The sequence below is a fragment of the Serratia sp. FGI94 genome (assembly GCF_000330865.1).
GTDB lineage: Bacteria > Pseudomonadota > Gammaproteobacteria > Enterobacterales > Enterobacteriaceae > Serratia_B > Serratia_B rubidaea.
The window spans coordinates 1,494,361-1,551,859 of sequence record NC_020064.1 but is presented as its reverse complement, the minus strand read 5'-3'; the positions used below and the strand labels follow the sequence as shown (position 1 = coordinate 1,551,859).

Sequence of the window (57,499 nt, the reverse complement as noted above, 5' to 3'; positions counted from 1 at the left end):
GGCGCTGAACCAGCTGGCGCAGTTTAACCGTCGCCGCTTCCTGTCGCAGGTACGGCCGCTGCGGGAACGCACGGCGGAAGCCGTATTGCGCATGCTAAGCGGCAAGCATGAAGATGCGGAAGTCGACCGCGACGCCGCGCAGCTGATCGCTGACAGCGGCGAGGGTCAAGAGATCTTCAACCAGCAGGAACGCCACATGATTGAGCGGGTGCTGGGGATGGCGCAGCGCACCGTCAGCAGCATCATGACGTCGCGCCATGATGTCGAATACCTTGAACTCAACGACCCGCAGGAAAAGCTCCGGCAGCTGTTGGAAAGAAACCTGCACACACGCATCGTGGTGGCGGAAGACAGCGCCAGCGACGAGCCGCTCGGCGTGATTCACACCATCGACGTGCTGAAACAGCAGCTGGCTCAGCAGGAACTGGATCTGCGCGCGCTAATCCATCAACCGCTGATCTTCCCGGAGCAGCTGACGCTGCTCGGCGCGCTGGAACAGTTCCGTCAGGCACAAACCCACTTTGCCTTCGTCGTCGATGAGTTTGGCTCAGTAGAAGGCGTGGTCACCCTCACCGACGTGATGGAGACCATCGCCGGGAATCTGCCTGAAGCCGGTGAAGAGCTGGATCCGCGCCATGACATTGAGCAGTTGGAGGACGGCAGCTGGGTCGCCAACGGCTATATGCCGCTGGAAGACCTGACGATTTATCTGCCGCTGCCGCTGGAGGAAAAACGGGAATACCATACGCTGGCCGGGCTGCTGATGGAGCATTGCCAGCGTATTCCGCAGGAAGGCGAACAGCTGACTATCGGCGACTATCTGTTCGAGCCGCTGGTCATCAACAGCCACCGCATCATCAAGGTGAAAATCACCCCGCTGCAGCAGCCGGATCCCGATTACGAAGTGTAGGACGCCGGGCGAGCCACGCGCCCGGCGCTATCACATTACAGCCGTACCGGCACCAGAATCTCGGTGGCGACAATCACTACGATAAGCCCGACGATTACCGGCACCGAGGTACGCTTCACCACTTCCATCGGGGAGATTTTCGCCATCCCCGCTACCGCCACCACCACGCCGGAAACCGGCGACAGCGTACGGCCAAGGTTGGAAGCCTGCAGCATAGGGATCACCAGGTAAGCCGGGTTAACGCTCATTTGCGCGGCCAGTTTGGGGATCAGCTCGACAAACGCGTAAAACGGTGCGTTGCCGGAACCGGTCGCCATCGCCGCCAGCATGGTAATCGCCACCAGCACCAGCATCATAATAATGCCACCGGTGCCGAACGACTGTGCGGTAGCGATCAGGCCGCTGATAAAGCCGACGGTGCTCAACCCCTGAGCAAAGACACCCGCCGCCACCAGTAGCATTACCACGCCGGCAAACGCATCCGCCATACCGCGGTATGCCACTTCCAGCCCGCTGAAGACGGTTCTGGCATCAAAGCTGCGGATAAACTCAATCAGCGCGGCCAGCAACATGCACAACACCAGCACGGTAATAATATGCAGCTCCGGCCCCCATTTGCCGTCAAAAATCAGCACGCCGAGGATCGGCGTAAACGGCAAAATGGCGTAAAAGCCGGGCGCCGTCGTCACAATCTCGCTGACGTCCATCACGTGATGCTGTTCGTCGCTTTTCCTGTCCAGATAGCGCTGCCAAAAGAAATGTGCAACGGCCATACAGACAATGGCCGCCACGGAGATCGGCAAGGTGGTTTTAAAGGCGAAGTCCACCAGCGGCATTTCCGCCGCCTTGGCCGCCAGCACCACGTCGCCGGAGGTCGGCGCCAGAATGATCGCCGCCGGCGAGGCGCAGATCGCCGCCGCCGCGCCGCGGCTGATGCCGACATTCACCATCAGCGGGAACAGCGTCGCCATCAGCAGCACGCCCAGCCCGGTCGCCGACGACACGGCCAGCGACATCAGACAGGCGACGATGTACGCCGCCACCATCAGCAAATAAGGGGAGTTGATCATCTGCAGCGGACGGGAGGCCAGCTTCACCACCATATCGTTAGCGCCGATATGCGTCATATAGGCGGCAAAACCGCACAGCATCATAATCATCATGCCAAGGTCGCCGCCGCGGCTCATCAGCAGAATCTTGACGTACTCAATGATATCCGTGGCACGCCAGCCGGTGGAACTGGCGCTGGCCGGCAGCACGCTTTTGCCCATTAGCGCGCTGATGGCCAGCAACAGCAATCCGCCGACCATCAGCACGCCGGTGGCCGAGTACCCTTTGATAATATAGCGTACGACGCCCCCCGCTACCCCTACCCCAATCAGAAGCTCAATCATAAACCCTCTATATATAATTATTAGCCGCCTATTATTTGGCCAGCAGAATCACGCCCCACTGTGCCCAAATTAACTATACGGGAATATGACTTTTATCAAAGTTGCGATCAGAAACTATCAGGGAAAACGACGGGTAAAGGCGGGTTGTACACCGATGCGGGCCGGACTGAGGCCCGCATTGGCGGAGGCATTACAGCTTGTCGAGCAATTTTTTCAGATCTTGCCCGTTGCGGGACTCTTTATTTTTTTCGGCCCATTTATTCAGCGCATCCTTGGCACGATCCTGTAAGGAATCGCGCAGCACCCGATCGACCTTCAGCTGATAGTTCAGCTGCTGCCACGGCCCGAACACGCGTAATGGAATTGGCGTCTTCTGCAGCTGTTCGACCAGTTCGCTGCGTCCCTGCCAGCCGCCGGTTACCTGGACGTTCAGCGTAATATCGCACTGTTTTTCAGACAGGTTCAGTTTACCGCCGCCGTTAAAATGCAACAGCGATGACTGGGCATTCAGCGCCTGGAGCGTCACCGCACCGCGGTTCAGGTTTGCCTTGGCCGCCAGCTGTTGCACCTCAGTATAGCGCTGATACTTATCCTGTCCGCGTACGCCCCGCTCATTGCGCGCCACCGCCTGCTGAATCAGCTGTTGGATATTCAGCCCGTGCAGCTGAGCATTGTCTACCGCCAGCTGCGCATTGCCCTGCCAGCTATTCAGCAAGGCATCAATGGTCAGACGGTCGCCGCTCAACGCGCCGTTCATCGTCAGCTTCCCGGTCATAAACTGCGGAATATCAAACGCTTTGAACACCGTCGCCAGGTCAATCCGCTGCAAATTCGGCTGCACCTGCGCCACGGCATTATCACCGCGCACGTCCAGTGAACCAGGTAAGGAGAACTCGCCGCCGGCTACCTGTCCCGTCAGGGTCGGCATCGTCACCTTGCCGCGCTGATTATCGGCCTGCAGTTTCAACTGCGCGATGTTCATACCACGGTAAGTCAGTTGGTCGGCACTCACCTCCAGCCGGGCATTAAAATCGCGCAGCGCCTGCAGATCCCGCTGCTGCTCGGTACCGCTGGCGATCACCGGCCCGGCGGTCATCGCCCGCACCGGCTGCTCGTCGCTGCCGCCGCTGCTGTTATGCCAGCCGGAAAGCGCATCCAGATTCAGATTCGGCGAACTCAGGTTCAGAACATAGTCGGGGATATCGCCAAGGCCGGCGCTGACGCTGCCGACGAACTGGCTGTCGTTGGCGCTAATCTGCAGCTGATTAAGCGTGATCCGGCGCGGCGTCTGCTGATACAGCGCCTGCAGCGAGCCCTGGCCTTTAATGCCGCCCACCAGAATATCGGCGCCTTCCAGCTGATAGTTAAACTGGCTGACCGTGGCGCTGGCCTGGCGCGGGTATTGGCTCAGATCCAGTTCGGCCGTCAGGTTGACGCTCAGATCGCGCTGATCGCGGTTGATACGGCTGGCCAGCTCCAGCTCCGCCTGTCGATCGCCACGACGCTGCAGCGAAAGATTGATATCGCGGACGTTAATCTGCTCATTATTGGCGCGCTGCCAAATCAGCAGGCTATCCACCACCTGCAGATTATCAATATCGAACTTCCAGCTCGCGGCGGGCGACTCTTCACCGTTGTTGCCGCCCGGCGCAATCGGCGCATCCGGCACACTCTGTTCTTCGGAATCCGGCGTAAGACGAATAACCGCATTCTTCAGCATCACCTGCTTAACGAACAGCTGATGAGAGAGCAGCGGCAGCAGTTTGACATCCAGACGCATATTGTCCGCGCTGACGACCGGCGCCTTGGCGCCCGGCGCGGTCAGCGTCATACGCCCGGCCAGAATGCTCAGCTGCGGCCAAACGTGCCAGCGTAAATCACCCTCCAAGGTCAGGTGATAACCGCTGCGCTGCTCGACCTTTTTGATCATGTAGCTGCGGAATTCATTCGGGTTGACCAGCAGCACCAGCGCAGACATCCCTGCCACCAGCACTACCAACAAAATCACCAAAGTCGTCAGTAATCGTCTCATGCCTTCCTCTTGTCAGCACGGCGTCCGCGCGCCGTTAGTCCTTGTCGATGCGGCTGGCTACGGCGCCCTGCTGATCTTTGTATTTTGCATCTTCGCGACTGTGATAAGGCCGGGCGGCAGGTCCGGAGAGCGGTTCGAAACTCAGCGCGCCGATCAGCATGCCCGGGCGCAGCGCCAGCGGCAGCTTACCTGAATTATAGAACTCCAGGACGATGCGCCCGTGCCAGCCGGGATCGATACGGTGCGCGGTCACGTGCACCATCAGCCCCAGACGCGCCAGCGAAGAGCGGCCGTCCAGCCAGCCGACCAAATCATTCGGCAGCGTCACCGACTCCAGCGTCACCGCCAGCGCCAGCTCGCCGGGATGCAGGAAGAACGCTTCCCCTTCCGGCAAGACGATTTCATCGCTCATCACGCGGTCCAGCGCCGCGCTGACCTCATCCTTCGGCCCGCTCAGATCGATAAAGGCGGCGGTATGACCGCGGAATACGCGGAACTGGTTGCCCAAACGGACATCCACTGTGGCCCCGCTAATGCGCTCAATCGGCGGTCGCGGCGTAATGGCCAGTTTTCCGCTATCCAGCCAGGCTTCGATATCGCGGTCGCACAGTCTCATCTCTATTCTCTCCATCAAGAAGACGCGTAAACAACAAAAATTGCCATACAAAGAACGAAAGGTCTACGTCAGGACGTAAATAGTTGACGCCGGACCAGAAAACCACGCTTCAGGCCCGGCGGCGAATTATTCAAAAAACTGACTGATTTTGGCTTTCAGAATATCGATGGCAATGCGGTTTTTACCACCGCGCGGCACGATAATGTCGGCATACTGTTTGGAAGGTTCAATAAACTGCAGGAACATCGGGCGTACGGTTTTCTGATACTGCGCCATCACGGAATCCATGGAACGCCCGCGCTCATTGACGTCGCGCTTCATGCGGCGCATCAGACAGATATCCAGCGGCGTGTCGACAAAGATGGAGAAGTTCATTTCCTGGCGCAGACGCGGGTCGGTCAACAGCAGGATCCCTTCCAGGATAATCACCTTCTTCGGCTCCAGATGCACCGTTTCGGTTTTACGCGTGTGCTCGGTGTAACTATACAGCGGCAGTTCTATCGGCTTGCCCGCCTTCAGCATTTGCAGGTGCTGGAACAGCAGGCTGTGGTCCATGGCGCTCGGGTGGTCGTAATTGGTTTTGACCCGTTCTTCCATGGTCAGATGGGTTTGGTCTTTGTAATAACTGTCTTCAGGGATCACGCCGATGTGTTCATCGCCGACCTGTTCGCGGAGTTCACGATACAACGTACTGGCGATAAGGCTTTTCCCGGAGGCAGATGCGCCAGCTATACCAATAATGACGCACTGATGCGGCTTGTCAGTCATAAAATTAAAGACCTGAATTCGTAGTGTGTTAGGGGGGACATAAAACGCGACAATTATAGGGAGTAAGCGCCCGCCGCGCCACTCTATTGTGGCCCTGCGGCGGCGAAATGCCGTGTTTTTTCAGCCGTATTTAGGAACTTTGTCGGTTGGGCTACGCCGTCACGCAGAGTAAACTCTCGGGCCAAACGCATTATTCCGATTCGCGGGATAAGTGAATAAATGGAGAGTTCCCCGTTGGATTGGCATTTTCTGACCTTTTTCGGTGACAGCATGCTGCTGCTGCCTACCGCTTTGATTCTGTTCCTCGTCCTGCTCTCTTCGGCCGCGACGCGCCGCGCCGGCTGGCAGTGGGGCTTTCTCTTCGGCAGCGTCGGCGCGATTGTCTGCGCCTCCAAGCTGGCCTTTATCGGCTGGGGCATCGGCAGCGCCGAGTACGACTTTACCGGTTTCAGCGGCCACTCGGCGCTCTCCGCCAGCATCTGGCCGGCATTTCTGTGGCTGATTTGCGCCCGCTGCCGTCCGCTGCTGCGGCGCACCGCCGTGCTGATCGGTTATCTGCTGCCGCTCGCCATCGGCTGGTCGCGGCTGGTTATTCACGCCCACTCCACGTCTGAAGTCATCGCCGGCCTGGCGCTGGGGCTCTCCGCCAGCACGCTGTTCCTGCTGCTGCAGCGCCGCAGCAGCCCGCCGCGGCTCGGCGTGGCCAAAACCCTGATTCTGCTGGCGCTGCCGGTCCTATTGATGGGCCACCGCCAGCCGGCGCCGACGCAGAGCCTGCTGGAAAAAATCGCGGTAACCCTGGCGGACCGGGAACGCCCTTATACCCGTGCGGATCTGCACAAATTACTGAAATAATTAGACACGAGAACCAATGCGTTCATAAATGTCAGCCGACTTAAACAAGGCGTTGGGCGTTAATGATTCACAGGCAATGACATGGTCAAGGCGTGCACGGCGGTGACCGCCATGGAAGGCGCCGAACGAAGGAACGGCGCATAGGCAAAACCGCCATGGACGGCGGTTTTAGGCGAGACAAGCAGGGATGCTTGTCGCAGCCGGCCGTGATGCGACGAGAATGAGTGAGGGCAGTTGGCGCAGCCAACCGCCTGGCCTGGCGAGGGCGCGGGTGGTCAGGGGCCGCGCCTTCGGCCCCTGACTCGGTCGTGTCGCCAGAGCGGCATATATTCCCGCACCGTTAACGACCGAAAACCGGTACAAAATTTACAGATAACAGTTAATACGGCCCGCAGTCACCAACGAGCCGGCTCTTTGCTGTCGACAATCCGCACTCACACCGCGCGGAACGCGATCTCCGTCGGGATCGCTTCACCCTGCCAGTACATCTGCGCCGCCACGCGTCCCGCCAGTTGGCGGTACATTTCGGCAAATTCGCTGTCCGGACGGCTCACCACCGTCGGCTGGCCGCGGTCCAGATCTTCACGCAGCGAAATATGCAGCGGCATCTGCCCCAGCAGGCGACTGTTATATTTCTGTACCAGCTTCTCCGCCCCGCCGGTGCCGAAGATCGGCTCATGATGCCCGCAGTTGCTGCAGATATGCATGCTCATGTTTTCCACAATGCCCAATACCGGCACCTGGACTTTTTCAAACATCACGATGCCCTTCGCCGCATCCAGCAGCGCGATATCCTGCGGGGTGGTGACCACCAGCGCGCCGGTAACCGGGATGTTTTGCGACAGCGTCAGCTGAATGTCGCCGGTGCCCGGCGGCATATCCAGCACCAGATAATCCAGATCCGGCCACAGCGTATCCTGCAGCAGCTGCATCAGCGCCTTGCTGGCCATCGGGCCGCGCCAGACCATGGCGTTATCATCGGTCACCAGATAGCCGATGGAGTTGGTCGCCAGGCCGTGCGCCATAATCGGCGCCATATGCTGACCGTCCGGCGAGGTCGGACGCTCATGTTCCGTGCCCAGCATATTGGGGATCGACGGGCCATAAATATCCGCATCGAGGATGCCGACCTTGGCGCCTTCCGCCGCCAATGCCAACGCCAGGTTGACCGCGGTGCTGGATTTCCCCACCCCGCCCTTACCGGAGCTGACGGCGATAATATTACGCACGCCTTTGACGCCGGCCTGCGCATTGGCGCGCTTCAGCGTGGCGATATCATGTTTCAGCTTCCAGTCGATGGCCTGTGCGCCGGTCACGCGCAGCAGCTCCGCGCTCACGCTGTCCTGCAGCGCCGCAAAACCGCTGTTCCAGGCGAACGGCATGGCGAGTTCGATATGCAGCACGTTGTCCAGCAGCGCGCAGTGGTGGATGGCTTTCAGCGCCGTCAGGTTACTTTTTAACGTCGGGTGTTCAAAGGCGGCCAGTACACCGGTCACCAGGGCGCGCAGAACTTCGGGGTTGGTCTGCTCAGGGGATTTAGCGTTCATCCCGGCTCCTCGATTGAAATAAATGCAAGTGAATAGCTTCAACGACAAGCATACCAGAACTAACCGACGCTGACTCGCACCACAACGTCGCCATCGCGGTATAGCCCTAGCCGCGAGGCGTGCGATCGGTTAACATCGAAGGCCCTTTTTACTCAATACAGAAAGCAAGTTCTTACTATGGCTCAAGTCGCGAAAAAATTATTGGTGACGTGCGCGCTACCGTACGCAAATGGTTCCATCCATCTCGGCCACATGCTCGAGCACATCCAGGCGGATATCTGGGTTCGTTACCAACGAATGCGCGGCAACGAAGTTCATTTCATCTGCGCGGACGACGCGCACGGCACGCCAATCATGCTGAAAGCACAGCAGTTGGGCGTCTCGCCGGAAGACATGATTGCCGAAATGAGCCAGGAGCATCAGCAGGATTTCGCCGGTTTCAACATCAGCTACGACAACTACCACTCGACGCACAGCGAAGAAAACCGCGAGCTGTCCAGCCTGATTTACCGTCGCCTGAAAGAGAACGGCTTTATCAAGAACCGGACGATTTCTCAGCTGTACGATCCGGAGAAAGGCATGTTCCTGCCGGACCGCTTTGTGAAAGGCACCTGTCCGAAGTGTAAATCACCGGATCAGTACGGTGATAACTGCGAAGTGTGCGGCGCCACCTACAGCCCGACCGAGCTTATCGATCCGAAGTCCGCGGTATCCGGCGCCACGCCGGTCATGCGCGACTCCGAGCACTTCTTCTTCGACCTGCCGTCCTTCAGCGAAATGCTGCAGGCGTGGACGCGCTCCGGCGCGCTGCAGGAGCAGGTGGCGAACAAAATGCAGGAGTGGTTCGACTCCGGCCTGCACCAGTGGGACATCTCCCGCGACGCGCCCTATTTCGGCTTCGAAATTCCCGACGCGCCGGGCAAATACTTCTACGTCTGGCTGGACGCGCCGATCGGCTACATGGGCTCCTTCAAGAACCTGTGCGACAAGCGTGGCGACCTGGACTTCGACGAGTTCTGGCGCAAGGACTCCACCACCGAGCTGTATCACTTTATCGGTAAAGACATCGTCTATTTCCACAGCCTGTTCTGGCCGGCGATGCTGGAAGGCAGCAACTTCCGCAAGCCGACCAACCTGTTCGTTCACGGCTATGTGACGGTTAACGGCGCCAAGATGTCCAAATCGCGCGGCACCTTTATCAAGGCCGGCACCTACCTGAAGCATCTGGACGCCGACTGCCTGCGCTATTACTACGCCGCCAAGCTGTCGTCGCGCATCGACGACATCGACCTCAACCTGGAAGATTTCGTGCAGCGCGTCAACGCCGATATCGTCAACAAGGTGGTCAACCTGGCGTCGCGCAACGCCGGCTTTATCAAGAAACGTTTCGACGGCCGTCTGGCGGACCAGCTGGCGGATCCGGCGCTGTATCAGACCTTTACCGATGCGGCCGACAGCATCGCCGACGCCTACGCCAGCCGCGAATTCAGCCGCGCCGTGCGTGAAATCATGGCGCTGGCGGATCTGGCCAACCGCTATGTGGACGAGCAGGCGCCGTGGGTGGTGGCGAAGGAAGAGGGTCGCGACGCCGATCTGCAGGCTATCTGCTCAATGGGCATCAACCTGTTCCGCGTGCTGATGACCTACCTGAAGCCGGTACTGCCGTCGCTGGCGCAGCGCGCCGAAGAGTTCCTGAACGGCGAACTGAGCTGGGACAGCATTCAGCAGCCGCTGTTGGGTCATCAGGTCAACGCCTTTAAGGCGCTGTTCAACCGCATCGATCTCGACAAGGTCAACGACATGGTCAACGCGTCCAAAGAAGATCTGATCGCCAGCCAGGCGCCGGCAGTCACCGGTCCGCTGGCGGACGATCCGATCCAGGACACCATCACCTTTGACGACTTCGCCAAAGTGGATATGCGCATTGCGCTGATCAAAAGCGCCGACTTCGTTGAAGGCTCGGACAAACTGCTGAAGCTGCAGCTGGATCTGGGCGGCGAAAACCGTCAGATCTTCTCCGGCATCCGTTCTGCTTATCCGGATCCGAAGCTGCTGGAAGGGCGTCTGACGATCATGGTCGCCAACCTGGCGCCGCGCAAAATGCGCTTCGGCATCTCCGAAGGCATGGTGATGGCCGCCGGCCCGGGCGGGAAGGAAATCTTCCTGCTGAGCCCGGACAGTGGCGCACAGCCGGGCATGCAGGTGAAGTAACGCCGTCAACACAACAAGGGTCGAGCCAGCTCGGCCCTTTTTTATGGTCGTCACGCGGCGCAACGCCGCCAACATCAGTGGTTAATCCTGTCATTCTCCCCTGCGGCGGAAATTACCGCTGTTTCGCACTTTCCGTACCGCCGCCCGCCGCCAATAGGCTATGTTATCAACTCTGATTTAATGACCGAGCATCCACGGGTGATGTTATGAAGGGATTCCCACCGCTAATCAACACGCTGCTGGCTACCTCGCTGGTGCTGACCATCGGCCGCGGCATCACGCTGCCGTTTATCGCCATTTACCTTAGCGAACACTTCCGTCTGCTGCCCACCGGCGTTGGCGTGATCCTCGGCTGCAGCCTGAGTATCGGCATCATCACCAGCCTGTACGGCGGCTATCTGGTGGATAAGTTCAGCAAAAATACGCTGATGGTCGCCGCCATTGTGCTGTACGGGCTGAGCTTCTTCCTGATGCCGTCGATCGCGCGCCCGGGCGGCATGGTGGCGCTGCTGGCGGTACTGCATACCACCTACTCGGTGCTGAGCATCACCATCAAGGCCTGCTTTGCCGAATGGCTGCCGGTTGCGCAGCGCACCCGCGCCTTCTCCATGAACTACACGCTGATCAACGTCGGCTGGGCGATCGGCTCCTCGCTCGGCGTCTGGGTGGCCGGCTTCGGGGTTCTGCTGCCGTTTTATCTGTCCGGCGGCCTGACGCTGCTGGTGGTGATCGTGCTGCATTTCCGCCTGCGCCGCTCGCCGTCGCCGCCGGCAGCGGCAGGCGTATCCGCCCCCCTGCCCGCCAGCTTCCGCCAGACGTTCGGCATTCTGCGCCGCGACCGGCGGCTGATTTTCTTTACCCTCGGCAGTACGCTGGGCGCGGTGGTCTTTGGTCAGTTCACCGGTTACCTGTCGCAGTATCTGATTATCGCCACCAACGCGGAATTCGCCTACCGGGTCATCGGGCTGGTGATGCTGGTTAACGCCTGCATGGTGATTGCGCTGCAATATCTGCTGAGCCGCGGAATGCGGCAGGACAATATGCTGCGCTGGCTGGCGTTCGGCACGCTGTTCTTCGTGCTCGGCCTGCTGGGCTTCGCGCTGGCCGGACAGTCGCTGTGGCTGTGGGCGCCGGCGATGGCGGTTTTCACCCTGGGCGAAATCATCGTGATCCCGGTGGAATACATGTTTATCGACTTTATTGCGCCGGCGCATCTGAAGGGCAGCTACTACGGCATGCAGAACCTCAGTAACCTCGGCGGCGCCGCTAACCCGGTGCTGTGCGGCTTGCTGCTCAGCTACGCCGCGCCGCCGCTGATGTTCGCCATGCTGATCGCCGCGGCGCTGTTCAGCCTGCTGTTCTTTTTCCTCGGGCACCGGCTGGCGCAGCGCCAGCCGACGGAGCCGTTGGCCGAACAGGCGTCATCTACACTTAACTCGTAACGTCAACAGCCAGGATAGGCATGGCTGGGATAACGATTTTTCATGATTGGTTATGTGGCGCAGATCACGGTTTAATTGTATGATGAATGCATCCGTTAAACAGGAAGGCTTATGAACAAGATGCTCACATCATGTTGGCAATACCTTAGAGCATTCGCTTTGATTTACCTGTGCCTGCTGATCGGCAACGCGGTCTCCGCCCTGCTGCCGATCGCCATTCCCGGCAGCATTCTCGGCATGCTGCTGCTGTTCGCCCTGCTGGCCCTGCAGCTGCTGCCGGCCGCCTGGGTGCGTCCCGGCTGCAACCTGCTCATCCGCTATATGGTGCTGCTGTTTGTGCCCATCGGCGTCGGGGTAATGCAGTACTACCGGGAGATTTTCGACCATCTGGCGCCGCTGGTGGTCGCCTGCGCCGCCAGCACCCTGATCGTCTTGGTGGCCGTGGGTTACTCATCCCACTATTTTCATCGCGAACGGCCGCTGGTCGGCAAGCAGAACGACGCCGAGGGGGATAAATAATGTTGCATACCATCTGGTGGTCGCTGCCGTTAACCCTGCTGGTGTTTTTCGCCGCGCGCAAGCTGGCGCAGAAACTGAACATGCCGCTGCTCAATCCGCTGCTGGTCTCTATGGCGGTGATCATTCCGCTGCTGCTGCTGACCGGCATTCCCTATAAGGACTACTTTCAGGGCAGCAAAATCCTCAACGATTTGCTGCAGCCTGCGGTAGTCGCGCTGGCGTTTCCGCTGTATGAGCAGCTGCACCAAATCCGCGCCCGCTGGAAATCAATTATCGCGGTGTGCTTTATCGGCAGCCTCGCCGCGATGATCAGCGGCGGCGCCATCGCCCTGTGGATGGGCGCCACGCCGGAGATTGCCGCATCCATCCTGCCCAAATCGGTCACCACGCCGATCGCCATGGCGGTGGCGGAATCGCTCGGCGGCATCCCGGCCATCAGCGCGGTGTGCGTGATTTTTGTCGGCATCCTCGGCGCCGTGCTCGGCCATACGCTGTTCAACGCGCTGAAGATCACCACCAAATCCGCCCGCGGCCTGGCGATGGGCAGCGCCTCGCACGCGCTGGGCACCGCCCGCTGCGTGGAGCTGGATTACCAGGAAGGCGCTTTCGGTTCGCTGGCGCTGGTGATCTGCGGCATTATCACCTCGCTGCTGGCGCCGTTTTTATTCCCGGTGCTGTTGCACCTGTTCGCCTGAGGCTAAAACTTGCGATATATCGCGCAATATCGCCACCAATTACATTAATTTCATCAATAAGTAGATATAAATCACATTTTATCCGCTAAAGGCTGCCTAGAATGTCCTCCCGTTAACACTGGAGAGACGTTCTATGCATCCGCGTTTTCACACCGCATTCAGCACCCTGCCCGACACATTGCAATCCGCCCTGCAGCCTTATCTGGACGCAGCTGATTTCCCGGCCATGTTCAGCGCCGAGCAGGTTGAAGCAATCAAGCAGCGCTGCGGGCTGGACGATGATGCGCTGGCGTTTGCCCTGCTGCCGCTGGCCGCGGCCTGCTCGTTAACCCCGATTTCTCAGTTCAACGTCGGCGCCATCGCCCGCAGCGTCAGCGGCAACCTCTATTTCGGCGCCAATATGGAGTTCAGCGGCGCGCCGATGCAGCAGACGGTGCACGCCGAACAGTGCGTCGTCACCCACGCCTGGCTGCGCGGCGAAGCGGCGCTGGCCGCCGTCACCGTCAATTACACCCCGTGCGGCCACTGCCGCCAGTTTATGAATGAGCTGAACAGCGCCGGCGATCTGCGCATCCAGCTACCGGGCCGCCCGGCCGCCACGCTCGGCCACTATCTGCCGGACGCCTTCGGCCCGCGCGATCTGGCTATTCACACCCTGCTGATGGACCCGGCGGACCACGGCCACCGGCTGGCGCTGGACGACGCGCTGGCGATCGCCGCGCTCGACGCCGCCAACCGCAGCCACGCGCCCTACAGCCAGGCCCACAGCGGCGTAGCGCTGGAAACGAGCGACGGCAAGATCTACGCCGGTCGCTACGCGGAAAATGCCGCCTTCAACCCCAGCCTGCCGCCGCTGCAGGCCGCGCTGATCCTGCTGAATATGTCCGGCGGCGACTGTCGGCACATCCGCCGCGCGGTGCTGGCGGAGCCGCAAAGCGCCGTCCTCAGCCAGCATGACGCCACCCGCGCCCTGCTGGCCGCACTCGGCTGCCGGACGCTGCAGCACCTCACCTTCTGATCCCCAGCGCGGGGCCGTCCGGCTCCGCGAATAACAGCCCTGCCCGGCGAATACAATGCCATTTACGTCTGAAAACACTTTTTTTAGTTAAAAAAGTCTTTGATCGTCGATAATTAGCGCAACTTCCCTCATGATCCGATAACAATTACTGTACATATTTCCCGTATCTTTTAGGATCTGCGGTGATAAAAACAATCTGACACGTCTAAGAGTGAACTGATGGAACTTGAATACGAAAGCAAACGCCCGCTGTACATCCCTTACGCCGGCCCGATTCTGTTGGAATTTCCGTTACTTAACAAAGGCAGCGCCTTCACCGAAGAAGAACGCAGCCACTTCAACCTGCACGGCCTGCTGCCCGAAGCGGTAGAAACCATCGAAGAACAGGTCGAGCGCGCTTACCGCCAGTATCAAGATTTCAAAAACGACAACGACAAACATATCTACCTGCGCAACATCCAGGACACCAACGAAACGCTGTTCTACCGCCTGCTGGACTCGCACCTGAGCGAAATGATGCCCATCATCTACACGCCGACGGTCGGCGAGGCCTGCGAACACTTCTCCGATATCTACCGCCGTGCGCGCGGGCTGTTTATCTCCTACCCGAACCGCGACCGCATCGACGACATGCTGCAGAACGCCACCAAGCAGAACGTGAAGGTGATCGTCGTCACCGACGGCGAGCGTATCCTCGGCCTCGGCGATCAGGGCATCGGCGGCATGGGCATTCCGATCGGTAAACTGTCGCTGTACACCGCCTGCGGCGGCATCAGCCCGGCCTATACGCTGCCGGTGGTGCTGGATGTCGGCACCAACAACCCGCAACGCCTGAACGACCCGCTGTATATGGGCTGGCGTCATCCGCGTATTTCCGGCGATGAGTACCATGAGTTCGTCGAGGCGTTTATCCAGGCGGTCAAACGCCGCTGGCCGAACGTGCTGCTGCAGTTCGAGGACTTCGCGCAGAATAACGCCACCCCGCTGCTGAACCGCTACCGCGACGAAATCTGCTGCTTCAACGACGACATCCAGGGCACCGCGGCGGTCACGCTCGGCAGCCTGATCGCCGCCAGCCGCGCCGCCGGCTGCCGCCTGCGCGACCAGACCGTCACCTTCCTCGGCGCGGGTTCCGCCGGCTGCGGCATCGCCGAGCAGATTATCGCCCAGATGAAGTCGGAAGGCCTGAGTGAAGACGAAGCGCGGGCGCGCGTGTTTATGGTCGACCGCTTTGGCCTGCTGACCGACAAACTGCCGAACCTGCTCGACTTCCAGAGCAAACTGGTGCAAAAGAGCGAGACGCTGACGCACTGGAACGTGAGCAACGACGCCATCTCGCTGATGGACGTGGTGCGCAACGCCAAGCCAAGCATTCTGATCGGCGTTTCCGGCCAGCCGGGGCTGTTCACCGAAGAGCTGATCCGCGAAATGCATCAGCACTGCCCGCGGCCGATCGTGATGCCGCTGTCCAACCCGACCTCACGCGTTGAGGCGCGCCCGGAAGATATCATCAACTGGACCGACGGCGCCGCGCTGGTGGCGACCGGCAGCCCGTTTGCGCCGGTCAACCACCGCGATCGCCAGTACCCGATCGCCCAGTGCAACAACTCGTATATCTTCCCGGGCATTGGCCTCGGCGTGCTGGCCTCCGGCGCGTCGCGCGTTACCGACGCGATGCTGATGGCCGCCAGCCGCGCGCTGGCCGACTGTTCGCCGCTGGCGACCGACGGCTACGGCGCACTGCTGCCGGATATCGACGATATTCAGGGCGTGTCGAAATGCATCGCGATGGAAGTCGGCAAGGCCGCGCAGCTGCAGGGCGTGGCGGTCGTCACCTCAGAAGAAGCGCTGTCCAAAGCGATTGAGCACAACTTCTGGCGTCCGCAGTACCGTAGCTACAAACGCACCTCGTTCTGATGCTTCTCCCGCCGGCCAGCATCGTCTGGCCGGTTTTTCCTCATCCGATCTCCGCACCAACAAAAAGTGCCCTGCAGGGGCCCCATCCGCAGGTCGACCGCTTGCGTCAGATAGTCAGGTAAAGTAGCCTTAATCCACCTTTTTTCAGATTTATGCGCGTAAGGCCAAAACATGTGGAAACGCCTGATAATTAGCCTGTTCATCATCGCCACGGCGCTGATGTTAACGGCTATCGCGCTCGATCGCTGGATCAGCTGGAAAACCGCACCTTATATCTACGAAGAGGTGCAGCAGCTGCCGGATCGCCAGGTCGGCGTGGTGCTCGGCACCGCCAAATATTACCGCACCGGGGTGATTAATCAGTATTACCGCTACCGCATGCAGGGGGCGATTAACGCCTACAACAGCGGTAAGGTGAAGTATCTGCTGCTGAGCGGCGACAACGCGCTGCAGAGCTACAATGAGCCGATGACCATGCGCCGCGATCTGATCGCCGCCGGCGTGGCGCCGAGCGATATCGTGCTGGACTACGCCGGTTTCCGTACGCTGGACTCCATCGTGCGGACGCGCAAGGTGTTCGACGCCAACGACTTTATTATTATCACCCAGCGCTTCCACTGCGAGCGGGCGCTGTTTATCGCCCTGCATATGGGCATCCAGGCGCAGTGCTTCGCCGTGCCTTCGCCCAAAAATATGCTGTCGGTGCGCGTGCGTGAAATCTTCGCCCGTCTCGGCGCGCTGAACGATCTGTACATCCTCAAGCGCGAGCCGCGCTTCCTCGGGCCGCTGATCCCGATTTCCGCCATGCATAAAGTGCCGGAGGATGCCCAGGGCTATCCGGCGGTATCGCCGGAACAGCTGGTGGAATTGGAACAAAAGCTGGCGGCGGAAAGGCAAAAGGCGCAGGCCAAATAAGCCCGCGGCCGGTATCTGCCGGCCGCGCTGCTTTCCTTACTCAGCGCCGCAGATGGCGCTCTCCCTCGCCGGCGCCGAGCGCGGTCAGCCGACGCCACAGCCACTCTGCCGGCCCCTGTTCGAAATAGCGCAGCCACAGCTGTGAGAACAGCAGGTTCGCCAGCCACACCAGCGGCACTATCGCCACCAGCTGCCAGCGGTCAAGCTGCTGATAGAGGCCAAAGCGGTAGAACAGCGTGGTGCAAATCAGCGTTTGCAGCAGATAGTTACTGAGCGCCATACGGCCGACCTGCGTCAGCCAGCGCCCCAGCGGCCAGCGTGCCAGCCGCCCCCAGAAGCCGTAACACAGCGCCAGATAGCCCATCGCCTGCAGCGGCGCGCCCAGCTCGCGCGGCACCTGCAGCAAAAAGCCGCTCCAGCGGTAGTCCCACTGCAGATGCCACTGCAGCGCCACCGCCGGCAGCTGGATCAGCAGCGACAGCGGGATCAGCCAGGCCGCCTGCCGCCGGTAATACGCCGGCGCAAAGTGGCCGCGCAGCCAGCCGCTGCGCATCAGGCCGGCGCCGAACAGCATCAGCCCCGCCAGCTCCCAGCCGTACTGCGCGCCAATCGCCAGCAGGCTGGATGAGAGCAGGTCCACCCGGTTGCGCCAGGCTTCCAGCCCGCCCTGCAGTTTCCACAGCTGTTCATACTGCAGATCCGCCGGGCCGGGCAGCCAGAAGCTGCCCGGCGTGCCATCGGTGGCAAAACTAAGCAGCAGCAACAGCGTAACGCCGATCCCATACAGCACCGCACCGGTTTTCAGCAGGGTAAAGGTGTCTTTCGCTTCGCGGATCATGCGCCAGCACACCAGGCCGATCAGGCCGTACGCCAGCAGAATATCGCCGTCCCATAAAAAGATGCCGTGCCCCAGCCCGAACAGCACCAGCCAGCTCAGGCGCGCGCGGATCCAGCCTTTGCCGCGGTGCAGCAGCAGCTGCAGCCCGGCGCCGAACAGCAGCGCAAACATCGCCAGAAACTTGGCCTGGGTGAACAGATCCAGCAGCGCCCAGGCCCAGGCGTCGGACAATGACGGCTGGCCCTGATAGGCCGGGTTAAGATACGCCGCTTTCGGCAGCCCAAAGGCGCTGATATTCATCAGCAGAATACCGAGAATGGCGATGCCGCGCGCGCAGTCCAGAGTGGCAATACGCGGCAGCGGCGCCGATGCAGGAGGGTTCATGAGATACCGCTGTTATTCAATCCAATAAAATACGCCCGCAGGCGCAACACCCGCCCCGCTCCCGATGGAAGCCGGGCGTTATATTAAGCATTAAAAATAGCGTAGATACCATCCTTTCGCTGGCGCTGCGGATGATTACAGGTGGGCAAGATGTTGGCGCACGATGTCGCGGCCAATTTCCAGCGAGGCGGTCGCCGCCGGGGAAGGCGCATTGCACACGTGCAGCGAACGGCGGCCGGTCACGAAGTGGAAATCGTCCACCAGTTTGCCGTCAGCCGTCAGCGCCTGCGCCCGCACGCCGGCGGGGCCGGGCTGAATATCCGCTTCCTGCAGCGCCGGGATCAGCCGGCGGGCGTTTTCCGTAAACCGGCGGCGCGACAGCGAACGCCGCACCTCCGCCAGCCCCTCGCCCATATAGCGGCCGGCAATCTTCCAAAAGCCGCGGTAGCTCAGCACCTCGCCCAGATCGCGCAGGCTGACGTCGCACTTGCGGTAGCCTTCGCGCTTGAACGCCAGCACCGCATTCGGCCCCACATCCCGCTTGCCGTTGTACATGCGGGTAAAGTGCACGCCGAGGAAGGGGAAGTCCGGGTTCGGCACCGGATAAATCAGGTGATTAACCAGATAGTTCTTTTCACTGTTCAGCACAAAATATTCGCCGCGGAACGGCACGATTTTCATGCCGGTGTCATACCCCGCCAGTTTGGCAATGCGGTCGCTGAACAGCCCCGCGCAGTTGACCAGCCATTTGCCCTGATAGTTCTGCCCCGGCGTCTGCACCTCAACGCCGTCGCCGTGCTCGGCAATCCCCACCACCTGCCGGCCGAAGTGAATCTCGCCGCCGCGCTGTTGAACAATTTCCGCCAGCTTGGCGGCCACCTGCGCATAGTTGACGATGCCGGCGTCCGGCACCAGCAGCGCCTCCAGTCCGTTGACGTGGGGTTCCCGCTCCCGCAGCTCGGCGGCCGACAGGCGGCGCACCGCCAGGCCGTTCTCCAGGCCGCGCCGGTAGATATTCTCCAACAGTTCCAGCTCCTGCAGCTGGGTGGCGACAATCACTTTGCCGCAGCGGTCGTGATACAGCTCATGCTGGCGGCAGAAGGCAAACATGCTCTGATTGCCCTGCTTCGCCAGGCGCGCCTTCAGGCTGCCGGGCTGATAGTAGATGCCGGAGTGCACCACGTTGCTGTTATGGCCGCTCTGATGCGCCGCCGGGCCGGGCTCTTTATCCACGATCAGCAGCTTCAGGCGCGGATTATGTTCCTGCAGCGCGTTGGCGACGCCCAGCCCCACCAGCCCGCTGCCGATAATGATCACGTCATACATGGTTATGCTTTTCCTTCTTGTTCCAGCCTACGCAGCTTGCCGCGCACGTTACTCAGGTGATGCTGCATACTGCCGGCCGCCGCCGCCGCATCGCCGGCCTTGATTGCCAGCCACACCCGCTCATGTTCATCGACCACCCGCTGGCGCTCGTCGGCGCGCCCCAGGTTGCGGCTGAGCGAATACACCAGCACGCCGAGATACAGCTCATGCATATTGTCGAGGATTTGTACAAAAAACGGATTGTGCGAAGCCTGCATAATGGCGCGGTGAAACAGGTAATCCTGCTGATGGCCAATCTGCCCGTCGTGCAGCGTGGTGTGGCGAAAGGCCAGAAACGCCTGTTCGATCTGTTGCAGCTCCTGCTCGCTGCGCCGCTGCGCGGCCATGCTTGCCGCCTGCTGCTCCATCACCTCGCGCATTTCCAGCAGCGATTCCACCTCGCTGCGGCTGGCGACCTCCATCACCAGCGGCTCATACTTGCTGAGCAGCGAATGCTGCTCAACCCGGTGGCCGCCTCCCTGACGCGAAGAGATAATGCCGCCGACCTCCAGGATCCCCAGCGCCTCACGCACCGGCGCGCGGCTGACGCCAAAGGCGTCGGCCAGCTCATTTTCCGACGGCAGCTTATCCCCCACCGGGTAGGTGCCGTCATGAATGCCCGCCTTCAGCTGCGCCAGTACCTGGTGCGACGCTTTCCGCCGGGTGACTTTATTGATCATGGGCCTCCCCGTTTTTCATGCCGACTCCCCCGGCGCGGCCGCGCGCTGTCTGAAGCGCAGCAGGTGTATCGTGCCGGCGGTAATAATCAGCGCCAGCCCGCCCAGATCGGTCATCATTCCCGGCTTAATCAGCAAAATGGCGGCGCAGGTGAACAGTACGCGCTCCAGCCAGTGGGCCTTCATCAGCCAGAAGTTGGCGCTGGCAATGGAGAGCGCATAGATGCCCACCAGCGCGGTGGCCACCATATGGATCACCGACAGCACGTTCACCGCCTCCCCCTGCATCAGCAGCATCGGGTTGTACACCAGAATAAACGGGATGATAAAACCGGGCAGCGCCAGCCGCACCGCTTCCCACGAGGTTTGCATCGGGTCGGCGCGGGCAATGCTGGCGGCGGTGTAGCTGGCCAGCGCCACCGGCGGCGTGATATTGGACAGCGCGCCAAACCAGAACACAAAGAAGTGCGCCGCCAGCGGCATCACGCCGGCCTTGATCAGAATCGGCGACACCGTCACCGCCACCACGATATACAGCGCGGTGGAAGGCAGCCCCATGCTCAACACGATGCACACCAGCATCACCACCAACAGGATCATCCACAGCGTATTGTCGGTCATCGACACGATATTAAACGCCAGCGTCGAGCCGATGCCGGTCATGGTCACCACGCAGATAATCACCCCGATCGCCGCGCAGGCGATCGTCACCTGAATCGAGCCGCGGGCCGCCTCATTCAGCGCCTCGGCGATTTTCCGCGGCGTCATGCGCACCGCGCTGTCCGGCGTCAGCCAACTGGCGACGATGATGGCGACAATCCCCAGAAAGCCGGCGTAAATCGGCGTTTTACCCAGCAGCAGAGCGCCAATAACGATAAACAGCGGCAACAGCAGCAGCCCGCGCGCCTTCAGCACCGCCTTGACCTGCGGGATATTCTCCTTGCTGATGCCCTTCAACCCCTGCTTTTTGGCCTCCAGATCGATAGCGATAATCAGCGCCGCGTAGTACAGCAGCGCCGGCACGATGGCGGCAATGACGATGGTGGTGTAAGAAATACCAAGGAAACCGGCCATGATAAACGCCGCCGCGCCCATAATCGGCGGCATGATCATGCCGCCGGTGGACGCCGTGGCCTCGACCGCGCCGGCAAACTTAGGCGACAAACCGATGCTTTTCATCAACGGAATGGTAAAGGTGCCGGTGGTGGCGACGTTAGCCACCGCGCTGCCGCTCAGCGAGCCGGTCAGCGCCGAAGAGATCACCGCCACCTGCGCCGGGCCGCCGCGGCGACGTCCGGCCATCGCCAGCGCCAGATCGTTAAACAACTGCGTCGCGCCGCTGACGCTGAGAAATGCACCGAACAGAATAAACACCGCGATCGCCGTAGCGGCGGTCGACAGGGTGATGCCGAAAATGCCTTCACTGGTCATAAACAGCCGGTACAGCAGGCGTTCGACCGAAAAGCCGCTGTGGCCGAAAATGCCCATAAAATACTGGCCGAACAGCGCATAGATAATGGCGAACGTCGCCAGGCTGGGAATAAACAGGCCGGTGGTGCGGCGCGCGGCCTCAAACAGCACGCCGATGCCCAGCGCCGCCATCAGATAGTCGGTGGTATTGGGCAGGCTTTTGCGCACCACGTGCAGATCGAGGTAGTTAAAATAGAAATAGCCGTAGCTGACCAGCGTCAGCGCAATAAACAGGTAGTCCCAGCGGTTAAATTTGGCCGTCGCGTGCTTTTTGGAGAACGGGAACAAAATAAAGCCCAGCAGCAGAATCCCGGTCAGGAAGGTGGTGTTGCGATAAAACTCCTGGGTATTGGCCAACGCGTTGGAGTACACCGCATACAGTGAGATCGCGATCGCCAGCACGGTGGCGCACAGCGCGTAGCGCCCGGCCAGCGGACGGCTGCCGGCGCCCGCCTCTTTATCCAGCGAGGTGTCCGGCTGCGGCGTTAAGGGCGTGGTATTCATAGCGCCTCCGTAGCGCGATCGGCGCGCGCTTCTGGTGGGATCAGCTCAGCGGGGACATCAACCCCGGCTTCGCGGAAATAACGGTACGCCCCCAGATGCAGGGGCACGGACACCCCTTTCAGGGCATTTTCCAGCGAGATATTTTTGGCCGCGCTGTGCACCTGATGCACTTCCGGCAGGTTCTCAAACATCGCCTTGGTCAGGTCATAGACGATCTGGTCATCGATACCGCGCGTGGCGACCAGAATATTAGGCTGGGCAATGGTCGCCACCGCCTTGCTCTGCCGCGGGTAGGTGTCCGCCTCAATCACAAAGCGGAACCAGGCGTTGGCGACGGCGTTAATGCTGGCCAGCTGCTCATCGGTCACCTCCAGGATGCGCGAGGGCACGCCGCTGGCGTACATATCGGTCACCGCGGCGGCCGGCACCCCGGCGGGCAGCGCGCCGCCGTCGAGCCGACCGTCGCGCATCGCCGAGACGGTGTCACCATAGCCCAGGTATTCCGGCGAAATGTTTTTCTTGCTCATATTGACGCCGCGCAGGATCACCAGCGTCGACTGCTCCGTACCGCTGGCCTGCGGCCCGACCGAAAAACGGCTGCCGGCGATATCGTTCAGCGTGCCGTCCTTCACCTTGCTTTCCAGCATCACAAAATGCTCGACGTTGGGCCACAGCATGGAGATAGCGCGCAGATCGCCGTAGGCGCGTCCGGCGAAGTTGCCTACCCCCTGATAGGCCTCCACCGCCAGCAGGCTCTGCAGAATGGCCAGCTGGGCTTCGTCCTTCTGCAGCAGATCGATATTTTCGATCGAGCCGGCGGAAGACTGTCCGGTCACCTGAATGCCATCCTGTTTCAGCCGGGTGCTCCAGACATTGGCCAGGCCGACGCCCATCGGGTAATAGGTTCCCCCGGTTGAGGCGGTCGCCACGGACAGGAACGTCTTGTTTTCATTCTCTATTTTGCCGACGACCGCCAGTGCCGCCACGGCAACCGCCGCGGCGGTGAACAGCAACAGTTTGATTTTTCTATTTTTCATTCGACTCACCTGATGTTTTGAAACAAATAGAAAACATTTACGCAAACTTGTATACAACATGACAAATTCGTTTAGCTAACCGCCATTGACGGATTTGTGATCGGAGTGAGCAAAAAACGGGCGCCTCGTCGACAGGAATGTGACGCAGCTAGAAGAGCGGCAGCGGGATAGAAAGTGCGGGAAAAAGCGGGGAAAAACGACCGGCGCCCTCAGAACGAGCGCGCCGGTTTACCGTGTGTTACTGGTGGTGACGCACCGCGCGCAGGAACTCCTGCCGCGTGTTCTGACTGGACTTGAACAGCCCGCCCAGCGAGGTGGTGGTGGTGGCGCTGGTGGCGTCGCGAATGCCGCGCGCCTTGACGCAGTAGTGCACCGCGTCAATCGATACCGCCACGTTGTTGGTGCCGAGCAGCGTTTGCAGCGCGATCAGGATCTGCTGGGTCAGACGCTCCTGCACCTGCGGACGCTGGGCAAAGAACTGGACGATACGGTTGATTTTGGACAGCCCGATCACCCCGTCTTTCGGGATATAGGCCACGGTGGCCTTCCCGTCGATGGTGACGAAATGGTGTTCGCAGGTGCTGGTCAGGGTGATGTCGCGCACCGTCACCATTTCATCCACCTTCATTTTGTTTTCAATCACGGTGATCTTCGGGAAATTGGCGTAATCCAGACCGGAAAAGATCTCATCGACATACATCTTGGCGATGCGGTGCGGCGTTTCCGCCAGGCTGTCATCGCTCAGATCGAGGTTCAGCAGCTGCATGATTTCCGTCATGTGCTCCTGAATACGCCGTTTACGCGTTTCGCGATCCAACATTTCACCACGCAGCGGGGTTTCCAGGCCGCGAGCCTCCAGCGCTGCATGAACCAGAGCCGCTTCTTTACTGAGTGTCGTCATTTATGTGTCTCCAGCAGGTGGCCCTTGCGCGCGCGGCCGCCCGGCCGCCCAACGTTCAGAGCTACTCTCTTTATAACTGCAAGGGTTCAGCAGGGCCTCTTTCCGCCAGGCTCCGGGATGCTGACGGCTGGCAAACAAACTTTCCTCAGCCGCCTGGCGCGCCAGGCGACGGGGAATAAGAAGCGCAGCCAACGCGCCGGCAACTTGAAAGGAGGGAGAATAGAGCGTGAACCCGATCAAGATTTTGCCCCACTGTAGATGAGAGTGAGACGTTTATCCAGTGATTGTGTTTCAACCAGCGATGAAAAATCCGCATCACCCCGTCCGCAGACGTCTGAACCGTCCGGCTTATTCCCCTGCCAGCTGGCGTCGTACGGCGCGTGCGGGGATCTTGAACACCAGCAGCCCGGCCACCAGCAAAGCCAGCGTCGCCACAAACAGCGCCGGCTCCAGACGGTGGGTCAGCGCGGTGGACAGCGCGGACAGCACCGGCCCGGCCAGCTGACCGACGGCATAGCCGGTAGTCAGCAAGCCGGCCATATAGCGGGCGTGGTTCGGCGCCAGCTCACGGCCGTGCTGAATGGACAGCTGCACCACGCTGAGAAAACCGCCGCCGGTAAACAGCGCCCCCAGCAGCAGCCCGCTGACGCCCGGCAGCGCTTCGGCGCACAGCACGCCCAGCGCCTGCACCCACAGCGTCAGCGCCAGCCGGGTCTGGGTGGTCAGCCGATGGCGGGTCAGGATGCCGATGCCGATCCCCAGCACCGCCGCGCCGCCGAAAATCGGCCAGACAAACTGGGCGAACAGGCTGCCGGGAAAGCGCTCGGCGGCCATCTGCGACAGAAAGGTCGCCGGCAGAATATAGCCGAAGCCCGCCAGGCTGTAGCTCCACACCAGCCGCTTCAGCGCCGGCGTCAGCCGCAGCGGTTCCGCCGACGCTTCACCGCGCTGCAGCTCCCCCGCCCGCGGCAGGCTGAGGCTGATAGCGCCGACCAGCACCAGCGCCGCCGCGCCGTACAGCAGCCAGGCCTGCGCCGCGCTCAGCGCCAGGCTGTGAATGGCCACCGCCAGCATGCCGCTGATAAAAATCCCGGCGCCGGGACCGGCAAACACCGCCGCGCTCAGCGCCGGCCGGCCGTAGTGCACCAGACGTTCGTTGGTCCAGGCCGCCACCAGCACCATCGCCCAGCCGCTGGCCCAACCGATCATAAAGCGCAGCACGCCGTGCCACAGCGCGCCGTCCGCCCACGCCGACAGCAGCGTCAGCGCTACCGCGCCCCATACGCCGAGCCACAGGCGGCGCTCCACGTGACGGCTGGCGCGCATCGCGTCATAGGCGCCGCACAGGTAACCGAGGTAGTTCAGCGCCGCCACCAGTCCGGCGCTGGTCAGCGTGAACTGATGTTCGGCAATCATCAGCGGCACCTGCGGCGTAAACGCGAAGCGGCCGATTCCCATTGCTACAATTAAAGCGATAAAACCGCTTAGGGCTGTTTTGAGTGCCATATCGTTATCCCGATAGTGAAAAGAGAGTTGCCACTATCATGCCGCCGCATTACACTCACAAAAACTGAATAATCATCACAAAGTTGCTTACGAAAAGAGAACGGTATGGATCTGACCCAGCTTCGTATGTTTTGCAGCGTCGCCGAAACCGGCTCCGTCGCCCGCGCGGCCGAACTGCTGCACCGGGTACCGTCGAACCTGACCACCCGCCTGCGTCAGCTTGAACAGGAGCTGGGCGCCGATCTGTTTATCCGTGAGAAACAGCGCCTGCGGCTGTCGCCGATGGGACACAACTTCCTGTGTTACGCCAACCGCATTCTGGCGCTGAGCGAGGAGGCGATGAGCATCACCCACGCCGGCGAGCCGGCGGGCACCTTTGCCCTCGGTTCGATGGAGAGCACCGCCGCCACCCGCCTGCCCGCCCTGCTGGCCGCCTACCACCAGCGCTATCCCCAGGTTTCCCTGTCGCTGCTGACCGGCACCTCCGGGGAGATTACCGAGCGCGTGCGCGCCGGCACCCTGGCGGCGGCGCTGGTGGACGGCCCGCTGCAGCATGACGAACTGAACGGCTGCGTCGCCTTCGCCGAACACATGGTGGTGATTTCCAGCCTCGATCATGCCGATATTCACAGCGCGCAGGACGCGCGGGGAGAGACGCTGTTCGCCTTTCGTCCCAGCTGCTCCTACCGGCTGCGGCTGGAGGCCTGGTACAAGCGCGACGGCGCACAGCCCGGCCCGATAATGGAGATTCAGTCCTACCACGCGATGCTGGCCTGCGTCGCCAGCGGCGCCGGGCTGGCGATGATCCCGCATTCGGTGCTCAACCTGCTGCCGGGCCATGAGCGGGTGAAGATCCACACGCTGCCCGACGATATCGCCGACACCGCCACCTGGTTGCTGTGGCGGCGCGATGCCTTCAGCCCCAACGTGCGCGCACTGAAACAACTGATTATTGAACTGGCTGAAACGCCGCAAACACAACATGAACCTGCCTAACCCTTAACCTGAGATCACTGAGGAGACAATGATGGAGATGATCAAAACCCGCGCGGCCGTAGCCTGGGGCCCCAACCAACCGCTGAAGATCGAAGAAGTCGATCTGATGCCGCCGCAGAAAGGCGAAGTGCTGGTGCGGATCGTCGCCAGCGGCGTCTGCCATACCGACGCCTACACGCTGTCCGGTAAAGATCCGGAAGGCGTGTTCCCGGCGATCCTCGGCCATGAGGGCGGCGGCGTGGTGGAAGCGGTCGGCGAAGGCGTCACCAGCGTCGCCGTGGGCGATCATGTGATCCCGCTGTACACGCCGGAATGCGGCGAGTGCAAGTTCTGTAAATCCGGCAAAACCAACCTGTGCCAGGCGATCCGCACCACCCAGGGCAAAGGCCTGATGCCGGACGGCACCACCCGCTTCTTCAAGGACGGCCAGCCTATCTTCCACTATATGGGCACCTCCACCTTCTCCGAATACACCGTGGTGCCGGAAATCTCGTTGGCGAAAATCAGCAAAGAAGCGCCGCTGGAAGAAGTGTGCCTGCTGGGCTGCGGCGTCACCACCGGCATGGGCGCGGTGATGAACACCGCCAAAGTCCAGCCGGGCGATACCGTCGCCATTTTCGGCCTCGGCGGCATCGGCCTGTCGGCGATTATCGGCGCGCAGATGGCCGGCGCCGGCCGCATTATCGGCATCGATATCAACACCAGCAAATTCGATCTGGCGCGCAAACTGGGCGCTACCGACCTGATCAACCCGCAGGATTATGACAAGCCGATTCAGGAAGTGATCGTCGAGCTGACCGACGGCGGCGTGGACTTCTCCTTCGAGTGCATCGGCAACGTCAACGTGATGCGCTCCGCGCTGGAGTGCTGCCACAAGGGCTGGGGCGAGTCGGTGATTATCGGCGTGGCCGGCGCCGGTGAAGAGATCGCCACCCGTCCCTTCCAGCTGGTGACCGGGCGCGTCTGGCGCGGCTCGGCGTTCGGCGGCGTCAAAGGCCGTTCGCAGCTGCCGGGCATCGTGCAACGCTACCTGGACGGCGAATTTGCGCTGAACGACTTTATCACCCACACCATGCCGCTGGAGCAGATTAACGAGGCGTTCGATCTGATGCACGAAGGCAAATCGATCCGCACCGTGGTGCATTTCGACAAACGCTGAGCAGGGAGGCGAATGATTATGACGACGTCACTTGAACTGCTTGAGGAACACCGAATGTTCGGCGGCTGGCAGCAACGCTACCGTCATGCGGCGCAGACTGTGGACTGCCCGATGACGTTCAGCATCTACCTGCCGCCGCCGCGTGATGACAACCCGCCGCCGGTGCTGTACTGGCTGTCGGGGCTGACCTGCAACGATGAGAACTTCACCCTGAAAGCCGGCGCGCAGCGCATCGCCGCCGAGCTGGGGCTGGTGCTGGTGATGGCTGACACCAGCCCGCGCGGCGACGACGTGCCGGACGACGAGGGCTACGATCTCGGTCAGGGCGCCGGATTTTATCTCAACGCCACCCAGGCGCCGTGGGATCGGCACTTCCGCATGTACGACTACATCAGCGAGGAGCTGCCGGCGCTGATCCGTCAACACTTCAGCATCAGCGATCGCCAGTCGATCTTCGGCCACTCCATGGGCGGCCACGGCGCGCTGATCATGGCGCTGCGCAACCCGCAGCGCTACCGCTCCGCCTCGGCGTTTGCGCCGATCGTCAACCCTTGCCAGGTGCCGTGGGGGCGTCGCGCCTTCCGCGCCTATCTGGGCGACGACGAAAGTCAGTGGCTGCAGTACGACAGCTGCCATCTGCTGGCAAGCGGTGCGGAAAAACTGCCGGTGCTGGTCGATCAGGGGGATGACGATCAGTTCCTGGCGGATCAGCTGCAGCCGGCCAAGCTGGCCGAACTGGCGCGCCAGCGCGACTGGCCGCTGACGCTGCGCATCCAGCCGGGCTACGACCACAGCTACTTCACCATCGCCACCTTTATCGAAGACCACCTGCGCTTTCACGCGGAACACCTGTTCCGCTGATGCGCCGGCCGCCGCCCCGTCCGGGGCGGCGCTTTACCCGCCGCGTTACCCTTTCAGCTTCGGATCCAGCGCGTCGCGCAGTCCGTCTCCCAACAGATTAAACGCCAGCACGGTCAGGAAAATCGCCAGGCTGGGGAAGATCGCCACGTGCGGCGCAATCACCATATCGGCGCGCGCTTCGTTCAGCATTGCGCCCCATTCCGGCGTCGGCGGCTGCGCCCCCAGCCCGAGAAACGACAGGCTGGCGGCGGTAATGATGGAAGTGCCGATACGCATGGTGAAATAGACCACGATCGACGAGAGGGTGCCGGGCAGAATATGCCGCAGCAGGATGGTCCAGTCGGAGGCGCCGATGCTGCGCGCCGATTCGATATAGGTCAGCCGCTTCAGCACCAGCGTATTGCCGCGCACCAGCCGGGCAAACGCCGGTATGCTGAAAATCGCCACCGCCACGATCACGTTGGTCATGCCGCTGCCCATCACCGCCACCACGCCGATCGCCAGCAAAATGCCCGGAAAGGCGAACAGCACGTCGCTGATGCGCATCACGATGCGGTCCCACCAGCCTTCGTAATAGCCGGCCAGCAGCCCCAGCAGGGTGCCGATCGCGCCGCCGACCAGCACGGAAAACACGCCGGCGGCCAGCGAGATGCGGGTGCCGATCAGCACCCGGCTGAAGATATCGCGCCCCAGCGAATCCACGCCCAGCCAGTGCACCAGCGACGGCCCTTCGTTCAGCCGGTCGTAGTCGAAATAGTTTTCGGCGTCGTAAGGCGCCAGCCAGGGCGCAAACAGCGCCGCCGCCACCAACAGCAGCACAAACGCGCCGGCGATCAGCGCCACGCGCTGCCGGCGGAAGCGGCGCCAGAACTCGTGCCAGGGAGTGCGCACCGCGTGCGGCTCAAGCCGCGGCATCGCCTTGAGCGCGGCGTTGCGTCGCCAGTTAATCATGCCGTCTCCTCACTGGTAACGTATCGCCGGGTTAATCGCCGCATACAGCATATCCACCAACAGGTTAATCAAAATAAACTCCAGCGAGAACAGCAGCACCTCGGCCTGAATCACCGGGTAGTCGCGCATCTCCACCGAATCCACCAGCAGCCGTCCCAGGCCGGGCCAGTTGAACACCTTCTCCACCACGATCGAACCGCCCAGCAGAAAGCCAAACTGCAGCCCCATCATGGTCACCACCGGGATCATCGCGTTGCGCAGCCCGTGTTTGATCACCACGCGGGTTTCTCGCACCCCTTTGGCGCGCGCGGTGCGCATATAGTCTTCCTGCATCACCTCGACGAACGAGGCGCGAGTAAAGCGCGCCATCACCGCGGCCACCGCCGCCCCCAGCGTCAGCGACGGCAGAATATAGTGCCGCCAGCTGTCGGCGCCCACCGTCGGCAGCCAGCCCAGATCGACGGAAAAGACCTGCATCAGCAGCATGCCGAGCGCAAACGCCGGAAACGAAATGCCGGACACCGCCAGCGTCATGCCCAGACGATCCGGCCAGCGGTTGCGCCAGACGGCGGACACTACGCCAATCGCCATACCGAAAATCACCGCCCACGCCATGCTGGCGACGGTCAGCCAGAAGGTCGGCATAAAGCGCGTGGCGATCTCCTCACTCACCGGCCGTTTCGACACCATCGAATGGCCGAAGTCCCCCTGCAGCGCGTTGATAAAAAAGTGCGCGAATTGCTGCGGCAGCGGCCGGTCCAGCCCCAGCTCCTGGCGCACCAGCTGCACCACCGCCTCGTCGGCGTCCGGCCCGGCCGCCAGCCGCGCCGGATCCCCCGGCAGCAGATGCACGAACAGAAACACCAGCACCGCGACGATCAGCAGCGTCGGGATCAGCCCCAGCAGTCGTTTAATAAAATAATTCAGCATCACAGATTCCAGGGCGCAGGGGCAGCGTCTCCCCTGCGCCGCGCGCTTATTTCAGGTCGGCGTCGTCAAAGCTGAACGAGGTGTCCGGCATTACGTAGAACCCGCTCAGCTGCTTGCTGCCGGCCGACAGCAGGCGCTCGGTCGCCAGGAAAATCCACGGCGCATCGGCCCAGATATGGTCCTGCGCATCTTTGTACAGCGCCTGCTTCTTGCTGCGGTCGGTGGTCGCCAGCGCATCGCTCAGGTCTTTGTCCACCTGCGGATTGCTGTAAAACGCGGTGTTGAACTGCTTCGGCGGCGCCGCCTGGCTGGCGAACAGCGGCGACAGCGCCCAGTCCGCTTCGCCGGTGGAGGCCGACCAGCCGGTATAGAACATCCGCACGCCGGTGTCCTTCACGCCGACGCTTTCCACCTGCGCCGCGCGCTGGCCGGCGTCCATCGCGGTGACCTTGACCTTCACCCCCACCTGCGCCAGCTGCTGCTGGGTAAACTGCAGCACCTTCTGTGCGGTGCTGTGGTTATGGGACGACCACAGCGTGGTGCTGAAGCCGTTCGGATAGCCGGCCTCCTTCAGCAGTTCGCGCGCCTTGGCCGGATCATACGGCCACGGCTGGTAGCGGGCGGCAAAATCGATGGTCGGCGGCAGCGGCCCCTGCGCCGGCGCGGCATAGCCGGCAAAGGCCACCTTGATCAGCGCCTCTTTGTTGATGGCATAGTTCAGCGCCTGACGCACCTTCGGGTTATCGAACGGCTTTTGCGTCACGTTCATGCTGATATAGCGCTGCTGGATCGACGGCGCGACCACCAGATTCAGCTTGGCGTTTTTCTCCAGCACCTTGGCCTGCTCATACGGGATCGGGAACGCGAAGTCGGCCTCGCCGGTCTGCAGCATCGCCGCGCGGGTGTTGTTGTCCACCACCGGACGCCAGGTGATGCTGTCCAGCTTCGGCTGCCCCGCCTTCCAGTAGCCGGCGAATTTCTTCACCTTGACGAAGTCGGTCTGGTTCCAGGTTTCAAACTGGTACGGGCCGGTGCCCACCGGATGGAAACCGATCTGTTTGCCGTACTGCTTCAGCGCCGCCGGCGAGATCATCGCCGCCGCCGGGTGCGCCAGATTGTTGATAAACGCCGAGAACGGCGTCTTCAGCACGATCTTCACCGTCAGCGGATCGACCACTTCGGTCTTGTCGATCATTTTGAACAGGTTGTAGCGTTTCAGGTGGCTGTCCGGGTTGCTGGCGCGATCCAGGTTCACCTTCACCGCCTCGGCGTTAAAGTCGCTGCCGTCGTGGAACTTCACCCCCGGATGCAGCTTGATGGTGTAGCTCAGGCCGTCGTCGCTGACCTGATAGCCGTCCGCCAGCACGTTGACCAGCTTCATATCCTTATCAAAGCCGAACAGCCCCTGATAGAACGACTTCGCCACCGCCTGCGACAGCGTATCGTTGGCGTCGTAAGGGTCGAGCGAGGTGAAATTGGACGCCACGGCGATCACCGCGTCCTTCGCCGCCCACGCCGGGCTGCTGCCGACCGCGGCCAGCAGCACGGCAACGGCCAATACACTACGTTTCTGAGTCATGTCGCTTTTCTCCTGGGAGCTAATAGGCACCGGCAATCGGGTGACGCGCGACAAAGTGTCCCGGGCCAACTTCCACCAGCGGTGCGGTAACGGGTTCATCCCCCAGCGCGCGGATCGGGCTGGGAATATCGTCCGCCAACAGCGGTTGGCGATGTTGCACATGACGCGGGTCGGCCACCGGCACCGCCGCCATCAGTTTACGGGTATAGGCATGCTGCGGGTTGGCGAACACCGCCCGCCGCGGGCCGATTTCAACAATCTGGCCGAGGTACATCACCGCCACGCGGTGGCAGATGCGCTCCACCACCGCCATATCGTGGGAAATAAACAGAAAGGCGATGCCGAACTCGCGCTGCAGATCGAGCAGCAGATTGACGATCTGCGCCTGAATAGAGACGTCCAGCGCCGACACCGCCTCATCGGCGATCACCACCTTCGGGTTCAGCGCCAGCGCGCGCGCAATGCAGATACGCTGGCGCTGGCCGCCGGAAAACTCATGCGGATAGCGCTGCGCGTGCTCCGGCCGCAGCCCCACCCGCTCCAGCAGCCAGGCCACCCGCTGCTGCGCCTGCTCGCCGCGGGCGATGTTATGCACCAGCAGCGGCTCCATAATGGAAAAACCCACCGTCAGGCGCGGATCCAGCGAAGCGTACGGATCCTGAAAAATAAACTGGATATCGCGCCGCAGGTGCTGCAGCGCCGCGCCTTTCAGCTGATTGACGGTCTGCCCGTCAAAGGTGATGGTGCCGCGCTGGCTCTCCACCAGGCGCAGCAGCGAGCGGCCGGTGGTGGATTTGCCGCAGCCGGACTCCCCCACCAGCCCCAGCGTTTCCCCGGGGTGGAGATCGAAGCTGACGTTCTCCACCGCATGCACCCGCCGCGTAACCCGGTTCAGCAGGCCGCTGCGCAGATCGAAGCGCGTGACCAGATTCTGCACCTGCAGAATCGGCGCGCTCCCCGGCGGCACGCCGTCCTGCGCCGCATCGCTGTCCGCTTCGCCCGGCAGGGGGAATTTGGCCGGCAGGTCGCGCCCGGCCATCGCGCCGAGCTTCGGCACCGCCGCCAGCAGCGCCCGGGTATAGGGCTGCTGCGGCGCGCTGAACAGCGGCCGCACCGCGTTTTGCTCCACCGCTTCGCCCTGACGCATCACCAGCACGCGGTCGGCCATTTCCGCCACCACGCCCATATCGTGGGTGATAAATATCACCCCCATCTGCATCTCCTGCTGCAGCAGACGGATCAGCTGCAGGATCTGCGCCTGAATGGTGACGTCCAGCGCGGTGGTCGGCTCATCGGCGATCAGCAGCGCCGGCTTGCACGACAGCGCCATGGCGATCATCACCCGCTGACGCATGCCGCCGGACAGCTGGTGCGGATAGCGACCGAGCACGTTTTTCGCTTCGGGAATGCGCACCAGATCCAGCATGCGCAGCGCTTCCTGCCGCGCGCTGCGGTGGTCCATACCCTGATGCAGGCGCAGCGCTTCGGCGATCTGCTCGCCCACCGGAAACACCGGATTCAGCGAGGTCATCGGCTCCTGGAAAATCATCGCCATATCGGCGCCGCGCAGGGTGCGCAGCGTACGCGACCGTGCGGCCGCCAGATCCACCACCTCGCCGCTGCGGCGACGCAGCATCATGCTGCCGCCGGCGATTTGCCCGCCGCCCTGCTCCACCAGCCGCATCAGCGCCAGCGAAGTGACGGACTTGCCGGAGCCGGATTCACCGACCACCGCCAGAGTTTCACCGCGGTCGACGTCAAAGCTGACGCCGCGCACCGCGTCAACCACCGCGTCTTCGCTGTGAAAGCGCACGCGAAGGTCGCGCACCGCCAGCACCCGCTGCGGCGGCAGAACCAGGCTGCCGGCCGACGCCGGTTCAAGAATGTTTTCGCTCATGCAGCCCCCGGCCGGTTAACGGTAGATGCCCACCGAGGGCGCATCGCCGACGTAGCCGAAGCCGCGGTACATGCCTTCGCTGTTGAACGGCAGCGCGATATTGCCGTGGCGGTCGACGGCGATCAGGCCGCCGCTGCCGCCCAGCTGCAGCAGTTTCTCCATCACCACTTTGTCAGTCGCCTGCTGCAGGCTGAGGCCGGCGTACTCCATCAGGGCGGAAACGTCATAGGCCGACACGCCGCGCATAAAGGTTTCGCCGATGCCGGTGGTGGAGACCGCCACCGTCGCATTGTTGGCGTAACAGCCGGCGCCGACGATCGGCGTATCACCGATGCGCCCCGCCTGTTTGTTGGTCATGCCGCCGGTCGAGGTGGCCGCCGCCAGATTGCCGGCGGCGTCCAGCGCCACCGCGCCAACGGTGCCGAATTTGCGATCGGGATCGATAGGATCGCCATGCAGCGCCGCCGCGCCGTCATGATCGAGCAGCACCCGTCCGTGCTCCGCCTGGGCGCGGTGCAGTTGATCGAAGCGTTCCTGGGTAAAAAAGAAATCCGGCTCCACCATTTCCAGACCGTGCGCAGCGGCGAACTTTTCCGCCCCCTCACAGGCAAACATCACGTGCGGACTCTGCTCCAACACCGCGCGCGCCGCCAGCACCGGGTTGCGCACCCGGCTGACGCCGGCGACCGCTCCGGCGTCGCAGCCGCGGCCGTCCATCACGCAGGCATCCAGCTCATGGGTGCCCTGATGGGTGAACACCGCGCCCTTGCCGGCGTTGAACAACGGGCACTCTTCCAGCAGCCTGACCGCCTCGGTCACCGCGTCCAGCGCGCTGCCGCCGCCGGCCAGCACCGCCTGCCCGGCCGCCACCACGGACGATAATGCCTGAATATACTGTTGCTCTTTCTCCGCATTCATTGCCGCACGGCTGATTGCGCCCGCGCCGCCGTGAATGGCAATCACTGGTTTGCTCATGGCCTGTCACCCTGTCTTAACGCTCCGATCCCATTGATATGACGGGACGATTATTATTCTTTTTTGACTATATTTAGCGCAGCGGATGATGTAAAGCCTTTCATCCCCAAGGCGGGCCGCCTAACTCTTTATTAGATTTTTTTGCGCGAAGATATTTTTTTATGGAATAAAAACAGCGGGTTAATTAATCAGAATGATGTCATGTGCGGCGTGGGGAGGCTATCGGCCGTGCGCCCGCCTGACGGCATGCTGTTTGCCAGACGGGGCAAGGCAGGTTTGCTAACGCGTCGTCCCGTTAAAATGACGAGCCGGGCTGACGCAGGAATTCCTCTTCTTCCACCGTGCTGCGGCGGCCTAAAATGGCGTTGCGGTGCGGATAACGGCCAAAGCGGTCGATAATCGCCTTGTGCCGCAGTTCATAATCCAGCTGCTCGGGATTATTAAGCTCACGGTACAGCGCCAGCGCCTGCTGATGAATCAGCGGTGATTCTGAATGCATAAACGGCAAATAGAGAAAGCCGCGCTGCACCGGCGTCAGCCGTTCGCACTCGCCGCTGCGTATCGCCTCCTGCGCCAGAATCAGCGCCATGCCGTCGCAGGAAAACGAGCGCGGCGTGCCGCGGAACAGGTTACGGCTGAACTGATCGAGCACGATCACCTCCGCCAGCCGGCCTTCGATATCGTCACGCCAGGCGGCCAGCTCCCCCGCCGCCGCCACATGCCACAGCGCGGCAAATCGCTGGTGCAGCTGGCGATCGAAGTCATCGTCCTTGCGGAACCACATCACCGGGTCTATCTCGTCGAACCAGAAATCTATCACCTGCTTATGCATTTTTTGCTCCTCCACGCGTGACCCGCCGGGTCATTCTCCCGTCAGGGGTTATCTGCCATAATAGACCCACTTCGCCGATATTTTTCGCGCCTTCTGATTATGGAGTTCTTTTTTATGGACCATTGCCATACTGCCGATCTGATTTCCCTTGAACAGGCGCTGGACAACATGCTCAGCCGGGTCACGCCGCTCGACGACACCGAAGCCGTCGCGCTGACCGACGCCGCCGGGCGCATTACCGCCACGCCGGTGATCTCGCCGCTCAACGTGCCGCCGTTCGCCAATTCGGCGATGGACGGCTATGCGGTGCGCCTGGCCGACCTCAACGCCAATGCGCCGCTGCCGGTTGCCGGCAAGGCGTTCGCCGGCGCCCCCTTTAATGACGCCTGGCCCGCCCATAGCTGCGTACGCATTATGACCGGCGCGCCGGTGCCCGCCGGCGCCGAAGCGGTGATTATGCAGGAGCAGGCGGAAGTGACCGATGACGGCGTGCGTTTCAACGCCGTGGTGCACGCCGGGCAGAATATCCGCCTGGCGGGCGAAGATATCCGCCAGGGCGCCAGCGTGCTGCCCGCCGGGGTGAAGCTGGGCGCCGCGCAGCTGCCGCTGCTGGCCTCGCTGGGCATTGCCGAGCTGCGCGTAATGCGCAAACTGAAAGTGGCGGTGTTCTCCACCGGTGACGAGCTGCAGCCGGTCGGCCAGCCGCTGCAGGACGGCCAGATTTACGACACCAACCGTTTTGCGGTGCGCCTGATGCTGGAGCAGCTGGGCTGTGACGTGCTCGACCTCGGCATTATCCGCGACGATCAGGCGGCGTTGCGCGCCGCCTTCAACCGGGCCGACAGCGAGGCCGACGTGGTGATCAGCAGCGGCGGCGTCTCCGTCGGCGAGGCCGATTACACCAAACAGATGCTCGATGAGCTGGGTGAAGTCGGCTTCTGGAAGCTGGCGATCAAGCCGGGCAAACCGTTCGCCTTCGGTAAATTGCATAACGCCTGGTTCTGCGGCCTGCCGGGCAACCCGGTTTCCGCGGCGCTGACCTTCTACCAGCTGGTGCAGCCGCTGCTGGCCAAACTGGCCGGCCACAGCGAATGGCGCCTGCCGCCACGCCTGCGCGCCCGTGCGCTGACGCCGCTGAAAAAATCCCCGGGCCGCCTCGACTTTCAGCGCGGCCTGTTCGCCAGCAACGCGCAGGGTGAACTGGAAGTCAGCACCACCGGCCATCAGGGCTCGCACGTATTCAGCTCCTTCAGTCAGGGCAACTGCTTTATCGTGCTGGAGCGTGAGCGCGGTTCCGTCGCCGCCGGCGAGATGGTGGAGATCGAGCCGTTTAATGCGCTGCTGAGGAGCTGATCATGCTGCCGGAATTAACCGATGCCGAAACCCTGCGCTACAACCGCCAGATCGTCCTGCGCGGTTTCGACTTCGACGGGCAGGAGCGGCTGAAAGCCTCCCACGCGCTGATCGTCGGCCTGGGCGGGCTAGGCTGCGCGGCGGCGCCCTATCTGGCCGCCGCCGGCGTCGGCCGGCTGACGCTGGTGGATTTCGACAGCGTGGCGCTCTCTAACCTGCAGCGCCAGATCCTGCACAACGATCGGCGCATCGGCATGAGCAAGGTGGCCTCCGCCCGGCAAACGCTGGCGGAGATCAACCCGCACGTGACGATCGACACCGTGGATCGGCAGTTGGACGATCAGCAGATGGCGGCGCTGATCGCCGCCTGCGACGTGGTGCTGGACTGCACCGACAATGTCACCACCCGCGACCAGCTGAACCGCCTGTGCCACGCGCAGCGCACGCCGCTGGTTTCCGGCGCGGCTATCCGCATGGAAGGCCAGCTGAGCGTATTTACCTACCAGCCGGGCGAACCCTGCTACCGCTGCCTGAGCCGGCTGTTCGGCGACAACGCGCTGACCTGCGTGGAAGCCGGGGTGATGGCGCCGCTGGTCGGCACCGTCGGCAGCCTGCAGGCGATGGAGGCGATTAAACTGCTGGCCCACTACGGGCAGCCGCTGGTGGGAAAACTGCTGATGTTTGACGCCATGAGCATGCAGTTCCGCGAAATGAAACTGCCGAAGAACCCGCAGTGCGAGGTGTGCGGCGCAGCGGCCGAATAAAGCGGGGAAATAACGAAGCGGCGCGGCGGACGCTGATACTGCGCCCGCCGCGCCGTTAATCCGTCAGAGGATTAGGCGATACCCTGGCTACGCAGATAGTCTTCGTAGTTGCCGGTAAAGTCGATCACCTTGTTCGGGGTGATTTCCAGAATGCGCGTCGCCAGCGAGCTGACGAACTCACGGTCGTGGGAAACGAAGATCAGCGTGCCTTCATACATTTCCAACGCCATGTTCAGCGATTCGATGGATTCCATATCCAGGTGGTTGGTTGGCTCGTCCATAATCAGGATATTAGGACGCTGCATCATCAGCTTGCCAAACAGCATGCGCCCCTTCTCACCACCGGACAGCACCTTCACTTTCTTCTTGATGTCATCCTGGCTGAACAGCAGACGGCCGAGCACGCTGCGTACCGCCTGCTCGTCTTCGTTTTCCTGTTTCCACTGGCTCATCCAGTCGAATACCGTCAGCGTCTCATCGAACTCATATTCGTGATCCTGAGCGTAGTAACCGATCTTGGCGTTTTCCGACCATTTAACGCTGCCGCTGTCCGGCTGCAGATCGCCCACCAGCGTTTTCAGCAGCGTGGTTTTACCGATACCGTTGGTACCCAGCACCGCGACCTTCTCGCCGACTTCCAGCATCAGGTTCAGCTTGTTGAACAGCGGACCGTTGTCGAAGCCCTTGCTCAGCGCTTCGACTTCCAGCGCGTTGCGGAACAGCTTCTTGTTCTGCTCAAAGCGGATAAACGGGTTCTGGCGGCTGGAGGCTTTAACCTCATCCAGCTGAATTTTATCGATCTGGCGCGCACGCGAAGTCGCCTGCTTGGACTTGGAGGCGTTGGCGCTGAAGCGGCTGACGAACGACTGCAGCTCGGCAATCTGCGCCTTCTTCTTGGCGTTGTCCGCCAGCAGACGTTCGCGCGCCTGGGTGGCCGCCATCATATATTCGTCGTAGTTGCCCGGGTAGACGCGCAGTTCGCCGTAGTCCAGATCCGCCATATGGGTGCACACCATGTTCAGGAAGTGACGGTCGTGCGAAATGATGATCATGGTGCTGTTACGTTCGTTCAGCACCTGCTCCAGCCAGCGGATGGTGTCGATATCCAGGTTGTTGGTCGGTTCGTCGAGCAGCAGAATTTCCGGATCGGAGAACAGCGCCTGCGCCAACAGCACGCGCAGTTTCCAGCCCGGGGCGATCTCGCTCATCGGGCCGTAGTGCTGTTCCACCGGAATGCCGACGCCCAGCAGCAGCTCGCCGGCGCGCGCTTCGGCGCTGTAGCCGTCCATCTCGCCGTAGGCAACTTCCAGATCGGCCACTTTATAGCCGTCTTCTTCGCTCATTTCCGGCAGCGCATAGATACGGTCGCGCTCTTCTTTCACTTCCCACAGCTCGGTGTGGCCCATGATCACGGTATCGAGCACGCTGTACTGCTCAAAGGCGAACTGATCCTGACGCAGCTTACCCAAACGCTCGTTCGGGTCGAGCGCCACGTTGCCGCCGCTCGGCACCAGATCGCCGCCGAGGATCTTCATAAAGGTGGATTTGCCGCAGCCGTTGGCGCCGATCAAACCGTAACGGTTACCGCCGCCAAACTTAACGGAAATGTTTTCAAACAGCGGCTTACTGCCGAACTGCATAGTGATGTTGTTAGTACTTAGCACAACGCTCGCTCTTAATTGGGAATGTGATTTGGCGCGCATTATGCCACAACGGGCCGCCGGGATCGCCCATAGTTGTGCTCATTTTTGCAACACGCGGTCAGTGAGGCGGGATGACGCATGGCTGACCGGGTGGATTGCCCGCCGGCGAGCGACAAAAGCGGTGCCGGGGCGGGTCCTCGCAGAGGCAAAGATGCGCGGCGGGTTACTGGTCGCCTCTGCGGAAAATACGCACGCGATAAAAACGTTAATTACCGGTACTCATAGCTCACCACTTCGCCGTTATCCTTCAGCAGATAGTCGTCACCACTGTATGTCGTAAAATGAATCCGGTTGCGGCTATCGTTATTGACTGAAAAAACCGCATCCTTTTCAATACAGTTAAATTTTGTGTCCATATCATCAAAACACAACCTGTCATATTTTCCCTCTTCTTTATAACCATCACCAAATAGCCAGAATGTGATGGTAAAACTACCGTAGGAAGCAGGCTTAGGAATTCCGTAGCGCATTTTCAGCATATCTTTATTATTCATCCACCAAGATATTTTCCCCTGTTCGGTAAGTGGAAAATTCTTGACTAACACAGCGCTGAAATTGTTCCTCTGATGAACGGCAACAATCTCCACTGGTCGCAAAAACAACCAGGAGATATAAACAATTGAAACACAAGCGGTCAACAACAGGACTCGCTTCCCCCTCACGTCTATAGGCCTTATCGACATAGTTTCCTTCCCTACTGCCTCCATATGTGATGTATAATCCTTTATCATTAATCTATATTTACCTTGGTTATCTCACCATTTTTATCGATTCGATATATCCCGTGTTCCACAACAAAAATAACACCCAGATTCTCACTTTTACTTACAGAGAAAACGATATCTTTTTCAATACAGTTCACCTTGGTTTTCATATCATCAAAGCAGCGTCTGTCGTACTTTCCCTCCTCTTTATAGCCGTCACCAAACAGCCAGAAAGTTATGCTAAAATCACCATAGGATGCCGGTTTGGGAATGCCGTAACGCTCTTTTAGCATATCCTTATTCTGCAACCACCACTCTATTTTACCCTTAGTAGTAAGCGGAAAGTTATTGACCAGAACAGAGCTAAAGTGTCTATTTTCATGAGTCGCAATAATATCTACCGGCCGTAACAATAACCAAGATACATAAAAAGCCAGAGTGCAGAACATTAGTAGCGTAAATGATTTTTTCCTATTTATTATTACCATGAAAATCTTCTATAAAACTTACAGGGAAATAACACCACATAAAAATTAGAATATACATCTATTAATCCCTATTTATTTTTATGGTTTCACCATTTTCATTCATCAGGTACCTGCCATCGTCAACAGTAATTCGTTTTTTTTATTATTTTCAACGGTAAATAACTTATTCTTATCGATGCATTTTTTATTTGTCGGCATATCATTGAAACAGAGCCTATCGTACTTACCCGCCTCTTTATAACCATCACTAAAATCCCAGAAGGTAATGACAAAAAAACCAGAGGATGTAGACTGGGGAACACCATAGTGTTTTTTCAACATATCTTTATTAGACATCCACCAATCGAACTTACCCTTGTCGGTAAGAGGGAAGTTTTTCACCAACACAAAGCTAAAATCATCATACTGATGAACGGCAACGATCTCTACCGGTCTAAAAAACAACCAAGAAACATAAGCAATTGAAAAGCAGGTCGTCAATAACAGAACTAACCTCCCTCTCACGCCTATAGATCTTATCAACATGGTTTTCCTCCCTACAGCCCCATGTGAGATAAATCTAAGCTCTATCTTTAGTCTATATTTACCTTTGTTATCTTACCGTTTTTATCGATTCGGTATATTCCTCCATTAGCAAAAAATACAACTCCCATATTTTTGCTATTGCGCACATTTAAAACGATATCCCTTTCAATACAGTTAACCTTGGTCTTCATATCATTAAAACAGCGCCTGTCGTACTTACCTTCCTCTTTATAGCCGTCACCAAACAGCCAGAAAGTGATGCTGAAATCACCGTAGGATGCCGGCTTGGGGATACCATAGCGCTCTTTTAACATCTCCTTATTCTGCAACCACCACTCTATTTTTCCTCTGGTGGTAAGCGGAAAGCTTTTAACCAATACAGAGCTGAAGTGTTTATCCTCATGTACTGCCACGATTTGCACCGGGCGTAAAAACCACCAGGCGATATAAACGGTTAGAACGCCGATTACCAATAGTAAAAACGTATTTCTATTTTTATTTATAACAGCCATTGATATCTTCCATGATATTTGTCGGTAATATTTTACATATACCTGATTAATGAACCCACTATTACAAACATTGTACAGTAGATGAGTATATCTATTTATACTTCTCTTTTATCATTTCACCATTCCCCTTTATACGATACACCCCACCATCCAGCCGAAAAGACAGGCCGGTATTTTTAGCGTACCTGACCATCATCAGCGAATTTTTATCAATACAGTTTTTCTTGGTTGGCATATCATCGAAGCACAGGCGATCATACTTACCTTCCTCCTGATAGCCATCACCAAACAGCCAGAAGGTCACGGTAAAACTACCGTAGGAGGCGGGTTGCGGGATATTATACTGCGTCTTTAGCTTATCCTTATTTTCAAACCACCACTGAATTTTCCTCTTATCGGTAGCGGGAAAATTCTTAACTAAAATATCGCTATAATTACTCCTTTGATGAACAGCAACGATCAAAATTGGACGCAAAAACAACCAGGAGATATAAACAATTGAAAAACAAGCGGTCAACAACAGGACCAGCTTCCCCCTCACGCATAAAGACCTTATCGACATAATTTCCTTCCCTAAATCCTCCATGTGTGATGCACTAGTCTTTATCATTAGTCTATATTTACCTTTACTATCCTACCGTTTTTATCTATTCGATATATCCCATTATCCACAATAAAAACAACACCAAGATTTTTACTCTTACTTACAGAGAAAACGATATCCTTCTCAATACAGTTAATGTTTGTCTTCATATCATCAAAACACAACCTATCATATTTCCCTTCCTCTTTATAACCATCACCAAACAGCCAGAAACTTACACTAAAATTACCGTAAGATGCTGGTTTTGGAATGTCGTAGCGCTCTTTTAGCATATCCTTATTCTGCAACCACCAGTCTATCTTCCCCTTGGTGCTAAACGGAAAACTTTTGACCAACACAGAGCTAAAGTGTCCATCCTCATGAACCGCAACAATTCTAACCGGGCGTAGCAGCAACCAAATAGCATAGGCTAGAAAAATACAACCTATAATTAAAATTATATTTCTTGTTTTTTTATTTTTTACGCTCATCTACACTCCCGATAATTTCTACAGTAGCATCCATATTGGTCATAAAAGGCTTAAATCCAAATTTATTATATCGTTGAAGTACAAACCAAATGCGAAAAAACCGGAACTGATTAAATTTAAACTTTGAAATATCACCATCATCCAATCCAAAGTGATCCTGAACTTTGTAATGAATTAACGCACGATAGCGCGATTTCTCAATATGTAATGATTTTATGGTAATATGGGTTGCCCAGGTATCATGTACAGTTATTCCCATACCGTTAAAGTTATCCTGAAAGCGATCAAATTTAGGTAATTTACTAAAGTGAATACTCTTAATGATTTCACCTATATTTTCATATAGATAGACTCCATTTTTCCAATCAATGTTTCCAGACAAAGCTTGCCTTATTTTTAATAACGAACTGTCTTGTGTATTATCCCCCAAAATATGCTCCCTCAACGCCCTGTCCAGATGCGGGCTGGCAAACGGCGTGCCGTTGCCATACTGCAGGTGATCGATCATCTTGCCGATCAGGTATTTATAGGGGCCATAAAGGGCAAACATCCGCGACAGCTGGCGCAGCTCATCAAATAGTATGGCGGCGCACTCGCGGCGGGTCAGCGTCTGTTGCGGGGCGGACAGGCGGTTGACCATCGCGTAGGCGCGCGGGTGCGCCTGGTGAAGGCGTTTTCTGGTCAGCGTCCACGGGTCTACGGTGGTGGAAACGTCCGCCAGTCGAAAATGCGTTTTTAGCTGTGATGCGGACAGGTCTCCACAACGCATATCGCTCGCTCCATAATCGTCCATGCGCTTTTGCGTTTTAAATATCGTACAGGGAAACTGCAGTGCAGCCATCATGATACATTCCTTGTGTCATCGTCCAATGATCGTCACAAGCGAATGATACTCAGCAGCCAAACTTAGTATAGATATTGCCCACAATTGCGGCGAAAAACAGGATTTACGCTGCTATATTCTCAATAAACCCAAGACCATTCCTGGTATTTTCCCACTCCGGCGGCGAATGCGCAGCCGTCGTTTCGTTTATTAAGAAACAACCGTCAGCGCATATGCCAGTAATACCGGTAAGTTCTGGCGTTTACAGAAATGCACCTGCGCTGCATTTTCTCTTGCCGCGCCGATGCCTTCACTCTGCCCGCCACCACGACGCCGCACGCCGCAGTGACAGACGCTTCCTCCCGTACGGCGGGCCTAATCAGCCGTGCGCCTGCCGGCTGTCCGCCGGCGCCTGTTCGCGTTGGCTGTCGCCGTAATCACGCACCACCTGCGCCACCCGCAGCCGGTAGTCGCGCAATACGCCGTCGCGGCCGCGCGTCTGCGCGGCCCGGTGCGCCTCCAGATTGCGCCACTGGCGCACCGCCTCTTCATCGCGCCAGAAAGAGAGCGACAGCAGCTTGTCCGGCTCACTCAGGCTCTGGAAGCGTTCAATGGAAATAAAGCCGTCAATCTGCGCCAGCAGCGGCTTCAGCTGCGCCGCCATCGCCAGATAGTTCTCCTGCCGGCCTTCGGCCGCGTGCAGTTCAAAAATTACCGCGATCATCGGTTCCTCCTGGCGCTATGCGCCTTGTCGATAAGCTGACGCCAGCCTAAACTCATTCTCACCGCGACACTTCGCTATGGAGCGAACTATGCATCACGATGAAATCGACCAGCGGCTGGCGGCGATTGGCGCCGCCATTGCCGACCGCTCACGGGCGCGCATGCTGTGCCTGTTGATGGACGGCCGCGCCTACACCGCTACCGAGCTGAGCAGCGCGGTCGATATCGCGCCGTCAACCGCCAGCAGCCATCTGGCGCGGCTGCTGGATCAGCGGCTGATCGCCTGCGTCAAGCAGGGGCGCTACCGCTACTTCCGGCTGGCGGACGGCGAAGTGGCCGCCGCGCTGGAATCGCTGATGGCGCTGGCGGGCGGGCCGCGGCCGGTGGTGAAGAGCAGCACGCCGACGGCGCTGCAGCTGGCCCGCACCTGTTATGACCATATGGCCGGCGAGGTGGCCGTCACGCTGCACAACCGGCTGTTTGCGCAGGAATGGCTGCGCGGCGACGACTATCAGCTGACGCCGCAGGGGCGCAGCGCGCTGGAGCGGTTAGGGGTCGACTGCACCCCGCCCGCCTCCCGCCGCCATTTTGCCTGCGGCTGTCTGGACTGGAGCGAACGGCGCGAACACCTGGGCGGTGCGCTGGGCGCGGCGCTATTAGCCGCCTTCGAACGGCGCAGTTGGGTGCGTAAACAGCTCGACAGCCGCCAGTTGCACATCACGCCAGCGGGAAAAAAGGCGCTGGCCGCACATTTTGGCATATCGCTGTAACGGCGCGCTGCGCTAGCCTTAGAGATTGCACTACCCTGCGGGCGCTGCCCGGTGCCCCGTCCAACGTGAGGAACCACTATGTTTGATGCCACCGAATTCCCCATCACCCGCCGCTGGCCGGCGCAGCATCCGGAGCGGCTACAGCTCTATTCCCTGCCGACGCCTAATGGCGTCAAAGTATCGATTATGCTGGAAGAGACCGGCCTGCCTTATGAAGCGCACCTGATTGACATCGGCCAGAACGAAACCTGGACGCCGGAGTTTCTGTCATTGAACCCCAACGGCAAAATCCCGGCGATCCTCGATCCGGTCGGGCCGGACGGCAAACCGCTGGCGCTGTTCGAATCCGGCGCCATCCTGCTGTATCTGGCGGAGAAGTGCGGCGAATTTCTGCCGCAGGATCCGGTGCAGCGCATTGAAACCATTCAATGGGTCTTCTTCCAGATGGCGGCGGTGGGGCCGATGTTCGGCCAGCTCGGCTTCTTCCACAAATTCGCCGGACGGGAATACGAAGACAAGCGCCCGCTGCAGCGCTATCAGAAAGAGTCGCAGCGCCTGCTCGGCGTGCTGGAAACCCGGCTGGAAAACCGTGAATGGATCATGGGCGCGGACTACACCATCGCCGATATCTCCCTGCTCGGCTGGGTGCGCAACCTGATTGGTTTCTACGAGGCGCGCGAGCTGGTGTCGTTCGACAGCTTCCCCCGCGTCGGCGCCTGGCTGGAGCGCGGCCTGGAACGCCCGGCGGTGCAACGCGGCCTGAACATCCCGGCGCGTCCGTAAGCGCCATCATCGGCCGCCTGCCCGGCGGCCGTTATTTTTTGTTACCTGTTTCTCTTCGCGCACCCGCTCGATCGCTTAAATCCTCGGCAGGTGCGAATATTATTAGCCGGCGAATAATACAATTCCTGCAAAATTTAAATAAAATTTTCACTAAACCTTATATTTTCTGTAAGTTTTGAAACTTTTTTTAGTTACAAAAGTAGTTTTTAACATTCTTGCAAACAATAATATCCCGTCCGTAAACGTGAGCTGCACATTTACTCTTCAGCGTCGCTACGAATAAGCCACTTTTCGTTAAATACCCTGTTAACAAAAAGGGCTTATCGCTATTTTCGCGCCGGAGGTCATGCGCGATTTCACGGCTATCCAGGGTTATTACCGATAAATTCTTTCACCTGCCAATGAGTAGAATTTACACACAAGAGATTTGATTTAATGAGAAAATTACTCGTTCTGTTTTTCTGCGCCAACCTGTTCGGCCTTGGCCAGCAGGCCGTCGCCGCAGAAAATAAAAACGTCGACGTTATGCTGATCGGCGGCGGTATCATGAGCGCCACGCTGGGCACCTACCTGCGTGAGCTGGAGCCGGACTGGACCATCGATATGGTCGAGCGTATGGACGGCGTGGCGGAAGAGAGCTCCAACGGCTGGAACAACGCCGGCACCGGCCACTCCGCGTTCAGCGAAATGAACTACACCCCGGAAAAGAAAGACGGCACCATCGATATCAGCAAAGCGATCACCGTTAACGAGTCTTTCGAAATCTCCCGCCAGTTCTGGTCTTATCAGGTCAAAAACAACGTCCTGCACGATCCGAAATCCTTTATTAACAGCGTGCCGCACATGAGCTTTGTCTGGGGGGACGATAACATCAACTTCCTGCGCAAACGCTACGCGGCGCTGCAGCACAGCACCCTGTTCCGCGGCATGGAGTACTCTGAAGATCCTGCGCAGATCAAACAGTGGGCGCCGCTGATGATGGAAGGCCGCGACCCGGCGCAGAAGATCGCCGCCACCCGCATGCCGCTGGGCACCGACGTGAACTTCGGCGTCATCACTCACCAGCTGGTGGACAGCCTGTCCAAAGACAAAAAGTTCAGCCTGAGCCTGGGCCATGAAGTGCGCGATATCAAGCGCAACCCGGACAACAGCTGGGCGGTGACCGTTGCCGACCTGCATAACGGCGGTAAAGAAACCACCACCAACGCCAAGTTCGTGTTTATCGGCGCCGGCGGCGCGGCGCTGCACCTGCTGCAGAAGTCCGGCATTCCGGAAGCTGACGGCTACGGCGGCTTCCCGGTCGGCGGTCAGTTCCTGGTGACCACCAATCAGGACGTTGCCAACCAGCACCTGGCAAAAGCGTACGGCCTGGCCAGCGTCGGCTCCCCGCCGATGTCGGTGCCGCATCTGGACACCCGTATGCTGGACGGCAAGCGCGTGCTGCTGTTCGGACCGTTCGCCACCTTCTCCAGCAAGTTCCTGAAAAACGGTTCGCTGTTTGACCTGATCGTCTCCATGAACAGCTCCAACCTGATGCCAATGACCCACGTCGGCATGGATAACTTCGATCTGGTGAAATACCTGATCGGCCAGTTGATGATGAGCGATGACGACCGCTTCGCCGCGCTGAAGGAGTACTACCCGGACGCCAAGCAGGAAGACTGGAAACTGTGGACCGCCGGCCAACGCGTACAGATCATCAAGAAAGATGCTGACAAAGGCGGCGTGCTGCAGTTCGGCACCGAAGTCGTCAGCTCGCAGGACGGCAGCATCGCCGCACTGCTGGGCGCATCGCCGGGCGCGTCCACCGCGGCGCCGATCATGCTGCACCTGATGGAAAAAGTGTTCAAAGATAAAGTGGCGACGCCGCAGTGGCAGAGCAAGCTGAAAGAGATCATTCCGTCCTACGGCCATACGCTGAACGGCAACGTGGAAATGACCAACAAGATCCGCAGCTACACCAGCAACACGCTGCAGCTGAACTATATTGAAGTCAAACCGGAAGCCGCAGCAGTCCAGTAAGCATATACAGACGCAACGGCAAAGTAGCACTCCACAATAGCAACGCTATGCGCCGCCCAAAAAGCCAGTCAGTGAATACTGACTGGCTTTTTTACACAAGGTATCTGCAAGTTCAGGATGTTCAGAATTGCCACAAACGAAAGGTATTTCTCTGTTACGGCAGTGACAGGCAATTGAAGGGGCCGTAGGCGCGGCCCCTTCACCCGCGCCTGCGCTTAGGCACGTTCTGCCCTTCGGGTAACCCTCACGGCGTCACCGTCGCCGGGCGGGTCGGCTCTACAGGCTTCCCTGCCTGTGCCGCCTCAACCGGACATCCCTGTCCGGTTGCCCCTGGCTCAGGTTCCTTGTTCGGCAGCCCGTGATGCGCGCTAAAGGTCAACACCCGAATCTGCTATTACCGGGTAACTTAACTACTCATTTTGACATTAATCACGAATAAGCCGTTAAACCGCAGGATTATCTCCCAACAACCAAACCTTTCTTATTATCCCTACCGCCAGCGGAGCATTTTTCGCGCCCCCTATTTACCAAGTTCCCTCTTGCGTAATGGATTCTGCCCGCCTATTATCAAAGCACAAACTTGGATAATTAGCCTGTTCATACCTGAAACCCCGGTTTTACGTATGAATGGCGACGCCTTATCTCTTGAGATCTGAATGTCGTACCTGCGGGAGAATTTAAATAATGGATCGCGCCAATATCATTCACGACTTACTGAACTGGATTGAAACTCACCTGGACCAACCGCTGCTGCTGGATAACGTGGCGGCAAAATCGGGCTACTCCAAATGGCACCTGCAACGCATGTTCCGCAGCACCACCGGCCACGCCCTCGGCAGCTATATCCGCGAACGCCGGCTGTCGAAAGCCGCGCAGGCGCTGAGATCGACGCCCCGCCCGATCCTGGATATCGCCCTGCAATATCATTTTGATTCCCAACCGTCGTTCTCCCGCGCGTTCAAAAAGCAGTTCGGCAAAACGCCGGCGGTTTACCGCCGCAGCGACTGGGATGCCTTCGACGATGCACCGCTGCCCGCCTCCGCGCAGCCGGCGCAGTACCAGGAGTCGCCGGGGCTGCAGCTGCTGTACGCCAAACAGTGCGTCGACGGCAAGTGCAGCAACTGGGTGGGTCAGCGCTAGGGCGTTTTCCCCGGCCGATAAAAAAGGGCGCCGTTATCACGGCGCCCTGATTGTTTGCGGTGACCCGTCCTAAATAACGTTGACACATTTTACTCACGTACAGAGGAAAATGTGATGAACCAGTATGTTAAACGCACACAACGCGATTACTCTCTATCCTTTAAGTTAGCCGTTGTCGAACAGGTCGAAAAAGGTGAAATGACTTGTCGTCAGGCCGCAGACCGTTATGGTATCCAAGGCAACGCAACCGTCATGAACTGGCTGCGCAAATACGGTCAACTTGACTGGCGGACTTCTCCTTCCCCCCAAAAGTGCGGAGGCAACATGCCCAAACTTCCCCTGACGCCCGAACAGCGAATTAAAGAACTTGAGCAGCAACTGGCTGAATCTGAAGTCAAAGCCCAGTTCTTCGAAGCCGTCGTCAAAGTGATGAATACCGACTTTGGTGCTACGCTGACAAAAAAGCAGTTAACCGCCTTATCGCGCAAACACAAGTACCGGGACTCACAGTAACGCGGGCCTGCCGATGGATGGGCATCAGCCGACAAGCGTGGTATCAGTCTCTGCAGCGAGAGGCAGGCAGAGAGGAGCAGGCCCGGCATCTCGTCGCACAGGTAACGGCTATCCGCTTGCATCAGCCCCGACTGGGGACGCGTAAGTTGCATCACCTGTTGCGGCAACGCCCGGAACCGGCGTTGCATGTGGGCCGCGACCGGCTGTTCAGTATCCTGCGCTGCGCGCGGTTACTGGTGATGCCTAAACGGGCATATCACAAGACGACGCACAGCCATCATCGTTTTTATCGCCATCCCAACCTGCTGAAAGCAGGAGACAATCAAGTAATAGCCAGCCGTCCGGAACAGGTGTGGGTGGCGGATATCACCTACCTGCCGCTGAGGACGGGAACGGCGTATGTCAGCCTGATAACGGATGCCTGGTCGAGAAAAATCGTGGGGTATCATGTACATGACAGTCTGCATACCCGACACGTCGCCTGCGCGTTCAAAATGGCGCTGGCCGGCAGACGCACGACGTTGCCGCTGGTGCACCACTCGGATAGGGGTATCCAGTACTGTTCGCAGGAATATCAGGCGTTACATCAAAGGTATGGTGTCACTTGCTCGATGACGGACGGGTATGACTGTTACCAGAATGCGCTGGCGGAACGGGTAAATGGGATACTTAAAACGGAATATCTGCTCGGCAGGCCAGAAGACATCGTACAGGCAAAAAAGATGGTCAGGGAGTCGGTGAACATCTACAACACACAGCGGCCGCACCTGTCGCTGAAATACAAAACGCCCGATGAGGTTCATCGGGCGTTATCCGGCTGAAAAGTGTCAACCTATATCAGGACTAGTCACGGCTTACGCGGCCAAGCGATCAGTTATACACAATCTCATAGGTAGCGTAGCTCCTCACCGGCCCGGAGGTGGCTTTCTTCGGCGTCTGCGTCACATAGCCGATGTAGTAGGTAAAGGTGCCGATATCCTTGGCGCCGATTTCCGGCTGCACGCTGTTCTGATCCGGATCGGCCGGGATAATTTTATTCGTCTTGTCCAGCGTGTCGTTGCCGTTTACCGACAGAGCCAGCGCAATATTACTGGCGCCGTCGCTCAGGCTGTTAGCCAGGTAACCGGCGTCCTCATTGCCTCCCTGCAGCAGATTACCGCCCACCCAGCTCACGCTGATCCTGTCCGGACCGTCATCCTCATCCATCATGCGCGCCCTTATCTGGCAGTTGCCCAGCTGAATGGTAAACGGCTTCGGCTTCAGGTAGGCGCCGGCGCCGCGGTTATGCACTTCCTGTAGCGATACCGGCGCCAGGTAGACGTTGGCGTCGCTGCCCTGACCGTTGACCGAAACGGTGCAGGAGGTGTCGGTGATTTTACCCAGAAAATCGACCCGTCCACCGTCGGCATTCGGCGTCGCAGCCTGCGCCAGCGCGCAATACCCCATCCCCGCAAGCAGCAATGATACACAGCGTTTCATGATAATGTTCCTTTATACAGAGGCGCAGATGAACTGCGCCCCGGACGTTTTCCGTTAGTCGTAGGTCAGGTTGAACACCATATGGGCTTCAACCGCGCCGGAGGTAATCTTGGACAGATACTGGTAAAAACGCGCGGTATACGACAGGTCGATATACTGCGTCTGGTTATTTGCCAGACGGCCGACGTTATATGCCTTTTTGAACTGCAGCGGGTTCATCTGGCTGTCCAGCACCTGAATGCCGACGCCCTGCGCCGCGCTGCTGTCGGTGCGTTCGTTTTTCAACACGCCCTGGCTCAGCGTGGTGCCGGTCGCCAGGTTGCCGTCAAAGGTCATATTGACGTTGGCATAGCCGGCAACGCTGACGCCGCCGCTGCACTGCAGCTGGATCGGGAATCTTCGCCCGCCGGCAAAGGTGCCGACGCCGTTCAGATCGCTGGTTTTAATCGCGCCGACATCCACGCTGAAGTTATTGCCGCCCATCACCGTACAGGACGGCGAAACGATGGTCAGCGCATTGGCGCTCAGGTAGGTTTCCAGAATCGGGTTGGAACCGTACACATAGTCGTACGAGGTATATTTACCGCTGGCGACGCTGCCGCTGCCGGTCACCGCCGCGGTCTTGATCACCTGCAGGGTAAAGGTAGAGCCGGCCAGGTGGTAATAGGTGCCACGTCCGGCATTAAAGTTTTTCACCTCCGGGTAGGTGAACTGAATCTCACCGCCACGGCGAAAACGCAGCCCGATGCCCGGCACGTTGGTGGAATAGACCTTGTTGCCCAGATCCTGCACGCCGCTGGCGACAATCCGGGCGGAAAAGTCATTGCGCCCGGTGCAGTAGTAATTGGTCCCGCTCTGGCCCATCGTCCAACTTTTCTCATACAGCACCGAACCGATCGGCGCGTTCGGGTCTACCACCACGCGGCCCACCACCATATCCAACTGCACGGTCGGCGTATTATAACGACTACAGGCGGCATAGGCCTGCCCGGCGGCCAGCGCGGCGATCACCACCAGCCAACGACAGAGATTTTTTACTGACATACCGCATCCTTAGTTGAGGCCGGGCTCAGGGCAATGGTGCACTGGCCGTTGCTCCATGTGATCACCGCCCGCTTCGCGGTGTCCGAGGAGATAAACAAAGTGCTGCCCTGGCCGACCACGCCAATATATTTACCGTTTTCGTCGACGATATCCGCGCCGAACGGCAACGGTTCGCCATTGCTCTGCCGCACGCGCAGAGTCTGGTTCTTCTCAACGGTGGTGTTGAATTTCACCTTCACGACGCTGCCCTCATACGGCACCACCTGCGCGACGGTCTTCTCAAAGTTGATGTCTTCCGAGCTGCCTTTCGGGTTGATTTCCACCGCGTTGATGCGGTACGGCCGCAGGTAAGGCAGCACCGCATAGCCGTTGCCGTCCACCCGGGTGCCCGGCGAGCCGGGCAGCATCGCGCCCTTGGCGTCTTTGGCTTCGATCAGCGCCATGGTGGTGCCGGTTTCCGGCGACAGCGTCACCCCGCCGCTGTGTGCAATCAACGAGCCGCTGGCGCCCAGACCGCTCTGACGGTAACCCTCGCCCTGGCTGTAGCTGGCGGACAGCGTCGAATAAGGCGCGCGATAGCTGCCGTTCAGGCCGACGTTGTGGTCGCCGCCGCGCGCCACCGAGGTGGTCACGCCGTAGCTCAGGTTGTTCTCTTCCCCGAAGGAGCCGTTCAGGCCCAGCTGCGAGTTGCCGAAGCGCGAGTTGTTAAAGACGGTGTTCGAATTCAGGTTCGCCCGGCGGTTTTCGCCGAAGTACAGCGGATAGCTGAAGTTCAGTGAAATACGGTCGTCTTTATTGTTGCCGCCGTTACTGGCCGAATAGACGCGCTGCACGCCGAGGTTGTAGGTCATGCGGCCCCACATGTTGTTGTAGCTCAGCTGATACTGCTTCTCGGTGCCGCTGCGGTTCCAGTAGTCGGAAATGCGCCCGGTAAAGTAGAAACCGCCCCAGCCCTCCGGCAGATCCTGGTTGACGGTGTAGCTGAAGCCGTTCTTCTCCCGCCAGATCTCGCGGTTATTGCCGCTCTTCTCCCGGTCGATGGTGTACAGCGCATCGCTCAGATTGTAGTAATCCTTGGTGGAGTAGCGGTACGCCGCCAGCACGATGCTGGTCTGCGTGCTGGAGAACATGCGGTTAAAGCTCAGGCGGAAACTCTGGCCGGTTTTATCCTCATCCTTCAGCTTCAGACGCGACTGCGTCATATCCAGCGACAGCGCGCCGATGCCGGTATTGATACCGCTGCCCAGCAGCACCGACTGATAGTCGTTAAAGCCGCTGACGCCGAAGTAGCCGGTGAACAGGTTATTCACGCCGTACTGATAGGTGCCCTGCACAATCGCCGGCTTGTTGCGCAGATCGTCGGCGTCGGCCTTACCGACGGCGAAGGTGTAGCGCATCATGCCCGGGCGCAGCAGCTGCGTTACCGACGAGTAAGGCACATTGAACTTCTGTTCGGAGCCGTCGGCCTCTTTGATCGTCACTTCCAGATCGTTGCCATAGCCGGACGGATAGACATCGTTGATGTTAAACGGTCCGGGCGGCACCGAGGTCTGATAAATGATATTGCCGCTCTGGCGCACGGTGACCAGGGCGTTGCTCTGCGCCACGCCGCGGATTTCCGGCGCATAGGAGCGCATGCCGTCCGGGAACATGTTGTCGTCGGTCGCCAGGTTCACCCCGCGCAGCCCGACGCTGTCGAAGAACTCGCCGTTGGTAAAGAACTGGCCGCCGGTAAAGATCGACTTCATCTGCGGGATCGGCCGCTGCAGGTAGGTCTGGTTGGAGTTCCAACGCGCACTGCCCCGCTGCTGCTGCCAGTTCAGGTTGCCGATATGTTTCAGCAGCCAGCCGTCGTAGGAGAAGCCCGCATTGATGCCCAGGTAAGCGCTGGAGTCATCCGAACCCTGCGCAGCAGAAACATGGTTGTTGTAGTAGTTGGCGGTATAGGCCAGGTTCAGCGCCGGGATACCTTCATCCCAGAACTCCGGCGCGACGTAACCTTTGTACATGCGGTTTTCATAGATCTGCGGCACCGACAGATCCAGACGCAGCGAAGACTGATTAAAGTTGTCTTTCAGGTTATCGTCCTGACGCCACTCGCTCAGGCGGCCGCAAAACTTCGGGTCTTTGCTCAGCGCCTCGTTGAGCTTCTCCACCGCCACGCCGAACTGCGACAGCATGCTGGCGGTATAGCAGACGCCCAGTTTGGACTGCTTATCGCGGGTGATCTGCAGGTCGTAGCGCCCGCGCCACTCGTCGTTGGTATAAACATCGACAGAATAGGTGCCTTCGCCGATCGCCACGGTGCTAAAGCGCGTCAGGTCGACCTTTTCCTTGCTGCCGACGATGAAGCCATCGTTAAACTGATACAGCGGCTGTTGATTTTCCTGCGGCTCCGCCGCGCCGGCCGGAGCAATGCAGGCCGAAACTACGATCGTCACAGAGAGCTTGCAACCCAATGCTTTTGGCACCCACTGTTTCATCTGAAATATCCCTATTTTACTGCGAGTTTAATGGCAACGTCTGAGCCGTAATCATTGATATTATTGATAATCAGGGTTTCGCCCGCGTTAAACGCCGCTTTAGTTTTCAACGTGTCGCTGCTTTGCGGCGCCAGCATCAGGGTGCGGTCATTCAGCGCGGTTTTGCCATCGCGTGAAACCTTGGTCACGGTGATATAAAACGGCGTCGGGTTAGTCAGCGTCAGGCTATTGCCCGCCGCTTTCAGCACCAGCTGCTGCGGCGCGGCATCGCGGTTGCCCAACCCGCTCGGACGGTAGAAGAACTTAAAGCGTGAGCGAATCGCCAGCTGCAGGACGTTTTGCCCTTCCTGCTGGCGGCCGGCATTGCTTGGCGGGATCTCCAGAATATTCAGCCACCACAGGCTCTCTTTATTCGTCGCCAGGCCGGATTTATTCGCCAGCTTAATGCGCAGGGTCTGGCCGCTTTTCGCGTCCACGCGGGAAATCGGCGGCGTAATTAAAAAAGGCGTCACGATAGTATCCGGCGTGGCGTTCGGGTCACCGTTATCCAGCCAGGCTTGCGCCAGCGCCGGCCGATCAGCTGAGTTGGACAGCTGCACCGTTATTTCTCTTTCATTTCCCGGATAAATAAACCGCGTACCGTTAGCGATAATATTGTTGGCCGATGCAGAGAAACTGAAAATGAAACAGAAAAAAAGGGCAATAGATTTCATCATAACCTCAGAAATGAAAGCGGCAGACTCGCTGCCGCTTTTGTTCAGCAAAAATGATTACTGATAGGTAATTTCGTAAGTCGCGTAGCTGTTGACCACACCGCTGGTTACGGTGTCTGGGGTCGCAGTGGCGTAGCCTACGTAGTAGGTGAAGCGCTTGCCACCGTCCAGATCAGCAACGCTGGTGGCCGCTTTCTGGTTGGCATCGCCCGGGATGATTTTGTTGGTCAGGTTTTTCGCATCGTCAGCAGACAGCACCAGTTGGATGTTCTGTGCGCCGGTGCCTTCGGTGTTAGCCAGGTAGCCTGCGGTGGTGCCGCTGGCGCCGGTCAGCAGGTTGCCGCCGGTCCAGTTAACGCCCAGTTTGTCTGCGCTAACTTCGGTATCAGCTGCCTGGCAGTTGGTGACGTCGATGGTGAAAGATTTTGGTTTCAGGTAAGTGTTGGCACCTGCGTTTTTCACTTCGTTCAGGCTTACCGGTGACAGGTAAACGCTGGCATCGCTGCCTTGACCGTTAACAGAAACAGTACAAGATACGTCGGTTACTTTACCGTAGAAGTCAACCTGACCGCCGCCAACATTTTCGGATGCAGCGTGTGCGGCAGACATTCCCAGAAAAGCGGTTGCTACTGCGGAGAGTAATACTTTGTTCATTGTAATATCCTATGTCGGAATTTATCGAAAATGATTGATATAGTCGTTAGTCCGCACAGAAGATTAAGGAATACAATCTTGCCGTCCCGTCACTATGCGTTAACTAAAATGGAAATGCTGACAGTCACCCGGGAAATACATTAAACATCCATATTTGCAGGCAATATTTGTCACTACATAGGTAGAATTCCGAAGTTATAAACAACAGAATTGCGAGAAATAGATTTAATTCCTTCGCTAACATGTTCCATTTCGGAAGTATCCTAGTCTCACAGCCCCAATAAATTAAAATCGTTTATAACATTCATAAACGCCCTCTTGATAGGAAAAATCTATCAACGATTAACCATCGATCGATATTGACGATTCTAAAAGATAGGAATAGTCTGTATTTTCCGCGTGAGATAAACACAACTCACGGCAAGTTAACGGTAAATCAGTGCATTATGGCAGGCGACCAAATGCGTACTTTTCTGATTTTAGGCGCACGTTAAAAAACAGGCATACATTTTGACACCCGTTTCAAGAAGGGAAAGCCAAAGGCGGTAATAAATAAGAATCTTACTAATAAAATTGACCGCATTAATTATTAACCAGTTAAAAAACAATGAACTGTAATTCAATCCAAGGATTGGGAAATGAGTACTTCTTTTATAGAGAGAAATAACGGCATCTATTTCACCTTTCAGCCAATGTTCGCCAGAACGGGGCAGCTGATCGCCGTTGAATGCCTGTCGCGCTTTAGCCTCGACAGCGCGTTTGCTCATTTCTCGCCGGAACAGTTTTTCAAAAGCGCGGACGGCCTGACCCGCATTGAAATCCTGCTGGAGCAGGTCAGCCTGATTGAGAAATACCAGGCCTGGTTTCATCAGCATCAGGTGATCGTCACGCTGAACGTTGACGATCATTCACTGGCGTCATTAGCCAACAGCCAGTTCGCAGAAAGAATAAAGGCCATCCGCTGTATCCATTTTGAAATCAGCGAAAGCGCAACGCGCCTGATAAAAAACCGCGTCCATCTCGACCCGACGCTGGAGGGATATTCGTTTTGGCTGGATGATTTTGGTTCCGGCTATGCGGGCTTTTCCGCGCTTTATAACAGCCGTTTCCGTTTCGTTAAACTCGACCGTTTCCTGCTGTGGAACTTTATGCAAAGGCCGGGCGGCGAGGGTTTAATGCGCGCATTACTGCGCTTCTTTTACCTGAATAATTATAAGGTCATTATCGAAGGCGTAGAAACGCCCGACCATAAAAGGTGGTTGAACGAAATGCCCTATTACGCACTGCAAGGAAAGCTGTGGAAAGAGTCCGACATCGGGGACTTGAATTCGCTTCTGACAGCTGAATACTTCTAACTTATTGTTGGGGTTAGCCCTTATGCCTAAAAATAATGTCCTGGTCATCAGCGAGTGTAAATACAGTTATGTCGGCCTGTCCGTGCTGTTGAAGAAGCATTACGGCCAATATGATATCCGCCTGTTTTCTGACTTTATGCACGGCGGTGCCAAGGCGGAGAAGATCGTTAAGC

At 58.8% G+C, this 57,499-nt stretch carries 51 protein-coding genes and 2 pseudogenes (2 of these 53 running past the window's edge); 21 read left to right on the top strand and 32 right to left on the bottom strand.

What is annotated here, in order from left to right:
* Window positions 1-910 carry the 3' portion of a TerC family protein gene (locus D781_RS07150; RefSeq protein WP_015671641.1) on the top strand. 674 nt of this gene lie to the left of the window's left edge, so the window shows 910 of its 1,584 coding nt (coding positions 675-1,584); the start codon falls outside the window, past its left edge; the stop codon is at window positions 908-910.
* 35 nt (window positions 911-945) lie between these two features.
* Here the strand turns inward: D781_RS07150 and dcuC are convergent, their stop codons facing one another.
* The 4 genes from dcuC to udk form a co-directional block, all read right to left on the bottom strand.
* A complete protein-coding gene (gene dcuC / locus D781_RS07145; protein WP_015671640.1) occupies window positions 946-2,304 on the bottom strand; it encodes an anaerobic C4-dicarboxylate transporter DcuC in 1,359 nt (452 codons plus the stop codon).
* 190 nt (window positions 2,305-2,494) lie between these two features.
* Window positions 2,495-4,336: an outer membrane assembly protein AsmA gene (gene asmA / locus D781_RS07140; protein WP_015671639.1), complete on the bottom strand. Its 1,842-nt coding sequence runs from the start codon at window positions 4,334-4,336 to the stop codon at window positions 2,495-2,497.
* 34 nt (window positions 4,337-4,370) lie between these two features.
* Window positions 4,371-4,952 (bottom strand): dCTP deaminase, encoded by a 582-nt coding sequence (gene dcd / locus D781_RS07135; protein ID WP_015671638.1) that lies wholly within the window; start codon window positions 4,950-4,952, stop codon window positions 4,371-4,373.
* Between the two features lie 126 nt (window positions 4,953-5,078).
* Window positions 5,079-5,720: a uridine kinase gene (gene udk, locus D781_RS07130; protein ID WP_015671637.1), complete on the bottom strand. Its 642-nt coding sequence runs from the start codon at window positions 5,718-5,720 to the stop codon at window positions 5,079-5,081.
* 270 nt (window positions 5,721-5,990) lie between these two features.
* On the opposite strand from udk, the gene D781_RS07125 reads away from it, so the two are divergent.
* Entirely contained in the window at window positions 5,991-6,575 is a 585-nt protein-coding gene (locus D781_RS07125; RefSeq protein WP_233494130.1) for a phosphatase PAP2 family protein, read from the top strand.
* Between the two features lie 434 nt (window positions 6,576-7,009).
* Here the strand turns inward: D781_RS07125 and apbC are convergent, their stop codons facing one another.
* Entirely contained in the window at window positions 7,010-8,122 is a 1,113-nt protein-coding gene (gene apbC / locus D781_RS07120; RefSeq protein WP_015671635.1) for an iron-sulfur cluster carrier protein ApbC, read from the bottom strand.
* A gap of 177 nt (window positions 8,123-8,299) precedes the next feature.
* Between apbC and metG the strand changes: the two genes are divergently transcribed.
* The 7 genes from metG to sanA all read left to right on the top strand — a co-directional run bounded on the left by metG (window position 8,300) and on the right by sanA (window position 16,839).
* Window positions 8,300-10,333 carry a methionine--tRNA ligase gene (gene metG, locus D781_RS07115; protein WP_015671634.1) on the top strand — a complete coding sequence of 678 codons (2,034 nt, stop codon included), beginning with the start codon at window positions 8,300-8,302 and terminating at the stop codon, window positions 10,331-10,333.
* 206 nt (window positions 10,334-10,539) lie between these two features.
* Complete coding sequence (locus D781_RS07110) at window positions 10,540-11,775, top strand: MFS transporter (protein ID WP_015671633.1); 1,236 nt, start codon at window positions 10,540-10,542, stop codon at window positions 11,773-11,775.
* Between the two features lie 111 nt (window positions 11,776-11,886).
* Window positions 11,887-12,294 (top strand): CidA/LrgA family protein, encoded by a 408-nt coding sequence (locus D781_RS07105; RefSeq protein ID WP_015671632.1) that lies wholly within the window; start codon window positions 11,887-11,889, stop codon window positions 12,292-12,294.
* The gene (locus D781_RS07100; RefSeq protein WP_015671631.1) at window positions 12,294-12,989 is read left to right on the top strand and encodes a CidB/LrgB family autolysis modulator; all 696 of its coding nucleotides are present in this window, start codon (window positions 12,294-12,296) and stop codon (window positions 12,987-12,989) included. The genes D781_RS07105 and D781_RS07100 overlap by 1 nt, the downstream gene beginning before the upstream one ends.
* A 133-nt stretch (window positions 12,990-13,122) precedes the next feature.
* Window positions 13,123-14,007: a cytidine deaminase gene (gene cdd, locus D781_RS07095; RefSeq protein WP_015671630.1), complete on the top strand. Its 885-nt coding sequence runs from the start codon at window positions 13,123-13,125 to the stop codon at window positions 14,005-14,007.
* 219 nt (window positions 14,008-14,226) lie between these two features.
* Window positions 14,227-15,924 carry an NAD-dependent malic enzyme gene (locus D781_RS07090; protein WP_015671629.1) on the top strand — a complete coding sequence of 566 codons (1,698 nt, stop codon included), beginning with the start codon at window positions 14,227-14,229 and terminating at the stop codon, window positions 15,922-15,924.
* Window positions 15,925-16,095: 171 nt separating this feature from the next.
* Window positions 16,096-16,839, top strand: a complete 744-nt coding sequence (sanA, locus tag D781_RS07080; RefSeq protein ID WP_015671628.1) for an outer membrane permeability protein SanA — start codon at window positions 16,096-16,098, stop codon at window positions 16,837-16,839.
* Window positions 16,840-16,879: 40 nt separating this feature from the next.
* Here sanA and yeiB read toward each other — a convergent pair whose 3' ends face one another.
* The 7 genes from yeiB to D781_RS07045 all read right to left on the bottom strand — a co-directional run bounded on the left by yeiB (window position 16,880) and on the right by D781_RS07045 (window position 25,521).
* Entirely contained in the window at window positions 16,880-18,061 is a 1,182-nt protein-coding gene (gene yeiB, locus D781_RS07075; protein ID WP_015671627.1) for a DUF418 domain-containing protein YeiB, read from the bottom strand.
* 135 nt (window positions 18,062-18,196) lie between these two features.
* Entirely contained in the window at window positions 18,197-19,387 is a 1,191-nt protein-coding gene (gene lhgO, locus D781_RS07070) for an L-2-hydroxyglutarate oxidase (protein ID WP_015671626.1), read from the bottom strand.
* Between the two features lie 2 nt (window positions 19,388-19,389).
* Window positions 19,390-20,106: an FCD domain-containing protein gene (locus tag D781_RS07065; protein ID WP_015671625.1), complete on the bottom strand. Its 717-nt coding sequence runs from the start codon at window positions 20,104-20,106 to the stop codon at window positions 19,390-19,392.
* A 15-nt stretch (window positions 20,107-20,121) separates the two neighbouring features.
* The gene (locus D781_RS07060) at window positions 20,122-22,077 is read right to left on the bottom strand and encodes a TRAP transporter permease (RefSeq protein ID WP_015671624.1); all 1,956 of its coding nucleotides are present in this window, start codon (window positions 22,075-22,077) and stop codon (window positions 20,122-20,124) included.
* The gene (locus D781_RS07055) at window positions 22,074-23,114 is read right to left on the bottom strand and encodes a TAXI family TRAP transporter solute-binding subunit (RefSeq protein ID WP_015671623.1); all 1,041 of its coding nucleotides are present in this window, start codon (window positions 23,112-23,114) and stop codon (window positions 22,074-22,076) included. Before D781_RS07055 ends, D781_RS07060 begins: the two co-directional genes overlap by 4 nt.
* 238 nt (window positions 23,115-23,352) lie before the next feature.
* Window positions 23,353-24,015, bottom strand: a complete 663-nt coding sequence (gene folE / locus D781_RS07050; RefSeq protein ID WP_015671622.1) for a GTP cyclohydrolase I FolE — start codon at window positions 24,013-24,015, stop codon at window positions 23,353-23,355.
* A gap of 348 nt (window positions 24,016-24,363) precedes the next feature.
* The gene (locus tag D781_RS07045; protein ID WP_015671621.1) at window positions 24,364-25,521 is read right to left on the bottom strand and encodes a YbfB/YjiJ family MFS transporter; all 1,158 of its coding nucleotides are present in this window, start codon (window positions 25,519-25,521) and stop codon (window positions 24,364-24,366) included.
* 105 nt (window positions 25,522-25,626) lie between these two features.
* On the opposite strand from D781_RS07045, the gene D781_RS07040 reads away from it, so the two are divergent.
* Genes D781_RS07040 through fghA form a run of 3 tightly spaced genes read left to right on the top strand, consistent with a single transcriptional unit; the run spans window position 25,627 to window position 28,537 of the window.
* Window positions 25,627-26,517, top strand: a complete 891-nt coding sequence (locus tag D781_RS07040; RefSeq protein WP_015671620.1) for a LysR family transcriptional regulator — start codon at window positions 25,627-25,629, stop codon at window positions 26,515-26,517.
* Between the two features lie 31 nt (window positions 26,518-26,548).
* Window positions 26,549-27,676: an S-(hydroxymethyl)glutathione dehydrogenase/class III alcohol dehydrogenase gene (locus tag D781_RS07035; protein ID WP_015671619.1), complete on the top strand. Its 1,128-nt coding sequence runs from the start codon at window positions 26,549-26,551 to the stop codon at window positions 27,674-27,676.
* 18 nt (window positions 27,677-27,694) lie between these two features.
* On the top strand, window positions 27,695-28,537 hold the full coding sequence (fghA, locus tag D781_RS07030; RefSeq protein ID WP_015671618.1) for an S-formylglutathione hydrolase: 843 nt from the start codon (window positions 27,695-27,697) through the stop codon (window positions 28,535-28,537).
* A gap of 45 nt (window positions 28,538-28,582) precedes the next feature.
* Here fghA and gsiD read toward each other — a convergent pair whose 3' ends face one another.
* The 6 genes from gsiD to D781_RS07000 all read right to left on the bottom strand — a co-directional run bounded on the left by gsiD (window position 28,583) and on the right by D781_RS07000 (window position 35,701).
* Entirely contained in the window at window positions 28,583-29,488 is a 906-nt protein-coding gene (gsiD, locus tag D781_RS07025) for a glutathione ABC transporter permease GsiD (protein ID WP_015671617.1), read from the bottom strand.
* A gap of 9 nt (window positions 29,489-29,497) precedes the next feature.
* Window positions 29,498-30,418: a glutathione ABC transporter permease GsiC gene (gsiC, locus tag D781_RS07020; protein WP_015671616.1), complete on the bottom strand. Its 921-nt coding sequence runs from the start codon at window positions 30,416-30,418 to the stop codon at window positions 29,498-29,500.
* Between the two features lie 46 nt (window positions 30,419-30,464).
* Window positions 30,465-31,997, bottom strand: coding sequence for a glutathione ABC transporter substrate-binding protein GsiB (gene gsiB / locus D781_RS07015; RefSeq protein WP_015671615.1), 1,533 nt, complete (start codon window positions 31,995-31,997; stop codon window positions 30,465-30,467).
* A 19-nt stretch (window positions 31,998-32,016) separates the two neighbouring features.
* Window positions 32,017-33,894 (bottom strand): dipeptide ABC transporter ATP-binding protein, encoded by a 1,878-nt coding sequence (locus D781_RS07010; protein ID WP_015671614.1) that lies wholly within the window; start codon window positions 33,892-33,894, stop codon window positions 32,017-32,019.
* A 15-nt stretch (window positions 33,895-33,909) separates the two neighbouring features.
* Window positions 33,910-34,869 carry an isoaspartyl peptidase/L-asparaginase gene (locus D781_RS07005; RefSeq protein WP_015671613.1) on the bottom strand — a complete coding sequence of 320 codons (960 nt, stop codon included), beginning with the start codon at window positions 34,867-34,869 and terminating at the stop codon, window positions 33,910-33,912.
* Window positions 34,870-35,164: 295 nt separating this feature from the next.
* Window positions 35,165-35,701: a DUF924 family protein gene (locus tag D781_RS07000; RefSeq protein WP_015671612.1), complete on the bottom strand. Its 537-nt coding sequence runs from the start codon at window positions 35,699-35,701 to the stop codon at window positions 35,165-35,167.
* 114 nt (window positions 35,702-35,815) lie between these two features.
* Between D781_RS07000 and moeA the strand changes: the two genes are divergently transcribed.
* Together moeA and moeB are read left to right on the top strand one after the other, a co-directional pair.
* The gene (moeA, locus tag D781_RS06995) at window positions 35,816-37,054 is read left to right on the top strand and encodes a molybdopterin molybdotransferase MoeA (RefSeq protein ID WP_015671611.1); all 1,239 of its coding nucleotides are present in this window, start codon (window positions 35,816-35,818) and stop codon (window positions 37,052-37,054) included.
* Window positions 37,055-37,056: 2 nt separating this feature from the next.
* Window positions 37,057-37,818: a molybdopterin-synthase adenylyltransferase MoeB gene (gene moeB / locus D781_RS06990; RefSeq protein ID WP_015671610.1), complete on the top strand. Its 762-nt coding sequence runs from the start codon at window positions 37,057-37,059 to the stop codon at window positions 37,816-37,818.
* A gap of 71 nt (window positions 37,819-37,889) precedes the next feature.
* Here the strand turns inward: moeB and D781_RS06985 are convergent, their stop codons facing one another.
* The 9 genes and pseudogenes from D781_RS06985 to D781_RS06945 all read right to left on the bottom strand — a co-directional run bounded on the left by D781_RS06985 (window position 37,890) and on the right by D781_RS06945 (window position 44,371).
* Window positions 37,890-39,482: an ABC-F family ATPase gene (locus D781_RS06985; RefSeq protein ID WP_015671609.1), complete on the bottom strand. Its 1,593-nt coding sequence runs from the start codon at window positions 39,480-39,482 to the stop codon at window positions 37,890-37,892.
* Between the two features lie 248 nt (window positions 39,483-39,730).
* Window positions 39,731-40,228: a DUF943 family protein gene (locus D781_RS06980; RefSeq protein WP_233494120.1), complete on the bottom strand. Its 498-nt coding sequence runs from the start codon at window positions 40,226-40,228 to the stop codon at window positions 39,731-39,733.
* Window positions 40,229-40,251: 23 nt separating this feature from the next.
* Window positions 40,252-40,713 carry a DUF943 family protein gene (locus D781_RS06975; RefSeq protein WP_041411747.1) on the bottom strand — a complete coding sequence of 154 codons (462 nt, stop codon included), beginning with the start codon at window positions 40,711-40,713 and terminating at the stop codon, window positions 40,252-40,254.
* A gap of 61 nt (window positions 40,714-40,774) precedes the next feature.
* Window positions 40,775-41,238 (bottom strand): annotated as a pseudogene (locus D781_RS06970) (DUF943 family protein).
* Between the two features lie 47 nt (window positions 41,239-41,285).
* The gene (locus D781_RS06965) at window positions 41,286-41,750 is read right to left on the bottom strand and encodes a DUF943 family protein (protein WP_015671605.1); all 465 of its coding nucleotides are present in this window, start codon (window positions 41,748-41,750) and stop codon (window positions 41,286-41,288) included.
* 91 nt (window positions 41,751-41,841) lie between these two features.
* On the bottom strand, window positions 41,842-42,312 hold the full coding sequence (locus D781_RS06960) for a DUF943 family protein (RefSeq protein WP_041412034.1): 471 nt from the start codon (window positions 42,310-42,312) through the stop codon (window positions 41,842-41,844).
* A gap of 47 nt (window positions 42,313-42,359) precedes the next feature.
* Window positions 42,360-42,824: a DUF943 family protein gene (locus D781_RS06955; RefSeq protein ID WP_015671603.1), complete on the bottom strand. Its 465-nt coding sequence runs from the start codon at window positions 42,822-42,824 to the stop codon at window positions 42,360-42,362.
* A complete protein-coding gene (locus D781_RS06950) occupies window positions 42,808-43,665 on the bottom strand; it encodes a YPO3983 family protein (RefSeq protein WP_041412033.1) in 858 nt (285 codons plus the stop codon). The genes D781_RS06955 and D781_RS06950 overlap by 17 nt, the downstream gene beginning before the upstream one ends.
* Window positions 43,666-44,026: 361 nt before the next feature.
* Entirely contained in the window at window positions 44,027-44,371 is a 345-nt protein-coding gene (locus tag D781_RS06945) for an antibiotic biosynthesis monooxygenase (protein ID WP_015671601.1), read from the bottom strand.
* Between the two features lie 88 nt (window positions 44,372-44,459).
* Here D781_RS06945 and D781_RS06940 point away from each other — a divergent pair, with 88 nt between their 5' ends.
* The 5 genes and pseudogenes from D781_RS06940 (at window position 44,460) to D781_RS06915 (ending at window position 50,445) form a co-directional block, all read left to right on the top strand.
* Window positions 44,460-45,140, top strand: a complete 681-nt coding sequence (locus D781_RS06940) for a winged helix-turn-helix domain-containing protein (protein ID WP_015671600.1) — start codon at window positions 44,460-44,462, stop codon at window positions 45,138-45,140.
* A 78-nt stretch (window positions 45,141-45,218) separates the two neighbouring features.
* Window positions 45,219-45,923 (top strand): glutathione S-transferase N-terminal domain-containing protein, encoded by a 705-nt coding sequence (locus D781_RS06935; protein ID WP_015671599.1) that lies wholly within the window; start codon window positions 45,219-45,221, stop codon window positions 45,921-45,923.
* Between the two features lie 435 nt (window positions 45,924-46,358).
* Entirely contained in the window at window positions 46,359-47,945 is a 1,587-nt protein-coding gene (locus tag D781_RS06930) for a malate:quinone oxidoreductase (RefSeq protein ID WP_015671598.1), read from the top strand.
* A gap of 684 nt (window positions 47,946-48,629) precedes the next feature.
* Window positions 48,630-49,085, top strand: a complete 456-nt coding sequence (locus tag D781_RS06925) for a helix-turn-helix domain-containing protein (protein ID WP_015671597.1) — start codon at window positions 48,630-48,632, stop codon at window positions 49,083-49,085.
* A 114-nt stretch (window positions 49,086-49,199) separates the two neighbouring features.
* Window positions 49,200-50,445 (top strand): annotated as a pseudogene (locus D781_RS06915) (IS3 family transposase).
* Between the two features lie 23 nt (window positions 50,446-50,468).
* Here D781_RS06915 and D781_RS06910 read toward each other — a convergent pair.
* The 5 genes from D781_RS06910 to D781_RS06890 all read right to left on the bottom strand — a co-directional run bounded on the left by D781_RS06910 (window position 50,469) and on the right by D781_RS06890 (window position 55,971).
* Window positions 50,469-51,044, bottom strand: coding sequence for a fimbrial protein (locus tag D781_RS06910; protein ID WP_343228822.1), 576 nt, complete (start codon window positions 51,042-51,044; stop codon window positions 50,469-50,471).
* An 87-nt stretch (window positions 51,045-51,131) separates the two neighbouring features.
* The gene (locus D781_RS06905) at window positions 51,132-52,121 is read right to left on the bottom strand and encodes a fimbrial protein (RefSeq protein ID WP_015671595.1); all 990 of its coding nucleotides are present in this window, start codon (window positions 52,119-52,121) and stop codon (window positions 51,132-51,134) included.
* Window positions 52,112-54,604 carry a fimbria/pilus outer membrane usher protein gene (locus D781_RS06900; RefSeq protein ID WP_015671594.1) on the bottom strand — a complete coding sequence of 831 codons (2,493 nt, stop codon included), beginning with the start codon at window positions 54,602-54,604 and terminating at the stop codon, window positions 52,112-52,114. Before D781_RS06900 ends, D781_RS06905 begins: the two co-directional genes overlap by 10 nt.
* Before the next feature lie 11 nt (window positions 54,605-54,615).
* Window positions 54,616-55,317: a molecular chaperone gene (locus D781_RS06895; protein WP_015671593.1), complete on the bottom strand. Its 702-nt coding sequence runs from the start codon at window positions 55,315-55,317 to the stop codon at window positions 54,616-54,618.
* A 57-nt stretch (window positions 55,318-55,374) separates the two neighbouring features.
* Window positions 55,375-55,971, bottom strand: coding sequence for a fimbrial protein (locus D781_RS06890; RefSeq protein ID WP_015671592.1), 597 nt, complete (start codon window positions 55,969-55,971; stop codon window positions 55,375-55,377).
* Between the two features lie 638 nt (window positions 55,972-56,609).
* Here D781_RS06890 and D781_RS06885 point away from each other — a divergent pair.
* A complete protein-coding gene (locus D781_RS06885) occupies window positions 56,610-57,326 on the top strand; it encodes an EAL domain-containing protein (RefSeq protein ID WP_015671591.1) in 717 nt (238 codons plus the stop codon).
* 22 nt (window positions 57,327-57,348) lie between these two features.
* Window positions 57,349-57,499 carry the 5' end (the start) of a LuxR C-terminal-related transcriptional regulator gene (locus tag D781_RS06880; protein ID WP_015671590.1) on the top strand. It continues 440 nt past the right edge of the window, so 151 of the gene's 591 nt are visible here — the first part of the coding sequence; its start codon is at window positions 57,349-57,351; its stop codon lies beyond the right edge, outside the window.

What these genes read in the sequence shown, in the direction of transcription:
- D781_RS07005 (WP_015671613.1), bottom strand. Translation starts at nt 34,869, where the DNA reads ATGAGCAAACCAGTGATTGCCATTCACGGCGGCGCGGGCGCAATCAGC.
- D781_RS07055 (WP_015671623.1), bottom strand. Translation starts at nt 23,114, where the DNA reads ATGAAAAATAGAAAAATCAAACTGTTGCTGTTCACCGCCGCGGCGGTT.
- D781_RS06945 (WP_015671601.1), bottom strand. Translation starts at nt 44,371, where the DNA reads ATGATCGCGGTAATTTTTGAACTGCACGCGGCCGAAGGCCGGCAGGAG.
- D781_RS07060 (WP_015671624.1), bottom strand. Translation starts at nt 22,077, where the DNA reads ATGAATACCACGCCCTTAACGCCGCAGCCGGACACCTCGCTGGATAAA.
- D781_RS07110 (WP_015671633.1), top strand. Translation starts at nt 10,540, where the DNA reads ATGAAGGGATTCCCACCGCTAATCAACACGCTGCTGGCTACCTCGCTG.
- udk (WP_015671637.1), bottom strand. Translation starts at nt 5,720, where the DNA reads ATGACTGACAAGCCGCATCAGTGCGTCATTATTGGTATAGCTGGCGCA.
- D781_RS06960 (WP_041412034.1), bottom strand. Translation starts at nt 42,312, where the DNA reads ATGTCGATAAGGTCTTTATGCGTGAGGGGGAAGCTGGTCCTGTTGTTG.
- D781_RS07065 (WP_015671625.1), bottom strand. Translation starts at nt 20,106, where the DNA reads ATGATCAATAAAGTCACCCGGCGGAAAGCGTCGCACCAGGTACTGGCG.
- D781_RS07010 (WP_015671614.1), bottom strand. Translation starts at nt 33,894, where the DNA reads ATGAGCGAAAACATTCTTGAACCGGCGTCGGCCGGCAGCCTGGTTCTG.
- D781_RS06890 (WP_015671592.1), bottom strand. Translation starts at nt 55,971, where the DNA reads ATGAACAAAGTATTACTCTCCGCAGTAGCAACCGCTTTTCTGGGAATG.
- D781_RS07000 (WP_015671612.1), bottom strand. Translation starts at nt 35,701, where the DNA reads ATGCATAAGCAGGTGATAGATTTCTGGTTCGACGAGATAGACCCGGTG.
- D781_RS06905 (WP_015671595.1), bottom strand. Translation starts at nt 52,121, where the DNA reads ATGTCAGTAAAAAATCTCTGTCGTTGGCTGGTGGTGATCGCCGCGCTG.
- gsiD (WP_015671617.1), bottom strand. Translation starts at nt 29,488, where the DNA reads ATGATTAACTGGCGACGCAACGCCGCGCTCAAGGCGATGCCGCGGCTT.
- D781_RS07040 (WP_015671620.1), top strand. Translation starts at nt 25,627, where the DNA reads ATGGATCTGACCCAGCTTCGTATGTTTTGCAGCGTCGCCGAAACCGGC.
- D781_RS06980 (WP_233494120.1), bottom strand. Translation starts at nt 40,228, where the DNA reads ATGGAGGCAGTAGGGAAGGAAACTATGTCGATAAGGCCTATAGACGTG.
- D781_RS06910 (WP_343228822.1), bottom strand. Translation starts at nt 51,044, where the DNA reads ATGGGGTATTGCGCGCTGGCGCAGGCTGCGACGCCGAATGCCGACGGT.
- D781_RS06935 (WP_015671599.1), top strand. Translation starts at nt 45,219, where the DNA reads ATGTTTGATGCCACCGAATTCCCCATCACCCGCCGCTGGCCGGCGCAG.
- metG (WP_015671634.1), top strand. Translation starts at nt 8,300, where the DNA reads ATGGCTCAAGTCGCGAAAAAATTATTGGTGACGTGCGCGCTACCGTAC.
- D781_RS07090 (WP_015671629.1), top strand. Translation starts at nt 14,227, where the DNA reads ATGGAACTTGAATACGAAAGCAAACGCCCGCTGTACATCCCTTACGCC.
- sanA (WP_015671628.1), top strand. Translation starts at nt 16,096, where the DNA reads ATGTGGAAACGCCTGATAATTAGCCTGTTCATCATCGCCACGGCGCTG.
- D781_RS07100 (WP_015671631.1), top strand. Translation starts at nt 12,294, where the DNA reads ATGTTGCATACCATCTGGTGGTCGCTGCCGTTAACCCTGCTGGTGTTT.
- moeB (WP_015671610.1), top strand. Translation starts at nt 37,057, where the DNA reads ATGCTGCCGGAATTAACCGATGCCGAAACCCTGCGCTACAACCGCCAG.
- gsiB (WP_015671615.1), bottom strand. Translation starts at nt 31,997, where the DNA reads ATGACTCAGAAACGTAGTGTATTGGCCGTTGCCGTGCTGCTGGCCGCG.
- asmA (WP_015671639.1), bottom strand. Translation starts at nt 4,336, where the DNA reads ATGAGACGATTACTGACGACTTTGGTGATTTTGTTGGTAGTGCTGGTG.
- D781_RS06975 (WP_041411747.1), bottom strand. Translation starts at nt 40,713, where the DNA reads ATGGTAATAATAAATAGGAAAAAATCATTTACGCTACTAATGTTCTGC.
- D781_RS06950 (WP_041412033.1), bottom strand. Translation starts at nt 43,665, where the DNA reads ATGGCTGCACTGCAGTTTCCCTGTACGATATTTAAAACGCAAAAGCGC.
- fghA (WP_015671618.1), top strand. Translation starts at nt 27,695, where the DNA reads ATGACGACGTCACTTGAACTGCTTGAGGAACACCGAATGTTCGGCGGC.
- lhgO (WP_015671626.1), bottom strand. Translation starts at nt 19,387, where the DNA reads ATGTATGACGTGATCATTATCGGCAGCGGGCTGGTGGGGCTGGGCGTC.
- dcd (WP_015671638.1), bottom strand. Translation starts at nt 4,952, where the DNA reads ATGAGACTGTGCGACCGCGATATCGAAGCCTGGCTGGATAGCGGAAAA.
- moeA (WP_015671611.1), top strand. Translation starts at nt 35,816, where the DNA reads ATGGACCATTGCCATACTGCCGATCTGATTTCCCTTGAACAGGCGCTG.
- D781_RS06965 (WP_015671605.1), bottom strand. Translation starts at nt 41,750, where the DNA reads ATGGCTGTTATAAATAAAAATAGAAATACGTTTTTACTATTGGTAATC.
- D781_RS06885 (WP_015671591.1), top strand. Translation starts at nt 56,610, where the DNA reads ATGAGTACTTCTTTTATAGAGAGAAATAACGGCATCTATTTCACCTTT.
- D781_RS06940 (WP_015671600.1), top strand. Translation starts at nt 44,460, where the DNA reads ATGCATCACGATGAAATCGACCAGCGGCTGGCGGCGATTGGCGCCGCC.
- yeiB (WP_015671627.1), bottom strand. Translation starts at nt 18,061, where the DNA reads ATGAACCCTCCTGCATCGGCGCCGCTGCCGCGTATTGCCACTCTGGAC.
- apbC (WP_015671635.1), bottom strand. Translation starts at nt 8,122, where the DNA reads ATGAACGCTAAATCCCCTGAGCAGACCAACCCCGAAGTTCTGCGCGCC.
- D781_RS07045 (WP_015671621.1), bottom strand. Translation starts at nt 25,521, where the DNA reads ATGGCACTCAAAACAGCCCTAAGCGGTTTTATCGCTTTAATTGTAGCA.
- D781_RS07035 (WP_015671619.1), top strand. Translation starts at nt 26,549, where the DNA reads ATGGAGATGATCAAAACCCGCGCGGCCGTAGCCTGGGGCCCCAACCAA.
- dcuC (WP_015671640.1), bottom strand. Translation starts at nt 2,304, where the DNA reads ATGATTGAGCTTCTGATTGGGGTAGGGGTAGCGGGGGGCGTCGTACGC.
- D781_RS06930 (WP_015671598.1), top strand. Translation starts at nt 46,359, where the DNA reads ATGAGAAAATTACTCGTTCTGTTTTTCTGCGCCAACCTGTTCGGCCTT.
- D781_RS07125 (WP_233494130.1), top strand. Translation starts at nt 5,991, where the DNA reads ATGCTGCTGCTGCCTACCGCTTTGATTCTGTTCCTCGTCCTGCTCTCT.
- cdd (WP_015671630.1), top strand. Translation starts at nt 13,123, where the DNA reads ATGCATCCGCGTTTTCACACCGCATTCAGCACCCTGCCCGACACATTG.
- folE (WP_015671622.1), bottom strand. Translation starts at nt 24,015, where the DNA reads ATGACGACACTCAGTAAAGAAGCGGCTCTGGTTCATGCAGCGCTGGAG.
- D781_RS06900 (WP_015671594.1), bottom strand. Translation starts at nt 54,604, where the DNA reads ATGAAACAGTGGGTGCCAAAAGCATTGGGTTGCAAGCTCTCTGTGACG.
- D781_RS07105 (WP_015671632.1), top strand. Translation starts at nt 11,887, where the DNA reads ATGAACAAGATGCTCACATCATGTTGGCAATACCTTAGAGCATTCGCT.
- D781_RS06895 (WP_015671593.1), bottom strand. Translation starts at nt 55,317, where the DNA reads ATGAAATCTATTGCCCTTTTTTTCTGTTTCATTTTCAGTTTCTCTGCA.
- gsiC (WP_015671616.1), bottom strand. Translation starts at nt 30,418, where the DNA reads ATGCTGAATTATTTTATTAAACGACTGCTGGGGCTGATCCCGACGCTG.
- D781_RS06925 (WP_015671597.1), top strand. Translation starts at nt 48,630, where the DNA reads ATGGATCGCGCCAATATCATTCACGACTTACTGAACTGGATTGAAACT.
- D781_RS06955 (WP_015671603.1), bottom strand. Translation starts at nt 42,824, where the DNA reads ATGAGCGTAAAAAATAAAAAAACAAGAAATATAATTTTAATTATAGGT.